General features: G+C 61.2%; 37 protein-coding genes (2 of these 37 only partly in view). 28 read left to right on the top strand and 9 right to left on the bottom strand.

All coding sequences use genetic code 11. The features are described from left to right. The 10 genes from BBAG_RS06410 to BBAG_RS06365 all read left to right on the top strand — a co-directional run. Window positions 1-918, top strand: partial view of an App1 family protein gene (locus BBAG_RS06410; protein WP_003827151.1) — the 3' portion only. Its footprint begins 300 nt before the window's first position; 918 of the gene's 1,218 nt are visible here — the last part of the coding sequence; its start codon lies off the left edge, out of view; the stop codon is at window positions 916-918. Window positions 919-1,057: 139 nt separating this feature from the next. Beyond that, window positions 1,058-3,601 carry a S9 family peptidase gene (locus BBAG_RS06405; protein WP_003827150.1) on the top strand — a complete coding sequence of 848 codons (2,544 nt, stop codon included), beginning with the start codon at window positions 1,058-1,060 and terminating at the stop codon, window positions 3,599-3,601. Between the two features lie 65 nt (window positions 3,602-3,666). Then, window positions 3,667-4,707 (top strand): 3-isopropylmalate dehydrogenase, encoded by a 1,041-nt coding sequence (locus tag BBAG_RS06400; RefSeq protein ID WP_003827148.1) that lies wholly within the window; start codon window positions 3,667-3,669, stop codon window positions 4,705-4,707. A 153-nt stretch (window positions 4,708-4,860) separates the two neighbouring features. Beyond that, on the top strand, window positions 4,861-5,517 hold the full coding sequence (locus BBAG_RS06395) for a TM2 domain-containing protein (RefSeq protein ID WP_003827146.1): 657 nt from the start codon (window positions 4,861-4,863) through the stop codon (window positions 5,515-5,517). A 29-nt stretch (window positions 5,518-5,546) separates the two neighbouring features. Next, the gene (locus BBAG_RS06390; RefSeq protein ID WP_033508800.1) at window positions 5,547-6,701 is read left to right on the top strand and encodes a lipoate--protein ligase family protein; all 1,155 of its coding nucleotides are present in this window, start codon (window positions 5,547-5,549) and stop codon (window positions 6,699-6,701) included. Between the two features lie 159 nt (window positions 6,702-6,860). Further along, window positions 6,861-7,556, top strand: a complete 696-nt coding sequence (locus BBAG_RS06385; RefSeq protein ID WP_003827140.1) for a Crp/Fnr family transcriptional regulator — start codon at window positions 6,861-6,863, stop codon at window positions 7,554-7,556. 186 nt (window positions 7,557-7,742) lie between these two features. Then, window positions 7,743-10,028, top strand: a complete 2,286-nt coding sequence (locus tag BBAG_RS06380; protein ID WP_082121551.1) for a transglycosylase domain-containing protein — start codon at window positions 7,743-7,745, stop codon at window positions 10,026-10,028. 311 nt (window positions 10,029-10,339) lie between these two features. Beyond that, window positions 10,340-11,446 (top strand): NADH:flavin oxidoreductase/NADH oxidase, encoded by a 1,107-nt coding sequence (locus tag BBAG_RS06375; RefSeq protein WP_033508836.1) that lies wholly within the window; start codon window positions 10,340-10,342, stop codon window positions 11,444-11,446. Window positions 11,447-11,493: 47 nt separating this feature from the next. Next, window positions 11,494-12,642 (top strand): quinone-dependent dihydroorotate dehydrogenase, encoded by a 1,149-nt coding sequence (locus tag BBAG_RS06370; protein ID WP_003827134.1) that lies wholly within the window; start codon window positions 11,494-11,496, stop codon window positions 12,640-12,642. Window positions 12,643-12,732: 90 nt separating this feature from the next. Continuing rightward, a complete protein-coding gene (locus tag BBAG_RS06365; protein WP_003827133.1) occupies window positions 12,733-13,542 on the top strand; it encodes a DeoR/GlpR family DNA-binding transcription regulator in 810 nt (269 codons plus the stop codon). 30 nt (window positions 13,543-13,572) lie between these two features. Here BBAG_RS06365 and BBAG_RS06360 read toward each other — a convergent pair whose 3' ends face one another. Further along, window positions 13,573-14,556, bottom strand: coding sequence for a YihY/virulence factor BrkB family protein (locus BBAG_RS06360; protein ID WP_003827131.1), 984 nt, complete (start codon window positions 14,554-14,556; stop codon window positions 13,573-13,575). A gap of 352 nt (window positions 14,557-14,908) precedes the next feature. On the opposite strand from BBAG_RS06360, the gene BBAG_RS06355 reads away from it, so the two are divergent. The 9 genes from BBAG_RS06355 to BBAG_RS06315 all read left to right on the top strand — a co-directional run bounded on the left by BBAG_RS06355 (window position 14,909) and on the right by BBAG_RS06315 (window position 26,438). Beyond that, entirely contained in the window at window positions 14,909-16,324 is a 1,416-nt protein-coding gene (locus BBAG_RS06355; protein ID WP_033508797.1) for a DHA2 family efflux MFS transporter permease subunit, read from the top strand. A gap of 616 nt (window positions 16,325-16,940) precedes the next feature. Next, window positions 16,941-18,548 carry a type 2 periplasmic-binding domain-containing protein gene (locus BBAG_RS06350; protein WP_003827125.1) on the top strand — a complete coding sequence of 536 codons (1,608 nt, stop codon included), beginning with the start codon at window positions 16,941-16,943 and terminating at the stop codon, window positions 18,546-18,548. Window positions 18,549-18,662: 114 nt separating this feature from the next. Continuing rightward, window positions 18,663-19,628, top strand: a complete 966-nt coding sequence (locus BBAG_RS06345; protein WP_003827123.1) for an ABC transporter permease — start codon at window positions 18,663-18,665, stop codon at window positions 19,626-19,628. Between the two features lie 12 nt (window positions 19,629-19,640). Beyond that, window positions 19,641-20,579: a carbohydrate ABC transporter permease gene (locus tag BBAG_RS06340; RefSeq protein ID WP_003827121.1), complete on the top strand. Its 939-nt coding sequence runs from the start codon at window positions 19,641-19,643 to the stop codon at window positions 20,577-20,579. Between the two features lie 16 nt (window positions 20,580-20,595). After that, on the top strand, window positions 20,596-21,264 hold the full coding sequence (locus tag BBAG_RS06335; protein ID WP_003827119.1) for a YesL family protein: 669 nt from the start codon (window positions 20,596-20,598) through the stop codon (window positions 21,262-21,264). A 35-nt stretch (window positions 21,265-21,299) separates the two neighbouring features. Then, on the top strand, window positions 21,300-22,388 hold the full coding sequence (locus tag BBAG_RS06330; protein ID WP_003827117.1) for a LacI family DNA-binding transcriptional regulator: 1,089 nt from the start codon (window positions 21,300-21,302) through the stop codon (window positions 22,386-22,388). 68 nt (window positions 22,389-22,456) lie between these two features. Continuing rightward, window positions 22,457-24,370 carry a glycoside hydrolase family protein gene (locus tag BBAG_RS06325; RefSeq protein ID WP_003827116.1) on the top strand — a complete coding sequence of 638 codons (1,914 nt, stop codon included), beginning with the start codon at window positions 22,457-22,459 and terminating at the stop codon, window positions 24,368-24,370. Window positions 24,371-24,743: 373 nt separating this feature from the next. After that, the gene (locus BBAG_RS06320) at window positions 24,744-25,016 is read left to right on the top strand and encodes an ACT domain-containing protein (RefSeq protein ID WP_003827114.1); all 273 of its coding nucleotides are present in this window, start codon (window positions 24,744-24,746) and stop codon (window positions 25,014-25,016) included. Window positions 25,017-25,073: 57 nt separating this feature from the next. Then, the gene (locus BBAG_RS06315) at window positions 25,074-26,438 is read left to right on the top strand and encodes a PFL family protein (protein ID WP_003827112.1); all 1,365 of its coding nucleotides are present in this window, start codon (window positions 25,074-25,076) and stop codon (window positions 26,436-26,438) included. A gap of 367 nt (window positions 26,439-26,805) precedes the next feature. Here BBAG_RS06315 and BBAG_RS06310 read toward each other — a convergent pair whose 3' ends face one another. Further along, complete coding sequence (locus tag BBAG_RS06310; protein ID WP_003827109.1) at window positions 26,806-27,888, bottom strand: hypothetical protein; 1,083 nt, start codon at window positions 27,886-27,888, stop codon at window positions 26,806-26,808. 613 nt (window positions 27,889-28,501) lie between these two features. Beyond that, entirely contained in the window at window positions 28,502-28,732 is a 231-nt protein-coding gene (locus BBAG_RS06305) for a starch-binding protein (RefSeq protein WP_033509258.1), read from the bottom strand. Window positions 28,733-29,082: 350 nt separating this feature from the next. On the opposite strand from BBAG_RS06305, the gene BBAG_RS08515 reads away from it, so the two are divergent. Together BBAG_RS08515 and BBAG_RS06300 are read left to right on the top strand one after the other, a co-directional pair. Continuing rightward, window positions 29,083-29,226: a hypothetical protein gene (locus BBAG_RS08515; RefSeq protein ID WP_003827106.1), complete on the top strand. Its 144-nt coding sequence runs from the start codon at window positions 29,083-29,085 to the stop codon at window positions 29,224-29,226. A gap of 11 nt (window positions 29,227-29,237) precedes the next feature. Next, window positions 29,238-30,731, top strand: a complete 1,494-nt coding sequence (locus tag BBAG_RS06300) for a hypothetical protein (RefSeq protein WP_231855855.1) — start codon at window positions 29,238-29,240, stop codon at window positions 30,729-30,731. Between the two features lie 218 nt (window positions 30,732-30,949). Here the strand turns inward: BBAG_RS06300 and BBAG_RS06295 are convergent, their stop codons facing one another. Beyond that, window positions 30,950-31,591 carry a tRNA (cytidine(34)-2'-O)-methyltransferase gene (locus BBAG_RS06295; RefSeq protein ID WP_003827100.1) on the bottom strand — a complete coding sequence of 214 codons (642 nt, stop codon included), beginning with the start codon at window positions 31,589-31,591 and terminating at the stop codon, window positions 30,950-30,952. Between the two features lie 20 nt (window positions 31,592-31,611). Between BBAG_RS06295 and BBAG_RS06290 the strand changes: the two genes are divergently transcribed. From BBAG_RS06290 to BBAG_RS06275, 4 genes are all read left to right on the top strand, one after another. Then, window positions 31,612-32,514: an HhH-GPD family protein gene (locus BBAG_RS06290; RefSeq protein WP_033509101.1), complete on the top strand. Its 903-nt coding sequence runs from the start codon at window positions 31,612-31,614 to the stop codon at window positions 32,512-32,514. Between the two features lie 17 nt (window positions 32,515-32,531). After that, on the top strand, window positions 32,532-33,164 hold the full coding sequence (locus BBAG_RS06285; RefSeq protein WP_003827097.1) for a hypothetical protein: 633 nt from the start codon (window positions 32,532-32,534) through the stop codon (window positions 33,162-33,164). A gap of 197 nt (window positions 33,165-33,361) precedes the next feature. Further along, complete coding sequence (gene rpoB / locus BBAG_RS06280) at window positions 33,362-36,928, top strand: DNA-directed RNA polymerase subunit beta (protein ID WP_003827094.1); 3,567 nt, start codon at window positions 33,362-33,364, stop codon at window positions 36,926-36,928. Between the two features lie 26 nt (window positions 36,929-36,954). Next, window positions 36,955-41,001: a DNA-directed RNA polymerase subunit beta' gene (locus BBAG_RS06275; RefSeq protein ID WP_003827093.1), complete on the top strand. Its 4,047-nt coding sequence runs from the start codon at window positions 36,955-36,957 to the stop codon at window positions 40,999-41,001. A 178-nt stretch (window positions 41,002-41,179) separates the two neighbouring features. Here the strand turns inward: BBAG_RS06275 and BBAG_RS08510 are convergent, their stop codons facing one another. Next, complete coding sequence (locus tag BBAG_RS08510; RefSeq protein ID WP_050754782.1) at window positions 41,180-43,435, bottom strand: transglutaminase-like domain-containing protein; 2,256 nt, start codon at window positions 43,433-43,435, stop codon at window positions 41,180-41,182. Between BBAG_RS08510 and BBAG_RS08785 the strand changes: the two genes are divergently transcribed. After that, window positions 43,434-43,568, top strand: a complete 135-nt coding sequence (locus BBAG_RS08785; protein WP_269147681.1) for a hypothetical protein — start codon at window positions 43,434-43,436, stop codon at window positions 43,566-43,568. The two genes, BBAG_RS08510 and BBAG_RS08785, sit on opposite strands and share 2 nt — an antisense overlap. 36 nt (window positions 43,569-43,604) lie before the next feature. Next, on the top strand, window positions 43,605-43,898 hold the full coding sequence (locus BBAG_RS08590) for a hypothetical protein (protein ID WP_033509099.1): 294 nt from the start codon (window positions 43,605-43,607) through the stop codon (window positions 43,896-43,898). Window positions 43,899-43,910: 12 nt separating this feature from the next. On the opposite strand, the gene BBAG_RS08355 is transcribed toward BBAG_RS08590, so the two are convergent. From BBAG_RS08355 to BBAG_RS06235, 4 genes are all read right to left on the bottom strand, one after another. Beyond that, window positions 43,911-45,077: a DUF58 domain-containing protein gene (locus BBAG_RS08355; RefSeq protein ID WP_167555756.1), complete on the bottom strand. Its 1,167-nt coding sequence runs from the start codon at window positions 45,075-45,077 to the stop codon at window positions 43,911-43,913. Between the two features lie 146 nt (window positions 45,078-45,223). Beyond that, window positions 45,224-46,429: an AAA family ATPase gene (locus BBAG_RS06245; RefSeq protein ID WP_231855854.1), complete on the bottom strand. Its 1,206-nt coding sequence runs from the start codon at window positions 46,427-46,429 to the stop codon at window positions 45,224-45,226. A 160-nt stretch (window positions 46,430-46,589) separates the two neighbouring features. Beyond that, window positions 46,590-52,508 (bottom strand): fibronectin type III domain-containing protein, encoded by a 5,919-nt coding sequence (locus tag BBAG_RS06240; protein ID WP_167555755.1) that lies wholly within the window; start codon window positions 52,506-52,508, stop codon window positions 46,590-46,592. A gap of 364 nt (window positions 52,509-52,872) precedes the next feature. After that, on the bottom strand, window positions 52,873-54,003 hold the full coding sequence (locus tag BBAG_RS06235) for a serine/threonine-protein kinase (protein WP_050754780.1): 1,131 nt from the start codon (window positions 54,001-54,003) through the stop codon (window positions 52,873-52,875). Window positions 54,004-54,172: 169 nt separating this feature from the next. Between BBAG_RS06235 and BBAG_RS06230 the strand changes: the two genes are divergently transcribed. After that, on the top strand, window positions 54,173-57,671 hold the 5' portion of the coding sequence (locus tag BBAG_RS06230; RefSeq protein WP_070099558.1) for a PD-(D/E)XK nuclease family protein. The gene runs 668 nt beyond the window's last position; only the first 3,499 of its 4,167 coding nucleotides appear in the window; the start codon lies at window positions 54,173-54,175; the stop codon falls past the right edge of the window.

Genomic DNA, 57,671 nt, shown 5'->3' with positions numbered 1-57,671 from the left:
AGCGAATACGGGCGTGCCACCCGTGGCATCCGCGGTATGCTGACGATTCCGGCATCGCATGTTCAGGTGAGGATCCGCATAGACGAAACCCCGTTGGAAACAGTGCAGGTAGGTGACAGAGAAACCTACGACAGGCCTGGCAACAGCCCCGACATCGACAGCGAATACGCGATTTCGGACCGTTCCGGGTACCTGGATCTGCTGGCAGACCATCATCTCGAGCCCGGCATCCACAAGGTCTCCTACCGTGTGAACGGCCGCAAACCGGTCACATCCCATCTGTATACGATTCCCTCATCGGCGAAAGTCGGTGTGATCAGCGATGTGGACGATACCGTGATGATCACACAGGCCCCGGTACCGTGGAAGGCGGCATGGAATCTGCTGTTCCTCGACCCCTTCAAACGCAGTTCCGTGCCCGGCATGAGCGTGTTGTTCAACAAAATCGCGGATCTGTTCCCGGACGCACCGTTCTTCTACCTGTCCACTTCCCCCTGGAACGTGGAAGGTTCGATTCGCCATTTCATCGCCAACCATGGATTCCCCGAAGGCCCGCTGCTGTTGCGCGATCTCGATCCCAGGCCCAAAAGCTTCGTCCCCTCCGGACCCCAGCACAAACTCGAGTTCGCCGAACAGCTCATGTCCGATTTTCCGGATATGAAATTCATCCTGGTCGGCGATGACGGGCAACGCGACCCGACCACATACGCCACCATCGCCAGAAGATACCCGGGGCGTGTGCTTGCCATTGCGATCAGACAGCTTACCCCGCGGGAGAATTCGCCATTCGGCATGAGCACCGGATTGACGGCGACACAGCCCATGCCAGTTACCGATGTGCCGGTGTTCGTCGGCACCACCGGGGTGAATCTTATGAAAACCATGCTGCCGTATCTGGCCACGCAGCTGGATTTGTAGCCTGCCGCAAGGTTGGGTATACGGGGTGTGCCGGGGTGCCGGCATACCCCGCGTCGGCTTGGCCCCGTGCGCATCAAAGCGCTGCCGAGGAACGGGAACCGGTGCGCCTGCATCGGGGGGAACGCTACAATGGACGGCTATGACCGAAAGTGGGAACAGAGACGTACCGGTAGCAAAGCAAGTGCCGTTCGAACGGGAGCATCACGGCGACACATTCGTCGACCCCTATGAGTGGATGCGCGACAAACAGTCGACGGAAGTGCAGGAGTATGTTGCGGCGCAGAACCGTCTGTGCGAGAACCGCAACAAGCCGTTGGCGTCGTTGCGCAACACATTGTTCGACGAGCTGAAATCCCATGTGCAGGAAACCGATATGTCGGTGCCGACGCGCATGGACGGCTATTGGTATTTCACCAGGACGCAGCAAGGCAAGCAGTATGCGGTGCAATGCCGTATGCCGATTGCCGGGCCGGACGATTGGGACCCTCCGCAGGTCGATGCCGTGGGGGAGCCGGGGAGCATGCCCGGCGAACAGATCGTGTTCGACGCCAACGCCGAATCCGAAGGGCATGACTTCTTCCGTATCGGCGGCATGGATATCAGCAAAGACGGCCGGTGGATGCTGTACGGCGTGGATGTCGAAGGCGACGAACGCTACGATTACCGCATTCGCAATCTGGAAACCGGTGAGGAATTGCCCGAAATGTTTACGGGTATTTCCGGAGCATGCTTCACGCCGGACGCGCAGTGGGTGTTCTATACCGTGCTCGATGATGCGTGGCGCCCATGTGCGGTGTTCCGGCATCGTGTGGGAACGTCGATAGACGAGGACGTTGAGGTGTTCCGCGAACATGACGAGCGATTCTGGGCCGGCGTCGGCATGTCGTTCGATGAACGCAGCATCGTTATCGGCACCGGGTCGAAGACGACCACGGAGGTGCTGATGCTCCCGGTCGACACTCCGGAAGGCGAGTTCAAGGCGTTCATCCCCCGCGAAGACGGTGTGGAATACGACGTAAGCTTCGCCTGTTTCGAAGGGGCGGGGGAGCATGGTTCCGATATTCCGATCGCCGTGGTGTACCACAATGCGCTGAACCCGAATTTCGAGATCGATGTGATCGATATGCGTAAGCATGAGCCGCCATACCGCTTGGGCGAAGGCGTGTGCGTGGCATCTGGATCCCCCTATGGGTGCGAGCGGGGCGACGACGTGGAACCAGGGGCTTCGGCAAAGCCCATTGGGGCTCCCTACACCAAGCCGGGGAACCCGGCGATCATGCAGGGGGCGCACGGCCTGGGCATCGAGGGGATCGCCATCCACCGTAATTTCGTGACGATGTCGTACCGGGCCGAAAGTCTGACGCATCTTGCGGTGATGACCAAACAGGCCGCTGCCGAGGATTTTCTTGCCCGGCGCCCATGGCGGTTCACCGAGCTGGTGCCGCCTGCGCTCGAAGGCGACTGGGACGTGGACGAATCCGTGGACGAGGTAAATGAGGAGCGTGCCGCCGTCTGGCAGGCCGTGGCTGGTATGGAGGACGATACCGCCGGACCTCATGCGGTTCGTGCCGCCGCCGGTGTGATCGACGATTTCCAGCGTGCCCAGGGTGATGGGCATGCCGTGCATGGTGCGTCCCGTAGGGCGATGACATCGTCGGATGGGGCGACCGCCGACGCGATGCCGGGCGAGACGCGGCGTTTGTATTCCATCGGTGCGGGTGGGAATCCTTCATATGATGCGCCACGCATGCGTTACTCGTTCTCCAGCTATACCAGGCCGGGGGAGTTGCATGACATCGACCCGGCCACGGGCGAGGATCGCCTGTTGAAACGTGCCACCGTCCTGGGTGACTTCGATCCGCGCGATTACATGGAACGGCGGGTGTGGATCACCGCACGCGACGGTGAACGGATCCCCGTGTCGCTGGTGTGGCGCAGGGATGTGCCGACCTGCGATTCGGCCATGTTCATCACCGGGTATGGCGCGTACGAGATCAGTTCCGATCCAGGATTCTCGGTGGCGCGCATCAGCATGCTCGACCGTGGCGTTTTGTACGCGGTGCCGCATATCCGAGGCGGCGGCGAAATGGGGCGTGCCTGGTATGAGCAGGGCAGAAGGCTGAACAAGAAGCACACCTTCGAGGATTTCGTCGATGCCGCGCGTGCCTTGCAGAACGCCGGGTTGGCGAATCCGGCGCGTACCGTGGCCGACGGCGGTTCCGCAGGCGGTCTGCTGATGGGGGCCGTGGCGAATCTTGCGCCGGAATGCTTTGCCGGCATCGAAGCGGATGTGCCGTTTGTGGATGCGCTGACGTCGATTCTCGACCCGTCGCTGCCGCTCACCGTCACCGAATGGGACGAGTGGGGCGATCCGTTGCATGATGCCGAGGTGTATCGGTACATGAAGTCGTATACGCCGTATGAGAATGCGCCGAGTAGCGCCGACGATCCGCGAACTGCGCATTTCCCGAGGATTTTCATCACCACATCGATGAACGACACCCGTGTGCTGTATGTGGAACCGCTCAAATGGCTGGCGCGGCTGCAGTCGGCCGGTATCGACGCCATCGCCAAGATCGAGGTCGAAGCAGGTCATGGCGGTATCTCCGGGCGCTACAAGCAATGGCAGGAGCTCGCCTACGAGAATGCATGGTGCCTGAGCGTGATGGGGATCATGCATTAGGCGGCATGTCCACGCAGTGAACTGCTTCGTGAGCGGTGCCAACGGCGTGTGTAACGTTCTAAGGCATGAGCGAAACAGCAAAGAAGTACAAGATCGCCGTCATTCCCGGCGATGGCATTGGCAAGGAAGTTACTCCATGGGCTCAGAAGGCCTTGGAGAAGGCCGCTGAAGGCGTGGCCGAGTTCGAATATGAGAAGTTCGATCTCGGTGCCGAGCGCTACCTGCGCGATGGTGCGATCCTGCCCGAGGGCGAAGAGGAACGCATCAAGAAGACGGATGCCATTCTGCTGGGTGCCGTCGGCGATCCGCGTATCAAGGCCGGCATTCTGGAACGCGGCCTGCTGCTCAAGCTTCGTTTCGACCTGGACCAGTATGTGAATCTGCGCCCGTCCAAGCTGTACAAGGGCGTCACCTCTCCGCTCGCCAACCCGGGCGATATCGACTTCGTAGTGGTGCGTGAAGGCACCGAAGGCCTGTATTGCGGTGCCGGCGGAGCCGTCCGCCGCGGCACTCCGAACGAGGTGGCCACCGAGGTTTCCATCAACACCGCCTACGGCGTGGAACGCGTGGTGCGCTATGCCTTCCAGCTGGCCATGAAGCGCAGGAAGCACGTGACCCTGGTGCATAAGAAGAACGTGCTGGTCAACGCCGGCGACATGTGGCAGCGCATCGTGGACAAGGTGGCCGAGGAATACCCGGAGGTTTCCCACGATTATCTGCACATCGACGCGACCACCATCTTCATGGTGTCCAACCCGTCCCGCTTCGACGTGATCCTGACCGACAATCTGTTCGGCGACATCATCACCGACGAGGCCGGTGCCGTGGTTGGCGGCGTCGGCTACTCGGCATCCGGCTGCATCAACGCGTCCAACGAGTATCCGTCCATGTTCGAACCGATCCATGGTTCCGCACCGGACATCGCCGGCCAGAACAAGGCCAACCCGACCGCGGCCATTCTGTCCGCCGCCATGCTGCTTGAGCATCTCGGCTTCGACGATGCCGCCAAGAGGATCCATGCCGCTGTGGAGGCCGACATCGAAGAGCTCGGTTCCACCACACGCTCCACCGACGAAGTGGGTCGCGACATTCTCGCCCGCATGTGAGCCATCGTTAGTGGCATGAGCCTGTGGCGCAACGCACGATATGGTGTGTTGCGCCACAGGCTTTTATATTGTGCGGCGCCATTGCGAACCGCTATGGCATGAACGGTGCGCACGATTCGCTTATAGAAAGATGCCGGATGCTATATTCAGGTCATGAACGATTTCAACGATCCGAACAGTCAGATTCCGTATGATGGGGGGAACGCCGAGGAGCCCCGGCAATCTCAGGAAGCAGGGAATCCTCAGAGCGGCCAGATCCCATCATCACAGCAGTACATGCAGTATCAGTCGTATGACCCGCGGCAGGAGCAGCCGTATGGACAGGCTCCCCAGCCGCAGTATGGGCAGACTCAATATGAACAGCCCCAATACGGCCAATCCCAGCCCCAATACGGTCAGCCGCAGTACGGTCAGTCCCGGCCTCAATATGGCCAAGCACAATACGGTCAGCCTCAGCCGGGCTATTCCCAGCAGTACGGTCAATTCGGCTATGACCAGCAGGCATACCGGCAGATGCCGGGCTATCAGCCGCAACCGCAGCAGCCTGCATATTACCCGCAGCCGAAATCCAAGCTGGCAGCAGGACTGCTGGGCATCTTCCTCGGCGCGCTTGGCGTGCACAACTTCTACCTGGGCTACACAGGCAAGGCGGTGGCCCAGCTGCTGCTGACACTGGTCGGCTGGGTGCTGTTCGGTCTCGGCCCCGTCGTCGCGTGGGTCTGGGGCCTGATCGAAAGCATTCTCATCCTATGCTCCACATACGGGTCGAACTGGCATAGGGACGCCAAGGGATTTGAGCTTTCGGATTAACTCCGGCGCCACCTTGCTAGGCTGAACATATGCGAGGAGAGTATAAAACCCCCGGCGGCAAGCTCGTCGGGGTTCGCGTGACGCATGACGGGACCGGCCGATGGCACTGCCATGTGGACGGCGATTTCTTCATCGATGGCGATGACGCCGAAACCCTGACTGTTGTCAGTGCCATGGAACGACAGCTGGAACGGTGCGCTTGCCTCATGAATGGCGGCACCGATGCCGATAACGGTCGGAACCTCACTGTGGAACGGCGTGTGGAACATTCGTTGGCCGCGGTACTCGACGACCATCCGACTATTCGACTGGTGGGGACTGGCGTCGGCGCCATCGCCACGGCATTCATGCGGGCGTTCGATTCCGTCGATCCGGACAGCACAATCAAACCGACCGCTGCGCAATCGCAGTCTTCCGTATCGCTGCAGTCCTCCGCGCAGATCAGCCGAACCACGTCATCGGACCAGCAGGAGCAGTGGCTGCAGCGCTGGCGCGATCTATGCCCGGATGTAGTACTTGACAGGCCACGCACGCCAGCCGAGCAGATGGACGCCGATATGCGTTGGGCCCGTGAGGTTGCGGCGGGGGAGCGCAGGCCCGTCATCCGCTTCTGGCAGTGGGCCGCGCCATGCGTGGTGGTGGGGCGATTCCAATCCATACGCGACGAAGTGCATGAAAGCGTGGCGCGGGCACAGGGGATGCAGGTGGTCCGGCGTTGCACGGGCGGCGGCGCGATGTTCATCGAGCCTGGCAACACCATCACCTATTCGCTGTATGCGCCGTTGGAATTCGTAAGCGGTGTCAGCATCGCCCGGTCGTACCAGCTGTGCGACTACTGGCTCATCCATGCGCTGCGTGGGCTTGGGCTTGACGCCGGTTTTTCCGGGTTGAACGACATCTCCTCGCAATATGGCAAGATCGGCGGTGCGGCGCAGCGCAGATTCCCCGCGCCGCACGGCGGCAATGGGGCAGCGGCCGGCGCGGTGCTCCACCACGTGACACTCGCCTATGACATCGATGCCGAGGCGATGGGGCGTGTGCTGAACACTTCGCGCGAAAAGATGCGGGACAAGGCCGTGCGATCCGCGGTCAAACGCGTCGACCCGTTGAAACGGCAGACGGGAATGAGCCGTGACGCGCTTGTCGAATATCTGATGGAATCGATTCGCGCATTCATACGGTAAGCCATGCGCGATCGCATAATGACGGATACCGGCGACGGAAAAGCGGGTATTCGAGAAAGCCGCCGAAGCACGCGCTAGAATATGACGAGCGGTTGTGACGCCGTCTGACCATAGGCGGTTTTACGGAAAGGGTGCACAGTGTCGGATAAGCCGAACGCAATGCCAGAGCAGGAGAATATTCTGTTCCACACCGCGTTGTTCAAGCAGGTGTCTCCGGAACAGGCCGGTGAACTGATCGAATATCTCAACCAGGGGGTGTACAACAGGGGCGATGTGATCTTCCGCCAAGGATCGACAGATCATCGCATGTATCTTCTGGAATCCGGCCGGGTCAAACTTATCAGGGAGTCGGCGGATCACCGTGTGCAGCTGCTGTCCATCCATGCGCCGGGCGAGATGCTCGGCGAGATTCCGGTGTTCGACCCCAAAGGCGGGCCTCGCACCGCATCGGCGCTCGCCATGCACGACGGAACCCAGGTGGTGTGGCTGGAACGCGAGGTGCTGTTCCATTGGCTTGACGAGCATCCCAAGGTCGCGGTGGATATGCTGCAGGTAATGGCCGGCAGAATGCGGGATAACAATGAGCGCATCTCCGATCTGGTGTTCATGGATGTTCCGGCCCGTCTGGCCAAGACGCTGATCAATCTTGCCTCACGGTTCGGCGAACCGATCGAAGCGGGGGTGAAGGTGCCTCACGACCTGACCCAGGAGGAGCTGGCGCAGCTGGTCGGATCGAGTCGTGAAACGGTGAACAAGGCGCTGATGGATTTTGCGAATCGAGGTTGGATCGCACGCGATGGACGGTCCATTGTGATCTACCAGCCCGGTATGCTGATCAGGCGTTCGCGCAGATAACGCTTCGCAGCCGCGCGAAGAGAGGTTTGCGAACAGCCGGTTGTGAGATGCCTGAATAGGTGCTGAGCGTTGGAATATGCGCATTGCGCGGCAAATATGTAAGTTGCGTGCATGTTCCACCACGACGCCGCGAGTTCACGCTTATGCGCGGTGAAGCGGTACAGTCGCCCCTATAGTATGGGCACCATGCCGAAAAAGAACTCCCTGACACTCCGTCGCGTGCTCTCATTGCTGCTGACCTATGTAATGCTGTGCCTGGGCGGCGGTGTAGTCGTGGCCGCGCTGTTCGCCCCTGGTGTTTTTCTGGCGAACGAGACGACCAAAGCCGTGGTGCCTTCCCTGAAAGTCGAAGGCGTTGATTTTGATGTGACGTCCCTGCCGCAGAAGTCCGTGATGTATGCTTCCGACGGCACGACGAAAATAGCCGAATTCTATGCAGACAACCGTACCGTCGTACCACTGAAGAAAATCTCCAAACCCATGCGTCAGGCCGTGGTGGCCCGAGAGGATCGTCGATTCTTCCAGCACCATGGCGTTGACATCCAAGGCGTGATGCGTGCCTTCGTGCAGACCTTCATCAAGAAGGGCAGCATGCAGGGCGGTTCCTCGCTCACCCAGCAGTACGTGAAGAACGTGCTGTCCATGCAGGCGCGAGAAAGTGGCGATTCCATCGCCCAATACCATGCCTCCGAGCAGACCATCGCGCGTAAGGTGCGTGAGATGCTCATCGCCGTGCAGATGGAAAAGAAATACACCAAGTATGAGATTCTGCAGGGCTATCTGAACATCGCCCAGTTCGGAAACCACAATCTGTATGGTGTGGAAAGCGCCGCGAAACGGTATTTCAACACCACCGCGGCGAAACTGACCATCGGCCAGGCCGCGACCATCGCCGCCATCACAAAGAACCCGGCGAAGTACGATCCCTCCGAAGACGGCAATCTGAAAGAGGCGCAGAATCAGCGCGATATCGTGCTCGACCTGATGCTGCAGGAAGGGTACATCAGCCAAAAGCAGCATGATGAGGCTCAGAGCGTTCCCCTCAAAGACATGCTGGATATTCAGAATGTCGATTCCGGCTGCCAGGTGGCCGGTGATGCGGCGTTCTTCTGCGATTACGTGACCCGCCAGATTCTGAAGAACAAGGAGTTCGGTGCCACCGAAGCCGAACGCAACAAGCTGCTGAAGGAAGGCGGTCTGCGCATCGTCACCACCATGGATGTGAAGGCGAATACGGCAGCCATGAACGCGGCGCGTGAAACCATTCCGCCGGACGATCCCTCCGGCTTCGAAGTGGCGATTGCGGCCATCAAACCAGGTACCGGCGAAGTGCTTGGATTCGGCTTGAACCGCATCTATGACGCTACCGACCGTGCGCAGACGGATTCCACCCGTACCGCGGTGAATTATGCCGTTGACGAAGCGGACGGCGGCGGCTGGGGCTTCCAGGTCGGTTCGACATGGAAGCCGATCAACCTGGTCGCTTGGATGCAGAACGGCAAGCCGATCAACCAGGTATTGAGGACTTCCACGTCCTACAACATCGCCAGCTTCAGCTGCAACGGCTATGGATTCGCCGGAACATGGTCCGTGCAGAACTCTGGTGGCGGCACGGTGGCGAATGAAAGCCCGCTGCAGGGCTTGGTCATGTCGCATAACACCACCCAAGGCGCGATGGCCCAGCAGATCGGCCTATGCTCCATTGCGGATGCGGCGAAGTCCATGGGCTACCACAATTCCATCCAGGGCAAGGAGGACGTGTATGATTCGAACTCGTTCCAGGCTCCTATGACCATCGGCTCGGTGCAGGCATCTCCGCTGACCATGGCGAACGTGTACGCCACCATCGCGGCGAACGGCGTGGAATGCACTCCGATCGCCATCACCGAAATGACCAGCCAGCGCGGCAAGTCCTACAAGGTCCCCTCCGCGAACTGCCATCAGGCCATCGATCCGAAGATCGCCCAGACCGCTGCATACGCGATCAATCAGGGCGTGACCACGGCCGGCGGCAACGTGGTGGACGCCCAATTGGCGAATAACCGCAAGACCTTCGCCAAAACGGGTACCAACGAGGACACCTACATGCTGACGGCCGGCTTCGTGCCGCAGGTCGCGACATTCGTGGGCGTCGGCAACGCGGAAAGCCCGCAGTCGTTCAACTACAAGACGATCAACGGCGTGACCCGCCCGACATGGTACGGCATGTACATCGCGGAACCGGCATGGAAGAAGTTCATGCAGACCTACCTCGATTCCGCGAACATCCCGATCGACAACAACTACGGCGATGCCGACCCGAAGTACATGACAGGTACCGGTTCGAAGACCGGCACCAGCGTGTCGTCCGGCACCACCACGTACACCAACAGAAGTACGACCAACGGCACGACGACCAATAACGGTACGACGACCAATAACGGCGCCACCGGGAACACCAATACCAATACCAACGCCAACACCACGAACTAGCGCTCGTAAGGTTCGGTGGTTCCTTCCCGGCTATAGGGTTTCGCCCGTCATGCAGCGCATGGCGGGCGAAACCCGTATGTGGGCCATACGTTAGAATGGGTGCGGACCGTCGCACATGGCAAGGAGGGCGCATGGCAGAGGAGTTGGATTTCGATTTCCGCGGTTTTGGAGGCTCCGATCGCCAGAAGGAATCGTTGAAGCGCATCGAAGGAGAACCGGTGAACGCAGGCAGGGAAGCCGGTAATAATTCCGGTAAGGGTAAAAACGCCAAGTCGAAGCGTACTGACGGCAGGAGCGCCAAGGGCAAGAAGATGAAGAAGAGCAAGCATAGCGACTTCCCGGCACTGTTCGAGCCGATGACATTGCGCGGGCTGACCGTGCGCAACCGCATCTGGCTGCCGCCGATGGACATGTATTCCGTGTTCGAGCGTGACGGCCGCCCGACGCAGTTCCATTACCAGCATTATGTGTCGCGCGCTTTGGGTGGCTTCGGCATGGTTATCGCCGAAGCGACGGCCGTATGCCCCGAAGGTCGTATCTCGCCGTTCGATACAGGATTGTGGGAGGACGAGCAGATCGACGCCTGGCGTTGGATTGCGGACGGCATCAAGCAGGCCGGGGCGGTGGCTGCCATCCAGCTCAATCATGCCGGGCGCAAAGGGTCGACCGGTTGCTCCGGGCTTGGCTATATCGCCAATACCGTGCCCGCCGAGGACGGCGGTTGGCCCACCGTGGCTCCAAGTGAGATCGCCTATGGGCGGTATGCCATGCCCCGCGCATTGAGCGTGGATGAGATTCACGGCATCACCTGGGCGTTCGCGGCGGCCGCGCGCCGTGCGGTGGAGGCAGGCTTCCAGGCGATTGAGATTCATGCCGCGCACGGCTACCTCATCTCGCAGTTCCTCGACCCGCTGAGCAACGTGCGCGACGACGAATACGGTGGCGGGTTCGAGGGGCGTATCCGCTTCCTGGTGGAAACGGTGGACGCGGTTCGCAGCATGATCCCGGAAGACATGCCGTTGTTGGTGCGCGTCTCCGCAACCGATTGGGCGGCCGGCGGCTGGGATCTCGACCAGACCGTGCGGCTGGCCCAGGTACTGAAGGAGCATGCCGTCGATCTGGTGGATGTGTCCACCGGCGGCATCGTCTCCGGCGTTTCCGTGCCGGTCAGCCCGAAATACCAGGTGCCGTTTGCTCGGCAGGTGCGGGCCCGTGCGCAGGTGCCGGTTACTGCGGTGGGGCTTATCACCAAGCCCAAGCAGGCGGAGCGTATCGTGGAGAAGGGCGAGGCGGATGCCGTGGAGATTGGCCGTGCCGCGTTGAGGGATCCGTATTGGCCGTTGCGTGCCGCGCATAAGCTCGGGTTGGCGAAGAACCAGGCTCCCTACCCGATGCAGTACGTGCGCGGGGCTTACTGATTTGTGGCGTACACTGACGTGTGCCATTGCATTGCGAAAGGACGATTATGAGCTACGTTTCCGAGAGTTTCTGGCATGATGCCGTGAACAAGGCCACTACCGACCTGTTCACGTTCGGCTACAAGAACATCATCAAGCCGAATTTCGTGTTCAACGTGCCGCCGGATGAGGCGCATGACCGCATGATCACGTTCTGCAAGGTGGCCAAGCGCGTACCGCCGCTGATGTGGGCGTGCCGCGAGATGCTCAACTACACCGATCCGGTACTGGAAACCGAGGTTATGGGCGTGGAATTCGCCAATCCGCTCGGCCTTTCCGCAGGCCTTGACAAGAATTGCGAGATGCCGGTGCTGCTCGACAACGCCGGGTTCGGCTTCGAAACCGTGGGGTCCACCACGTCGCGCCCGTGCGCCGGCAATCCCAAGCCGTGGTTCCACCGCCTGCCCGAATACGATTCGATGATGGTTCATGTCGGCTTGGCCAATATCGGTTCCGATAAGGTGATCGATCGCGCGGAACAGGCGTGGACGAACGCACGCGACATGCAGGTTTCCGTATCGATCGCCCGCACCAACGACGACAAGGTCGGCGACTTGGACGAAGGCATCGAGGATTACTGCATGTCGATGCGTCGTGCGGCTGGCCGTACCGCCATGGTGGAGGTGAACGTCTCCTGCCCGAACACCACGGCAGGTGAGCCGTTCACGCAGACCCCGGAGAACCTCGATCGCCTGTTCGCCGCGCTGGACGGCATCGACCGCCCACAGCCCACGCTGGTGAAGCTGCCGCTGAACAAGCCGTGGGGCGAATTGCATGAACTGCTTGACGTGCTTGCTGAACATAACGTGCAGGGCGTTTCGCTGGCGAATCTGCAGAAGGACCGTACCGGACTCGATATTCCGCGTGAATGGGAGGGCGGCCTTTCCGGCGGCCCATGCACGCGTGCCTCCGAAGCGTTGATCGCCCAGGTCCGCCGCACTTACGGTGATCGTTTCGCAATTGCCGGCATCGGCGGCGTGTTCACACCGGAACAGGCCTATGCGAAGATTCGCGCGGGTGCCGATCTGGTGATGTTCATTTCGTCGCTGATGTACCGTGGCCCGCAGCAGATCACCGTGCTGAAGCGCGGTCTTGCCCAGTTGCTGAAGCGTGACGGTTTTGAGCATGTGGCTGATGCCGTGGGCGTTGACCTGTAAACGGACAATGAACTGAGAACTGCACATAATCCGACATGAAATCGCACATGCTGTTTTGATTAATGGTGTGTTGCGTGCGATAATGTGCACATGATTTCGTCGCAACGTCAACACCTGATTCTCAGCCGACTACGTACCCGTGGTGCCGTTCGTATAACGGCGCTGAGTAAGGAGCTTGGCGTATCCGCGATGACTATCAGACGCGACATCGCGGAACTGGCGGACAAAGGACTGCTCAAACGTGTGCATGGTGGTGCCGTCACCACCAGCACACTGCTGAGCGAACCCCTGTTCTCCGTCAAATCGCAGATGGACATCGGGCTGAAGGACGCCATCGCGCAAAAAGCCGTGAGCTATGTGTCGCCAGGCGATGTGATCGCCATCGGCGGCGGCACCACGGCATACGTATTCGCCCAACACTTGCTGGAAAGCCAGCAGGCCAGCGGCATCACCATTCTCACCAACTCGATTCCCGTCGCGGAACTCGTGCAGGCATTGGAGTCCAAGGATGTTGAAGTCATCGTCACCGGTGGCGTGATCACCCGCTCCAATTCGCTGGTCGGACCCATCGCCGACAAGGTGATCGCTTCACTGCGCGTGAACACCGTATTTCTGGGCACCCACTCCGTATCGATCCCCAGAGGCTTCCTCATGCCGAACTCGCTTGAGGCCGCCACCGATATGGCGATGATGGACATCGCCGACCGTACGATCATTCTGACCGACCACACGAAGTGGAGCTGCACGTCGCTGTCGTTGTTCGCCAGATTCGAACAGGTGGACACCGTGATCACCGATGATGGTCTCGACGCCGATACGGCGGCAAAAACACGTGAACTCGTACGCGAACTGGTGCTGGCCAAGCAGATCGAGCCCGAAACCGAGGAAAACGCTGCCTGAAACCGGCCTTGACGCGAGTGCCCGGCGAGACTAACGATCCGATTGCCGCTCGGTGGAAGGATCGTTAGCCGGAAGCATGCTGCGTGCAATGGATTGAAGCTCCGTCTTCTCCGCCTCGCGTTCGTCGAACATTGACTGCGCCTGACCGATGAACGCGGCGCAATACATCAGGATCTGGGCGATGAAGCTGAACCAGATCAGCACACCGATGAACACGCTGAACGGGGCCATCAACGGATTCGACGTCGCACCTCCCAGCAGGCGGCTTCCCAGCAGCTGAAGTATGGAAATCACCAGGCCGCCGATCAAACAGACGAATACGGTAAGACGCTTGTCGCATCGGATGCGGGCCACGAAACAGAACATCAGCGCCATAAGCAGAATATTGAACACCAGACCGATGAGAAAGCCGGAAAGATCAAGCAGCATCGAATTCGCAAGCGTGGTGTTGGATTCCGGCAGCATGGCGAGATCGTGAAGCAGATTGACGATGCGGCGTACAATGCCGCCCGAAATTACGCCGGCGATACTGGAGACGACGAACATCAGCGCCACTAGAATGAAGGCAACGGCGTCGAAGAATCGTATCTGGACCGGGTCGAAGAAAGGCTTGGGGCGATCCATCATCGTCCAGGCGGCGTTGCGCCACGCATCAAGACAGCACAGCACCTTCCATATGAAGATGCAGAACGTCAGTACACCGGTCCAGGTCATGGTCGACGAGATTCCATCCACCATCGAATCGGTGATGCTCAGCCCTGGAATAGTGCGTTCAAGAGTGGAGATGAACCAATCGAGCAGCGTGGTGTTCTTGGTGAAGAACAGCGTGACGACGGCGAATACCGTCCAGATGCCGGAGAAGAACGCGAACAGCAGGTTGTAAGCCATGCCGTTGGACAATGTTCCGCCGTTGCGCCTGGCGAAACGATTGATGACGCTTCCGGGAAACGAATTGTTCCAGAACACGAACACGTGGTCGATTAGCGTCAATGCTCGCGTGATGATGCTTCTCATGACTCCACTGTAAATGACTTTTCGCCGCCGCGCCGGGTGCGGCGCGAGTCTTGCGGTTGGTGATCCGTGGATCACCGATAGGTGCGACACGCCCGGCTGGCTTACGAGGAATGTGTATCCGTGATAGGTTGACCACTGTTTTCCAAAACCGCATGGCATAGCCGATATACGAGGTGTGTGCCGTGCGGTTTTTCTTTGCCCTGAGAACAGGCAGTGAGGCCCGGATCCGCATATGGCGATCCGGGCTTTTGCATGCCGGCGTGCAACCACATGCAGATGCGCAATGCGGTGACTGGACGGCTCGGGCGAAAGAACCATTGAGATAAGACGAAAAGAAAGATGAAGGGAAACCGTGTCACAAAGCGCAGCAACGCAACACGCTCCATCGAATCATGATCAACCCCAATTCAAGCATCCGCATAAGGTGATGCTTGGCCTGTACATCGGCGCGTTTCTGGGCATGCTGTCCGAAACGTCCATGAACATAGCCCTGCCCGACCTGTGCGATGCGTTCGGCATCACCACCGGCACCGCGCAGTGGATGGTTGTCGGCTACATGCTCGCCATCGGCGTGGTGCTGCCGTGTGTCGGATTCCTGCTCAAGTGGATCAAGGCCAAGACGCTGGTGCTGTTCGCATTGGTCTGCTTCGCCGTCGGCTCCGCGCTGTCCGCATGCGCTCCGGTATTCGCACTGGTGCTGGCCGGTCGAATCATCCAGGGCATCGGCACCGGCATTGTGCTGCCGACCATGTATGCCGCGATCATGCGCGTGTTCCCGCCGTTCGTGATCGGCGCCGCCAACGGTGTGGCCGGTCTGGTGATCATGTTCGCGCCGGTGATCGGCCCGACCCTGTCCGGCATTCTGATCGGCGCGTTCTCCTGGCGTGCGATCTTCGTGCTGTTCGCCGTTGTGGCGCTCGTTGCCATTGTGTGCACCGCGGCCTTCTTCGTCACCCCGATCGAAACGACCCGCCCGAAGGTCGACATCCTATCCGTCGTCGCATCGGTGATCGGTTTCGGCTGCCTGGTTGCCGGCGTGAGCCTGGTGGCCGATATGGGCTTCTCCGCGCTGGTGGTCGTGCTGCTGGTCGTCGGCATCGTGGTCGTCGCGTTCTACGCGTACCGCCAGCTGCACATCGACAATCCGGTGCTGGATCTGCGTGCGTTGGGCATCGCATCCTTCCGTACCCCGGCGCTGATGGTCACCTGCTCCTTCGCCTGCACGTTGGCGATCATGTATCTTGCCCCGCAGGAACTGCAGCGTGGCCTGGGGCTTAACTCGTCCGTCGCCGGCATGCTGATGCTTGCGGGCGGCGTGATCAACGCCATCTGCTCGTTCGCCACCGGCCGCATGTACGACAAGGTCGGCGCACGCCCGCTGGTGCGTGCCGGCGCCGTGGTGGCCATCATCGGCTCCGTGCTGTTCCTGGTTATCGGCGTCACCACCGCTCCTGCGTTCTTCGTGCTGGCGCACGTGGTGTTCATGATCGGCATTCCGCTGATGCAGCAGTCCGCGCAGTCCGCGGCATTGAAGGGTCTGCCGCGCGAGCTCGCCGCCGACGGCTCCACGATTCTCAACACCATGCAACAGGTGTGCGGCGCCATCGGCACCGCCGTGGCCACCTGCCTGCTGGGCATGGGGTCCGGGGCGAGCGAGGCGCAGAGCTTCGTTGCCGGTTCCCGGTACGGCTATGTGTTCGGCCTGGTTCTGGTCGTGATCGTATTCATGTTCTCCTTCTTCCTAAAGGAGGGCCGCGAGCAGCGGTAGGGGCTTCCCGTAGGTCTGCGGTCGCGGCCGCCGCGGCTGTGACCGTGATTATGGCGTCGGGTGCATGTGGATATGCGCCCGACGCTTTTTTATATGCTGCTGGGCACAGTTATACGTTGTGGGCGTATCCGAACCTATGCCGATCGTCGCATAGTGCGACAGGCCGGAGGCGGAGCCTGTGCAGCGGTGTCCTTTTCGGGGGAATCGGCCATTCGTGCGGGCATGAACAGGGGAGAGTCGGCCGGTTCCGCCGAATCGGGCAACTGCGGAGCAATCGGTTGGAATGACGGAATCGTATGGTGTGCCGATAGTTATGCATGGATGACGATATATGAATGTGCCGGTGATGAGCATCAAACCATTAACGGCGTGTCGTGATTGGGTTTTGCGGCAATTGAGGGCGGAAATGGCGGGGCGGTGCCGATGCCTACGTTTGCATGATGTGGCGGAAATGACGTTATGAGAGCGCTAACAGTTGGAATAATCGTTTAACGTTTGACATTAAACGATTAACGATTTACGGTGTTAACCACAGCAAGAGCACAACGCACGTGATCTTGAGGTTCGCGTCGGGGCGTACCCGATGCGGGAGGAATATTAAGGAAGAAGGAATATCATGGCACGAAGGAGTGTACGCCTGATCGCAGCCGTCGCAGCCGTCGCAACTCTGGCCGGCGCTTTGACCGCATGCGGCAACAAGCAGGCTACCACCGACGAGAACGGCAAGCCGATCGTCAATATTCTTGTCCGTCGTAACGTAACCGACCACCCCATGCAGGACACTCAGTACTCCAAGGATCTGGAAGCCGCCTGCGACTGCACCATCAAGTGGCAGGAAGTCGCCGACAATGCTTGGGACCAGCAGAAGAGCGCCAAGATGGCCGCCGGCGAATTCCCCGACATCGGCCTGAGCCTGTTCAGCATGGTCGACGCGGCCAAGTACAGCACCTACTTCGAGGATCTGAAGCCGCATCTGGATAAGATGCCGAACGTCAAGAAGTTCCTCAAGAACAACAAGGGCGCCGAAAAGTACGTCACCGACGGCACGAAGATCGCCATGCTGCCCTCCGATCGAGGCAAAGGCTACGAGGTCTCCGGCACCCACATGTTCATCAACAAGACCTGGCTGGACAAACTGGGCCTCCAGACGCCGACCACCTGGGACGAGCTCGAGAACGTGCTCAAGGCCTTCAAGAGCGACGATCCGAACGGCAATGGCAAGGCCGATGAGATCCCGATGAACATCCGCAGCGTCGGCTTCGGCCTGTGGAGCCCGCTGACCCTGATGAACTCCGAAGGCGTGGTCACCTCCTTCATGGGCGGTGGCGCATCCGAGCAGGGCTACTATGTGGACAACGGCAAGGTCAAGAGCTACTACACCTCCGAAGCGCTCAAAGACGTCGTCTCCTACCTGCACGAGCTGATGGCCCAGGGGCTCATCCCGAAGGACGTGCTCACCCGCGATGATTCCCAGTACAGTTCGCAGACCGTCAGCGACGGCAAGACCGCACGCACCGGTGTCTCCTTCGGCTGGTCCAACTACTCCGAGTACGGCAACGCGCTTAGCGATCAGTACGTCACCCTGCCGCCGCTGAAGAAGGACGCCTCCACCCCTGACTCCCAGGTCAAGTGGGATTACTCCCAGGACGCCGCACGCTGGGCCTACTCCGGTTCCGGCCTGACCGTCAATCCGAACGCCGCCAACCAGGACGCCATCTACAAGGTGATCAACGCCATGTACGGCGAGAAGCTTTCCGTGGCTGGATTCTTCGGCTCTATTCCGGATATCGTCTCCGATGACGGTGACCACCAGTACACCATCGACAAGGCTAAAGCCTACGCCGAATATCCTGACACCCGTGCCATCGCATTGCAAGATCGTTTCGGCGGCTGGATCCGCGACGACGTGAAGATGGTCAACGACACCAACGCCGATCAGGTCACCGCATCCGATCTGGCCGTACGTGAAGCACGCAACCGCGTCGACGGCATCAAGGACGTCGTGCCGGTCTACGTGCGCCCCGACACCGAGGATTCCAACACCCTGCAGAACAACAACACCGCCATCTCCAACTACGCGAACAATCAGATCGCCAAGTGGGTTCAGAAGGGCGGCGTCGACAAGGAATGGGATTCCTACGTGAAGAAGGTCAGTGAGCCGACGCTCGGCCTGGACGCCAACATCAAGATTTGGCAGAAGTGGTACGACAAGTACACCAAGTAGCCATAGTTAATCAGGCAGGGTTTGCGGAACGATTTTTTTAATCCCTTTTTGGAATCAATCGGCAAACCCTGCCTTTGTTTGCCAAACAATCATTGGAGTTTCGATATGCCTGCAATGCAATCATCGAAAGGCGCCGCGCTACAGACCGGAAGCGTCAACGCAGCGGCGGCACGCAATAAGCCCGGTCTGTTCGACCGTATCGCCGACCACTTCCGCCGCTACTGGCAGTTGTGGATCCTCACCGCTCCCGCCCTGTTCTTCGTAGGCCTGTTCGCCTACGTGCCGATGTGGGGCATCCAGCTTGCCTTCCGCGAGTTCGACCCGACCAAGGGCCTGACCGGCGGCAAGTTCGTAGGGCTCAAATATTTCAACGAATTCTTCCATAACCCGCTCTTCGGCGAGATCATGACCAACACCGTCCGCATCTCCCTGTGGACGCTGGTCATGGGCTTCATCTTCCCGATCATTCTGGCCCTGCTCATCAACCAGATCGGCTCGAAGAAGATCAAGGGCTTCGTGCAGACCATCACCTACATGCCGCACTTCATCTCCGTGGTGGTCATCGTCTCGATGCTGAACATCTTCCTGTCCCCGGGCTCCGGCATCCTGGGCCGCTTCTTCGGTGACGAATCGCTGATGGGCTCCACCAGCGCCATCACCGCCGTCTACTGGATCTCCGAAGTCTGGCAGCACGTCGGCTGGAACTCCATCATCTACCTGGCCGCGCTCGCCGGCGTGGACACCTCGCTGTACGAGGCCGCGAAGATCGATGGCGCCGGTCGTCTGCAGCTGATCCGCTACGTCGACCTGCCGGCCATCATGCCGACCTGTGCGATCCTGCTCATCATGAACATGGGTTCCGTGCTGAACGTGGGCTTCGACAAGATCTACCTGATGCAGAACTCGCTGAACATGCCGGCCACCGAGGTCATCGCGACCTACACCTACAAGATCGGTATTCTTAACGGCCAGTATTCGTATTCGACCGCTATCGGCCTGTTCAACACCCTGATCAACTTCGTCTTCCTGATCACCGCGAACGCGATCGCCAAGCGCGTTTCCGATACGAGCATTTTCTAGGAGGCAGCAATCATGTCTGCAACAACAACCGGGGCCGTTTCCCGCAATACGAACGATATTCCCTGGAACAAGCATGTACGGCAGAAGAAGACCCCAGCCGACTGGGCGGTCGACTTCGTCATCGTGCTGCTCCTGGTATTCACCGTGGTCGCAGTGCTCTACCCGCTGTGGTTCGTGGTCATCGCGTCGTTCTCCAATCCGAACGCCGTGGCCGGCGGTGAAGTGTCACTGCTGCCTAAGGGCGTGACCTTCGCCGGCTATGCGAAGGTGTTCACCAACCATCGCATCTGGCAGGGCTATCTCAACACGATCATCTACTCGGTGGTCGGTACCGCGGTCAACATGGCCGTGACCATCCCCTGCGCTTTTGCACTGTCCCGCCGCGAATTCAAGCCGCGTCGCGTCATCATGTTCCTGTTCACCGTCACCATGTTCGTCAGCGGTGGCCTGATCCCGAACTACTTGCTGTACAAGGCCCTCGGCATCAACAACACCATGTGGGTGTTCATCCTGCCAGGCGCGGTCTCCGTGTACAACGTGATCGTGGCACGCTCCTTCTTCGAAACCTCCATTCCGGAGGAGCTGCATGACGCGGCGCAGATCGACGGCCTGAGCTACTTCGGCTACTTCTTCAAGATCGTGCTGCCGTTGAGCTCCGCCATCCTCGCCGTCATCGGCCTGTACTACTTCGTCGGCCACTGGAACGACTTCATGACAGGCTTGATCTACATCACCGACGATTCGAAGCAGCCGTTGCAGGTGGTCTTGCAGCAGTTGCTGCTGGTGGCGCAAGGTACCGGTACGAACGTCAACGCCGCGGCCCAACAGCAGGCGGCCGACCAGATCAAGTTCGGCATCATCATCGTCTCCACCCTGCCTCTGCTGGTGCTGTACCCGTTCCTGCAGAAGTACTTCAACAAGGGCGTCATGCTCGGCGCCGTCAAGGGCTGATTGAAAGGGATTCGCCATGCTCGCTCGTTTTTCCGTGGCCTATGAACGGTTCTGCCGTCTGCTGCTCACGATCTTCGTGGTGAACATCGCCATGCTCGTGCACACACTGCTGGGTGCCGTGGTGCTGGGATTCTTCCCATCCTGCGCCGCCGCGCAAACCACGTTCCGCACGTGGCTGCGTGCCGAGGATCGGTCGATGCGCGCCAAGGAAGTATGGGGCATCTTCCACGGCGCATGGAAAAACGAGCTCAAGCAGGCGAATCTCTTCGGCTGGCCGTTGGCCGTATGCTGGGTGGTGCTCGCCATCGACTACTACATGATGAACTGGCATGCACGCGGAACGTTCGACGTGGCGGTTTCCGGCATACTGTTCGTGCTGGCACTGGTATTGCTGGCCTTCACCATGCTGGTCTGGGTGGTGCGCGCGAACTATGACGAACGTCCGCTGTGGATCGTCCGCACAACGCTGACCATGATCGTGGCCCGTCCGCTGTGCACCCTGCTGCAGATCGGACTCGCACTGCTGGCGATCCTTGCCTGGGCGCAATGGCCGGGTCTGCTCATGGTGTTCGGCATGTCGCTGCCGATGTTCTGCACTGCGTGGATCGTGTACTCGTTCGGCCGGATTCCGGGAATGGACATCCATGACCGGGAGCAGCCGGGCATCCGATACGCGAAAAGCTGAACGGCAGAGTGTCGCCAAAGAAAGGCGGGCATACAATGGAATCCGCTTCACAAAGCCGCCAAGCAGACAAGGCAAAACCATTGATATCGATCAAAGACATCGCAAAAGAGGCCGGCGTCTCCATTTGCACCGTGTCGTTGGTCCTGAACAACAAGGACCGCAATCGCGTCAGCAAGGCGGTGGCGCAACGAGTGCGCGAAACGGCCCAATCAATGGGATACAAGCCGAACTCCGTGGCGCGCACATTGCGCACCAGCAGGTCGTATGCCCTCGGCTTTATCACCGATGAGATCGCCACCACGCCACATGCCGGGCGCGTACTGGTGGGAGCGCAGGAGGCAGCGCGCAAACTCGGCTATATTCTGCTCACCGTCAACACGGGAAACGATCGGGAACTGGAGAACCAGGAGATCGCAGCCCTGCGGCAGTACCGCGTGGACGGTTTCCTGTATGCCATGATGTACCACCGTGTTGTGAAGATCCCCGCCGAACTCGAGGGCAGCCCCACGGTCGTCGTCGACGGCGAAGACGAGAATCGCAAGATTCCCTCGATCTACCCCGATGACGAAATGGCAGGGTACGATGCCACCAATCGGCTGATTCAGGCCGGCTGCAAACGCATCGTTTACTACGGTTCCTCAATCACCATTATCGCCCAGGGGGAGCGGTTCGCCGGGTATCGCCGAGCGCTCGCGGACGCGGGCATCCCCTTCGACGAGCAGTTGGTCGTCAACGTGGAAGAGGCCACAAACGCCGCTTCGGAAGCCGGTCGCGTGTTCGACGAGATCAAGCCGGACGGCATCTTCTGCTTCAACGATGTGCGCGCGACCTTCATCTACGAGGCGGCCAGAGAGCGGTCGGTCGGCATCGGCACAGACGTTTCCGTGATCAGCATCGACAACCAGCCGCTCATTACGGACGTGCTCAAGCCCGCGTTGACCACCTTGGAGCTTCCTCACTACGAAATGGGCTTCGAAGCGGTGCATCAGCTGGTTGCCATGATCGACGATGGGGCCGCCACGGAAAGCCTTGCACGCAGTGAGGATTCGATCAGGCGTTCGGAGAACGGTCCGATGACACCGTTGCGTTGCCGCATCATCGAACGCGATTCGATCGTTTCCTGACGGCACTGCGTCTTTGAGTATCTCCATCCATTTTCCATATTCATTTCACACGTGTAGAGGGGTCTACTATGTCGAATACCTATTCCATCTCCATCGAAACCGGCGGCTACCGGCAGCTCGATCTGTTCGCCGAACGCTGTGGCGAGGGGAACGCCGTCGTCACCGTTGCGGACGGCAACGGCGTCGCAATCGCGGCGCACACCATGCCCATCGCCGAACGCAGGCATCATTTCTCCATTGCGGTGCCGCAGAAATCCACCGTCACCGTGGCGGCAAGCGGCCTGGTTGTACGCTTCGGCTACCTTTCCGAATGCGATGACCTGCTTGACAACGGCGTTCGTTACGTGAACTTGAATCCAAGCGACACCGATTGGCCTGCACAGCCCACGCTGGAACAGATCTACAACCGTTTCGGGCGTTCGGGCGCGCATTTCGAACCGTTCGCACGTTGGATGAACGATCCGAACGGCCTGTGCCAGTTCCAAGGGCGCTACCACCTGTTCTTCCAGCTCAATCCGTATGGTTTCGGCTGGGACAATATGCATTGGGGGCACGCGGTAAGCCGTGATCTGGTGCATTGGACTCATCTGCCGGTCTTCCTTGAACCGCAGCCCGAACTGCACACCGACGAGCGTATCGTCGGCGGCGCGTTCTCCGGTTCGGCCGTGACCGTGGACGAACATGACAATCCGGTCGCCGGCAACGAGGCAAGCGCCATCCGCCTGTACCTGACCCGTCATCTGGAAACCCGCGGCGACGAATCCTCCGTCACCGAATACCAGACCACCTGCCTGTGCGAGGACGGCGTGCATGTTCGCGTGGAATCGCCGGTGGCGCTGCGTGCGAATGACGATTTTGGCTATGACTTCCGTGATCCGAAGGTTGAATGCGGCATGGGCGGCGAGGCGCTCGACCCGGATCGTGCCTATATGGTAACCGCCACCAATCTGCCGGTATCGGAATTTGGCGCAGACGCCGCCGATAGCGCGGTTCCCGGCATCAGCACCCAGAACACCGGCGGCTGGTTCACTTATTCTCCTCAGGGCAAGCCGGGGGTCGACCAGCCGAACAACGCCACCGTTCCCGCCATGACATTGTTCTCCGCGAAGAAACCGCTCAAGCGCAATGTGACATGGCGCTACGAAGGACCGGTGCTCGCCGATTTCGGTCATCAGATCGCACGCACCTACGAATGCCCGGACCTGTTCCAGGTCGACGGCGTGACCGTTGCCGTGGGCGCGCTGATGCACTACCGCGACAAGCAGGGACGTTTCCAGCAGGTGCGTTGGTATGCCGGCGACTTGGTGAACACCGATAATGGTCCGAAACTGGATGTCAAGGCCAGCGACTGGTGCGATTTCGGCACCGGATATTACGCCACGCAAAGCTTCGCCGACGATAACGGCCGTCGCATCGTATTCGGCTGGTTCACCGATTTTCCGGCGATGCGTGTCGAACAGCCGTGCCTGGCCAACGGCATGATGTCGCTGCCGCGCGAATTGCACGTGCGTGACGGCAGACTGTACAGCAAGCCGGTGGATGAAGTGTACCGCGAGCTGCTCGGCGAGCGTCTCGCCGTGCATGGTGACGGAGACGATATGGTCGTGACGGCTCCCGGCAACGCATACTATGCGAACGTGCATCTGGCAGATGATGCCGATGCCATCATGGTGCTGGCGAAGGGCGCCAACCCGCAGGACGGCAGGCCGACCGAACTGCTGCTGCAGCGTACCGACGGCGTGACGCGTCTGGTGGCCAAGGGCACTGCGGTGGAGGATGTCGACTTCGACAGCGGCATCACCGATGTTCGCCAGGTGGAGGTGTTCTTCGACCGCAATGTTGTCGAAGTGTTCCTCAATGGCGGTCAGGCGGCAGGAAGCATGCTGTTCCAAGGCGCCGATGGCGACGGTGAGCTTCGCATCGCGTCGTCCGGCAAGATCGATGCGGTTGATGCGCGTGCATTGAACGGTATTTGGCGCTAAGACATAGCGCCGTATCCGGCGGCCCCGTTCCTGCGTGTTCCTTGTGACACGGCGGGTGCGGGGCCGCTGCCGTATATGCAGGGGTATGTACACGATATGTGCGAGATATGGGCACAATATGTGCGCTGCGATGTAATTTGCCGGCGGATGTTGCATGTCATGTTGTGTTGCGACACAGCGCGGGTGAATCCGCGGGCGGTGACGACCTAGGTAAACGTTTGACTACTGACATGCGCGTGTGGCGTCTCACCATGTAATGCGAAAAGCGGGGGAGAGGGGTGTTTTGGCGCGTGCGTTTCCTATACTTGGGGGCACGCCCGGCAATTCGCCGAGGCGGTAACTGGATATTCGCACCTAACGATTAGGGAGTTCCATGAACAAGGCAATCATCACCGTCGTCGGTCAGGATACTGTCGGCATCATCGCACGCGTCTGCACCTATCTTTCCGCGCACAAGGTCAACGTACTCGACATTTCGCAGACCATCATCGACGGTTTCTTCAACATGATGATGATTGTGGACTACTCCAACGCCGACGAAGAATTCGGCACCGTCGTCGACGATCTCGACAAGCTCGGCGAGGAGATCGGCGTGCGCATCCGCTGCCAGCGCGAAGAGATCTTCACCAAGATGCACCGCGTCTGAGCTGCTGGCCAGGCAAGTAACCGAACCTTCGAATCCGAGCAACCGTAAGGAAAAACCATGCTGAATATCATGGAGGTCCACGAGACCAACAAGATGATCGAGCAGGAGAAGCTCGACGTGCGCACCATCACCATGGGCATCAGCCTGCTGGACTGTGCCGCCGACAGCGTCGACGAGGTCTGCGAGAACATCTACAACAAGATCACCACGTATGCCAAGGATCTCGTATCCACCGGCCAAGCCATCGAACGCGACTACGGCATCCCGATCGTCAACAAGCGCATCACCGTCACTCCGATCTCGCTGGTCGGCGCAAGCTCCTGCAAGAGCTCCGAGGATTTCGTCAAGATCGCGCACGCGCTCGACCGTGCTGCCAAGAACGTCGGCGTCGACCTGATCGGCGGCTATTCCGCACTCGTGTCCAAGTCCATGACCCCGGCCGAGGAGATGCTTATCCGTTCCCTGCCGCAGGCGCTTTCCGAAACCGATATCGTGTGTTCCTCCGTGAACGTGGGCTCCACCAAGACCGGCATCGACATGAATTCCGTTGAACTGCTCGGCCATATCATCAAGGACATCGCGCACGCCACCGCTGATAACGATTCCTACGGATGCGTGAAGTTTGTGGCGTTCTGCAACGCCCCCGACGACAACCCGTTCATGGCGGGCGGCTTCCATGGCGTGACCGAAGGCGACGCCGTGATCAACGTCGGCGTTTCCGGCCCGGGCGTGGTCTCCCGTGCGCTGGACGAGGCCAAGGGCAAGGATTTCGAATTCCTGTGCGAAACCATCAAACGCACTGCATTCAAGATCACGCGTGTCGGCCAGCTGGTGGCCCAGGAGGCGTCCCGTCGCCTCGGCGTGCCGTTCGGCATCATCGACCTGTCGCTTGCCCCGACCCCGGCCGTCGGCGATTCCGTTGGCGAAGTGTTGGAGAAGATCGGCTTGGAGCAGGTGGGTGCCCCGGGTACCACCGCGGCGCTCGCCATGCTCAACGACCAGGTGAAGAAGGGCGGCATCATGGCGTCCTCCTATGTGGGCGGCCTGTCCGGCGCGTTCATCCCGGTCTCCGAAGACAAGAACATGATCGACGCGGCCACCAACGGCTGCCTGAAGATCGAGAAGCTTGAGGCCATGACCTGCGTGTGCTCCGTCGGCCTTGACATGATCGCCATTCCTGGCGACACCACCGCGGCCACCATCTCCGGCATCATCGCCGACGAAGCGGCCATCGGCATGGTCAACCAGAAGACCACCGCCGTGCGCGTGATCCCGGTGGAAGGCAAGGGCGTGGGCGATATGGCCAACTTCGGCGGTCTGATGGGCTATGCGCCGATCATTCCGGTGAACCAGACCAGCTGCGAGGCCTTCGTGACCCGTGGCGGCCGTATTCCGGCACCGATCCACTCCTTCAAGAACTAGAGCATTCCGTGCATTAGCGCATTGCTTCGGCCCCTCCGCGGAGGGGCCGTTGTGTTTGCATATGGATGTGGGATGCGAGCTTGGCGGGGGAGTGTAGATTCCGGGCATGCGGATTGTGGCGGGTATGTGGGTTTCGGGTACACGGCTGCTCGCGTGCGTCTGTAAGCGTGGATTCACAGGAAACTCGCAGAAAAACATGGTGGTTCCTGAAGGTTGGGGATGTTAACTATGTCTCAGCTGCAAAAAGCCCCGAACCGCAAGGTTCCTGATAATTGAATCCTCTTCTTCTCTCTTCTCTCTCTAAAGCCCGGAGGTGTTCGCCTCCGGGCTTTTCTGTCGATTGCGTATTGTCTTAATGCCGGAGCGTTTATTCGTCCGTTTCGGGTTTGCCTGGTCGGATGGTCGCGGCGCGTGCGATCCGATGGAGCTCTTCCTCCCAGCGCCCCACGGCCTTGGAACGACGCCCGGGCCGGGCCGCGTCCAGGGACAGCATGACGGCCAGGCCGTCCGGCCGGGGCGCGAGCAGCGCGACCGTCAGGCACGAGCCGTTGCGCGCCTCCCAGCGGCGGGTGAACGGGCCCTCCCCGCACGGCTCGCGCGAGACCGAGCGCGCGGGCCCGTTATCCCCCTCCCAGCGCTCCAGCCACTCGTCCCACGCCTCCCCGCCGTCCGCCTCCGCATCCCACTCCGCCTCGGCCAGGTACAGGGACGCCACGGGATCCCCGCCCCGTCCCGCCCGTTCGAAGGCGAGCAGCACCTCGCCCGCGGCCGACGTGCGCTCCGCGAACCCCTCTCCCGGCCCGGGAAGCAGTACCTCGCCCCCATCGCACAGTGCGACGCTCCGCGCAACCGGCTCATGCCCTCCGGCCCGCCGGCCGTGCGTTCTCTTCCACTCGTCGATGGCCGCGTACGCGTCCATCACCGCCTGTCCGAGCTCCCGGGCGGACACGCCCGCAGGCACGGTGCCCCGCCACACCTCGTCGTCCCAATCGTCGCCGATTCTTGGCGGATATGCGCACACCCAGTAGTACCTATCCTCGTAGTAGGTGACGTCCACGAAATCGTTGTTCCGGGCGAACGCCCTCCACGTCTTGTATCTGGTGTCGTGCCGCCAGCAGTTCTCCTGCTCCTCGAGGTTCAGTTCGAGCGGGCCCGTGCACTCGACGAACGAGAACGCGTCCAGCAATGCCCCGCCCACGTCCTCGGCCGTCACGTCGGGGCCCTTCAGGCTCGCAAAGAACCGATCCGTTAATCGATCAACGCCCCAACACTCCACATAAGGTAGAAGCAGGAGCCTATTCCCCTCCCGGTTCACCGATACCGTCATCACACCCATATCATCTGCTTCCTTTCCTTCTACTTGGTAATCCTGTACACGATCCGGAGCCTTGTTCACTCCCCGCTCGCCGCGCGCCCTCTTCCACTCGTCGATCGCCCCGTACGCGTCCATCACTGCCCCGCCCGAGCTCCCCCGCGGACGCGCCGGCGGGCACGATGGCGTGCCATACGGAGTCTCCCGGATCGTCGCCGCCCGACCTTGGCGCATAGGCGCACACCAGATACCTGCCGCCGGGACTGGTGGAGACCCGGACGAAATCGTTGTTCCGGACGAACGCCCGATGCGTCCTGTACCTCGTGTCATGCCTCCAGGAATTCCTCCTTTCCTCGAGGCTCAGCTCGAGCTGGCCCGTGCGCTCGATGAACGCGAACGCGTCCAGCACCGCCCCGCCTATGTCCCCGGCCGTCATGCCGGGGCCCTTCAGGCTCCTGAAGAATCGGTCTGTCTCCCGATTGACGCCCCAGGATTCTACGCATGGGCGAATCAAGAAACGACTGCCCTCCTTGTCTATCAACACGAATCTGGGATCAAGTCCGGTTCCATATGTGGTCCTTTCACTTGGCGATCTTGTATACGATGCGTATGCCCGTGCCGGCGCGCTCCCCACGAACCAGGCTTCGCCATTGACCTCGTACCCCGGTTGGTTTGTTCCGGGGTGCTGCGATTTTCCGTTGTCGCTGAACAGCACGCGCAATCCATGCGGCGCATTCACGGTAACGCTGTATCAGCCGTCGCCGTCGTCCGCCATCCGTTCGCCCGGCCAGGACGCGGAGCGCACACCATCGCCGTACATGTACGCGAACGGCTTCGCCCAGCCGGCGCTGTCGTGATAATGGATCGTCACCTCGCCGGACCCGCCGCTTCCTTCGGTGGCTGCGGACGCCACCGAGGCAGGCATCACCATGAACAGCGAAAGCAGCGTGCATAGCACGCATGACAGACGGGAACCCCTCATAGGACCTCATCCCCCTGCATGTATCGCATGGACGCGTGCGACGACGCGGGCGCCCATGCCTCTTTCTCTTCCCTACGGGCCGACACAACCATGGCCCGCATCCGATTACAGCAGACGGGCTCCCCTGGGTGCAAACGATGGCAATGCGTCGGAGCGGCGGCTGGGCGTTGCGGCATCTGCCGTCAAACCATTGACCTGCATGCAAAAAGGCCGTCCGGAATGCGAGATGGAGGGACAGTCGGCCGCAGGCGTCGGGCAGGCTGGACACAAATAGCGATCGATTGCATCCAATAAAGCTTCCGTTCCTGCGGCCACCGCCGATACCGGGGAATAGGAAGACGGGGAAGGCGATGCATGGCAATGACTTCGCCAAGATGCTGGAGGTCGTGTTCCCGGACACCGCCATCGGCAATGATATCGCCGGGGCGCTGAGGGCGTTCCAGAGGGAGCATGCCGGCACGGGCATACGCATCGTGTACAAGATCGCGAAATAGGAGGAAAATACATGAGCCAGATAAGGATAGTCTCCATAAACAGGGAGAAGGACAGGTTCCTGGTCTGCCCGTTCGTGATGAGCTGGGGCATCAATCGGGTGACGGACCGGTTCTTTCGGAGTCTGAAGGGCCCCGGCGTGACGGCCGGGGATGTGGGCGTGGCGCTGCTGGACTCGTTCGCGTTCATCGAGCGCACGGGCCCGCTCGAGCTGAGCCTCGAGGAGCAGGAGAACTTCTGGCGGCACGACACCAGATACAGGACGTATCGGGCGTTCGTCCGGAACAACGACCTCGTCGAGGTCACCAACTACAAGGACAAGGAATATTGGGTGTACGCATATCCGCCAAGAATCGGCGACGATTGGGACGACGAGGTGTGGCGGGGCACCGTGCCTGCCGGCGCGTCCGCCGAGGAGCTCGGACAGGCGGTGCTGGACGCGTACGCGACCATCGACGAGTGGAAGAAAGCGCACGACGGGCGGGGAGCGAGCGGGACCCCGGATCGTGTGCAGGATCATTGGACGGGAGGAAAGGAAAAGGATATGGGCGTGATGACGGTATCGGTGAACCGGGAGGGGAACAGAATCCTGTTCCTGCCCTGTGTGGAGTGCTGGGGAATGGATAGGGCCACCGACCGGTTCTTCAGGAGTCTGAGGGGCCCCGACGTGACGGCCGGGGATATAGGCGGGGCGCTGCTGGACGCGTTCGCGTTCATCGAGCGCACGGGCCCGCTCGAGCTGAGCCTCGAGGAGCAGGAGAACTGCTGGCGGCACGACACCAAATACAAGACCTATCGTTCCTTTGCCCGTAATAATGACTTTCTTCAGGTTTCCGTTGAGAGGGGGAAGCCATATTTCGTGTGCGCGTATCCGCCGCGTACCAGTGATCTGGTGGACGACGAGGTGTGGCGGGGCACCGTGCCTGCCGGCGCGTCCGCCGAGGAGCTCGGACAGGCGGTGCTGGACGCGTACGCGGCCATCGACGAGTGGAAGAAAGCGCACGGCAGGCGGGCCGGGGGACGCGAGCCGGTTGCGCGGAGCGTCGCACTGTGCGACGGGGGCGAGGTACTGCTTCCCGGGCCGGGAGAGGGGTTCGCGGAGCGCACGTCGGCCGCGGGCGAGGTGCTGCTCGCCTTCGAACGGGCGGGACGGGGCGGGGATCCCGTGGCGTCCCTGTACCTGGCCGAGGCGGAGTGGGATGCGGAGGCGGACGGCGGGGAGGCGTGGGACGAGTGGCTGGAGCGCTGGGAGGGGGATAACGGGCCCGCGCGCTCGGTCTCGCGCGAGCCGTGCGGGGAGGGCCCGTTCACCCGCCGCTGGGAGGCGCGCAACGGCTCGTGCCTGACGGTCGCGCTGCTCGCGCCCCGGCCGGACGGCCTGGCCGTCATGCTGTGCCTGGACGCGGCCCGGCCCGGGCGTCGTTCCAAGGCCGTGGGGCGCTGGGAGGAAGAGCTCCATCGGATCGCACGCGCCGCGACCATCCGACCAGGCAAAACGGAATCTTGAGAATGTGAGGCAATGGTGAAAACAATAATCGCGGTGAAAGCAGCGTTTGCATTGCTTTCGCCGCGATTATTGTGGAGCATAAGGAATCCACTGGGCTTCTGCGTCACGCTCCGTTTGCAATTATTGACCGGCCTTGCGGCCGGGCTGTCATGTTTCCTCGCTCGACCCTATCGGGTCTCGCTCGGCGGGGCTACTCAGAAGCCCACCGGGCTTCTACGTCACGCCCCGCCCTTGAAGCCCATTTGGCGCCAGGCTTCGTAGATGGCGATGGAAGCACAGTTGGTAAGGTTCAAGCTACGCAGGCTCGGGCGCATCGGCAGACGCACCTGCTCAGCCACATGCGGGCCGGCCATAATGTCCATCGGATCGGGAATATTGCCCGGTTCCGGGCCGAACAGCAGAATGTCGGTCGGCTTGTACTCGATGTCGGTGTACAACTTGGTGGCGTGCGCGGTGAAGGCGATGATGCGCGAATCGGGCATCGATTCCACCAGATCCTCGAAATTCGGGTGCAGCACCACATGAGCCATGTCGTGGTAGTCAAGCCCCGCGCGGCGCAGCTTGGTGTCGCGCAGATTGAAGCCCAACGGTTCCACCAGGTGCAGGATCGTGCCGGTTACGGCGCACAGGCGGATCGCGGAGCCCGTGTTGCCAGGAATGCGCGGAGAGTAGTAGCACAGGTGCGGCGTGGAGGTTTCCGCCTTGGCCGCATCCTTCGCGCTCAGCATGGCGTCCACCACGGAAATCGGGTTGCCGTGCGCGTCGGTCACCAGCTCGTCCGGCCCATAATTGGACTTGCGATACCCGTATTCGAACATCTTCTCGACTTGATCTTCGGGATTTGCTGCTTCGTTAGTCATGAATGCTAAGAATAGGAATGATGAACGACACCAAGAACCCTAACGCGGCTGATATCGCATTGCGCTTGGCCGCATGGTGGGAGACTGCCGCCCGTGACCTGCCGTGGCGCTTCGGCCGTGCCAGCGACTGGGGCGTCCTTGTTTCCGAAGTGATGAGCCAACAGACACAGATGAGCCGAGTCGTGCCATATTGGACGGCATGGATGGAGCGCTGGCCCGACGCTCGTGCGCTCGCCGGGGCGCCCAAGGCCGAAGTCATCACTGCTTGGGGGCGCCTGGGCTACCCGCGCCGTGCCCTGCGCTTGCAGGAATGCGCACGCACCGTGGCCGAGCAATACGACAACCAGCTGCCGCACACCTATGATGAGCTGCTGGCTTTGCCGGGCGTGGGCGATTACACCGCCAGCGCGGTGATGAGCTTCGCCTTCGGCGAGCGCATCGCCGTGATCGATACCAATATCCGCCGTGTGATCTCGCGTGTATTCCGCGGCGAGGAATCCTTCGGCGGTGCGGCAAGTCCTGTGGAGCGCGAGACGGCGCGTCGCCTGCTTCCGGAAGGGGAGAGGGGGGCCGTGGTTTGGAACCAGTCGGTGATGGAACTCGGTGCGACGGTATGCACCGCCAAGGCGCCGCTGTGCGATCGGTGCCCGATCGCCGGGCAATGCGTGTTCCTGCGTAATGGCAGGCCAGGCTTGGGGGAGCGGCGTACCCGGCCGCGCCAACGGTTCCAGGGTACGGATCGCCAGGTGCGTGGGCTGGTACTCAACGCGTTGCGCGAATTGCCGGCGGGCTCGGTATTGGAACGCGAGCAGGCGGAACGGCTATGGAAGGACCGTATCCAGCTTGACGCGTGCATTGCCTCGTTGGATGATGACGGTCTTGTCGAGATGCTTCCCGACGGCTCGTTACGCCTGCCTCAGTAGGTAGACTGGGGGACGTTATGGCACAGGTCAGGAATCGTAAGCGCAAAGTCAGCAAGCAGCAGCAGGCGGTGTATCGTCGTCGTCGCATCGTCGTCGGTGCCGCATTGGTGTTGATTGTTGCGCTGGTCGTATTCTGCGTGTACAGCATCGGCCGTGGCATCAGCGAGGTGGGGCAGAACATGGACGCCCGCGCCGCAAGCCATGTGGACATCAGCCGTCAAGCCACGCCACAGCCGCATCGCTCCACCGGCATCAAGAACTGCGACTCTTCGAATGTGCACATGCAGTTGTCCGCGAAAGCATCCGAAGTCGCTGTTGGCGGTGCTCTTGAATGGACGGAGACGATTACGCATGACGGCAGCAAATCCTGCCTGATCGACGTATCGGATTCATCGGTGGTGCTCACCATCACCTCGGGCAGCGACACCATCTGGCGTTCCGACTCCTGCCCGGCCGAAAGCGATCTGCTCCTCATGGCCAAAGGCGACAGGAAGATTCGCACCGTCACATGGAACACCAACCGTACGGGGCAGCAGTGTGCGGACGACAAGGACCTGCCCAAGATTGACAAGGGCACGTATGTGGGGCAGCTTACGTTGAAGAACGATGCGACAGTCATCAGTGATCCGGTCACCATCGAAGTGAAATAACAATACAATCACACCATCAGCCGGCGCGTGCCGTTGCGTCCATACCGTGGACTATCCTTAAGACTTTGCGTAAGGTATGTCATATTGCGGGCATACCGCACAACGATGAAACGCCCGCATAGGCATATGGTGGCCATGCCGGCGTTCCCCGGGAATTTAAGTATCGATACGAATGAGCGAGCGATAAGGAACGTCCATTGGCTACGACTACAGCTAAGACGAACACCAATACCAATATTGCGCGCGCCGACCAGCATGACATCGACCTGCACAAGGCGTCGGACCGCGTGAACTTCGGCTCCATCAAGGAGCCGATCGATGTGCCCTACCTGCTGGGCGTGCAGACCGACAGCTTCGATTGGCTGATCGGTGCCGACCGCTGGAAGAAGCGCGTGGAAGAGGACGAGAAGAACGGCACCATCACCACGCCGCACGTCTCCGGCCTTGACGAGGTTTTCAACGAGATTTCCCCGATCGAGAACTTCGCCCAGACCATGAGCCTGACCTTCTCCGACCCGTACTTCGAAGAACCGCGCCACACCGTGCAGGAATGCAAGGAGAAGGACTACACCTACTCCGCACCGCTGTACGTCAACGCAGAATTCGAAAACGGCGAAACCGGCGAAATCAAGTCCCAGACCGTGTTCATGGGCGATTTCCCGCTGCAGACTCCGCATGGCACCTTCATCATCGGCGGCACCGAGCGAGTGATCGTGTCCCAGCTGGTGCGTTCCCCCGGCGTGTACTTCGACCGTCAGCAGGATCGCAACTCCGACAAGGAAGTCTTCGGCGCGAAGATCATCCCGAGCCGTGGCGCATGGCTTGAGTTCGAAATCGACAAGAAGGACCAGCCGCAGGTTCGCGTGGATCGCAAGCGCAAGCAGTCCGCCATCGTCTTCCTCATGGCCATCGGCATGACCAAGCAGGAGATCCGCGAGGCCTTCCAGGACTACCCGCTGGTGCTCGACGCTCTGGACAACACCAAGCTGCAGACCCAGGACGAAGCCCTCAAGGACATGTACAGCAAGATTCGCCCGGCCGACACCGCCACTCCGGAAGCCGGCAAGAACCTGCTCGACTCCTTCTACTTCAACACCAAGCGCTACGATCTGGCCCGCGTCGGCCGCTACAAGATCAACCGCAAGCTTGGTCTTGAAACCGACATGAACGACCGTTCCCTGTCGCGCGAAGACATCATCGCCACCATCAAGTACCTCGTCACCCTGCACGACGGCAAGGCCACCTTCCCGGGCAAGCGCAACGGCGAGGACGTGGAGCTGCGCGTCGACGTGGACGATATCGACCACTTCGGCAACCGTCGTATCCGCCAGGTCGGCGAACTGATCCAGAACCAGCTGCGCACCGGCCTGAGCCGTATGGAGCGCGTGGTGCGCGAGCGTATGACCACTCAGGACGCCGAGGCCATCACCCCGCAGTCCCTGATCAACATCCGCCCGGTGAACGCCACCATCAAGGAGTTCTTCGGCACCTCCCAGCTGTCCCAGTTCATGGACCAGAACAACCCGCTGTCCGGTGTGACCAACAAGCGTCGTCTGTCCGCACTGGGCCCCGGCGGCCTGTCCCGCGATCGCGCCTCCATGGAAGTGCGAGACGTGCACCCGTCCCACTTCGGCCGTATGTGCCCGATCGAATCCCCTGAAGGCCCGAACATTGGTCTGATCGGTTCGCTGGCAACCTTCGGCCGCGTCAACCCGTTCGGCTTCATCGAGACCCCGTACCGCAAGGTCGTCAACGGCCATGTGACCGACGAGGTCGAGTACATGACCGCCGACCGCGATCTCGACCACGTGATCGCCCAGGCCAACCAGGAGCTCGACGAGAACAACAACTTCGTCCACAGCGACGCCCTTGCCCGAGTCGGCGAGGAAGAAGCGGTCGATGTGCCCGTCAGCCAGGTCGACTACATGGACGTTTCCCCGCGTCAGATGACCTCGCTGGGCGCCTCCCTGATCCCGTTCCTGGAGCATGATGAGGGCCACCGAGCACTGATGGGTACCAACATGCAGCGTCAGGCCGTGCCGCTGATCGAATCCGAGCGCCCGCTGGTGGGCACCGGCTCCGAATGGCGCGCCGCCAACGATTCCGGCGACGTGATCAAGGCCGACAAGGACGGCGTGGTCACCTACGTGTCCGCCGACATGATCCGCGTGATGAACGACGATGGCACCACCAGCTCCTACAAGCTGGCCAAGTTCCAGCGTTCCAACCAGACCACCTGCTACAACCAGCGTCCGCTGATCCACGACGGTGAGCGCGTCGAAGCCGGTTCCGTACTGGCCGACGGCCCCGCCATCCAGAAGGGCGAGCTGGCACTGGGCAAGAACCTGCTCATCGCCTTCATGCCGTGGAACGGCTACAACTACGAGGATGCTGTGATCATCTCCCAGCGCCTCGTGCAGGACGACACCCTGAGCTCCATCCACATCGAGGAGTACGAGATCGACGCCCGCGAAACCAAGCTGGGCGCCGAAGAGATCACCCGAGACCTGCCGAACGTCGGCGAGGATGCGGTGGCCAACCTCGACGAGCGCGGCATCATCCGCATCGGCGCCGAGGTCGAAGCCGGCGACATCCTGGTCGGTAAGGTCACCCCGAAGGGCGAGACCGAGCTCACCCCGGAAGAGCGCCTGCTGCGCGCCATCTTCGGTGAGAAGAGCCGCGAAGTGCGCGACACCTCGCTGCGCGTGCCCCACGGCGAGACCGGTACCGTCATCGGCATCAAGGAGATCACCCGCGAGGATGCCGAGGAGGACGGCGACGAGCTGCCCAACGGCGTCAACCAGATGATCCGCGTCTACATCGCCCAGCACCGTAAGATCACGGTCGGCGATAAGCTCTCCGGCCGCCACGGCAACAAGGGCTGCATCTCCCGCATCCTGCCGGAAGAGGACATGCCGTTCCTGGCGGACGGTACCCCGGTCGACATCATGCTGAACCCGCTGGGCGTGCCTTCTCGAATGAACCTCGGCCAGGTGCTGGAACTGCACCTCGGCTGGATCGCCCACTGCGGTTGGGACATCTCCCTCGACCCGAACATGGAAGCCGAATGGAAGAAGCTCATCCCGCAGGGCGCCGAAAAGGCCGAGCCGAACACCCCGGTCGCCACCCCGGTGTTCGACGGCGTCAAGCCGGACGTGCTCAAGGGCCTGCTGTCCACCACCCTGCCGAACCGTGACGGCGACCGTCTGGTCGGCCCCGACGGCAAGGCCACCCTGTATGACGGCCGCACCGGCGAGCCGTTCTTCCGCCCGATCTCCGTCGGCTACATGTACATGCTGAAGCTGCACCACCTGGTCGACGACAAGATCCACGCACGTTCCACCGGCCCGTACTCCATGATCACCCAGCAGCCGCTGGGCGGTAAGGCGCAGTTCGGTGGCCAGCGCTTCGGCGAGATGGAAGTGTGGGCCCTCGAGGCCTACGGTGCCGCCTACACGCTGCACGAGATGATGACCACCAAGTCCGATGACGTCGACGGCCGCGTGCGCGTCTACGGTGCCATCGTTAAGGGCGAGAACCTGCCGCCTGCAGGCATCCCGGAATCCTTCAAGGTGCTCCTGAAGGAAATGCAGTCCCTGTCCCTGAACGTCGAGGTGCTCAACGCGGACGGCGTTGCCATCGATATGAAGGACGAGGACGACGACCCGGCCGGCGCATCCGACGATCTTGGCTTCAACATCGGCGCCCGCCCCGACGCGGCCGCCAAGGAAGACCAGGCTGCCGCCGAGCCCGAATATCAGTGATAGCGAACGGAAGATAAGGAAACACAGTGCTGGATGTCAACGCATTTGACAAGCTGAAGATCGGCCTGGCCACCGCAGACGATATTCGCGGCTGGAGCCACGGCGAGGTCAAGAAGCCAGAAACCATCAACTACCGTACCCTCAAGCCCGAGAAGGACGGTCTGTTCGGCGAACAGATCTTCGGTCCTACCCGCGACTGGGAGTGCGCCTGCGGCAAGTACAAGCGCGTGCGCTTCAAGGGCATCGTGTGCGAACGATGCGGCGTCGAAGTCACCAAGAGCCGTGTGCGCCGTGAGCGCATGGGCCATATCGAGCTTGCCGCCCCGGTGACCCACATCTGGTTCTTCAAGGGTGTGCCGTCCCGCTTGGGCTACATGCTCAACGTGACCCCGAAGGATCTGGAGAAGGTCATCTACTTCGCCTCCTACATGGTCACCGACGTGAACGAGGAGCAGCGCCATCAGGATCTGCCCGACCTGCAGGACGAGTTCGATCACGAAATCGCCAACCTCGAGAAGCGCCGCAACAACGACATCGAGGATCGTGCCAAGAAGGTCGAATCCGACCTGGCCGAACTCGAAGCCATCGGCGAAGCCAAGGGCCCGGCAAGGACCAAGCTGCGCAACTCCGCCGAACGTGATATGGCGGCCATCCGCCAGCGCTACGACGAGCAGATCGCCCGTCTGAACGCCGTGTTCGACAAGTTCAAGAAGCTCAAGCCCGGCGACATCGTCGACGACGTGGATCTGTGGCGCGAAATGCAGGACCGCTACGAGGACTACTTCGACGGTTGCATGGGTGCGGAAGCCGTGAAGAAGCGTCTGCAGTCCCTCGACCTCGAAGCCATCGCGGCCCAGCTGCGTGAGGAAATCAAGGACGCCTCCGAGCAGAAGAAGACCAAGGCGCTCAAGCGTCTCAAGGTCGTCAATGCCTTCCTGACCACCGGCAACAAGCCGGAGGCCATGGTGCTCGACGTGATCCCGGTCATCCCGCCGGATCTGCGCCCGATGGTCCAGCTCGACGGCGGCCGTTTCGCCACCTCCGATCTGAACGATCTGTACCGCCGCGTGATCAACCGTAACAACCGTCTGAAGCGACTCATCGAGCTCGGCGCCCCGGAGATCATGCTCAACAACGAGAAGCGCATGCTGCAGGAAGCCGTCGACTCCCTGTTCGACAACGGCCGCCGCGGCCGTCCGGTCACCGGCGCCTCCAACCGCCCGCTGAAGTCCCTGAGCGACATGCTCAAGGGTAAGCAGGGCCGCTTCCGTCAGAACCTGCTGGGTAAGCGCGTGGACTACTCCGGCCGTTCCGTGATCGTGGTCGGCCCGGAGCTGCGCATGCACCAGTGCGGCCTGCCCAAGCCGATGGCCCTGGAGCTGTTCAAGCCGTTCGTGATCAAGCGCCTGGTGGATCAGGGCTTCGCCCAGAACATGAAGAGCGCCAAGCGCCTGGTGGATCGTGGCGACTCCGCCGTGTGGGGCGTGCTCGAGGAGGTCATCTCCGAGCATCCCGTGCTGCTGAACCGTGCTCCTACGCTGCACCGTCTGGGCATCCAGGCCTTCGAGCCGATCCTGGTCGAAGGCAAGGCCATCCACCTGCCGCCGCTGGCCTGCGCCGCCTTCAACGCCGACTTCGACGGCGATCAGATGGCAGTCCACCTGCCGCTGAGCGCCGAAGCCCAGGCTGAGGCCCGCTCGCTGATGATGGCTTCCGACAACATCCTGAAGCCGGCAGACGGCCACACCGTGACCATGCCGTCCCAGGATATGATCCTCGGCCTGTACTACCTGTCCACCGTGATGGAAGGCGCCAAGGGCCAGGGCCGCGTGTTCTCCTCGCTCGCCGAGGCCGAAATGGCCCTCGACCTGCACGAGATCGACATGCAGGCCGAAGTGCTCATCCGCATGCCCGCCGACTTCGTACTGCCGGAAGGCTGGGAGCCGCGTGAGATCAAGGTCGTCGACAAGGACGGCCACGACGATCTCGAAACCGTCAAGGAAGAGCGTTTCCACGACGGCACCACGCTGTTCGCCACCTCCTACGGCCGTGTGCTGTTCAACGAGACCCTGCCTGTCGACTACCCGTTCGTGAACGTGCCGGTCGGCAAGAAGCAGCTGTCCAAGATCGTCGACGACATCGCGACCCGCTACTCCACCGCCCAGGTGGCAGCCTCCCTGGATGCCCTGAAGGATATGGGCTTCACCCGCGCACCGTGGTCCGGTGTCTCCTTCGCCTTCTCCGACGTTATCGAACCGCCGGAGCGCGAAGAGTTCATCGCCAGGTACGAGGACGAGGCGGCACAGGTCAACGAGAACTTCGAAATGGGTCTGATGACCGAGGAGGAGCGCCGCAACGAGCTCATCAAGCTCTGGACCGAGTGCACCGCCGAAGTCTCCAAGGCCGTCGAGAAGCACTTCGATGCCAAGAACAACCTCGCCATCATCGTGCAGTCCGGTGCACGAGGAAACATGATGCAGATCAACCAGATCGCAGGTATGCGAGGCCTCGTGGCGAACCCGAAGGGCGAGATCATTCCTCGACCGGTGAAGTCCAACTACCGTGACGGCCTGTCCGTGCTGGAGTACTTCATCTCCCAGCACGGTGCACGTAAGGGTCTGGCCGATACCGCACTGCGTACCGCAGAATCCGGTTACCTGACCCGTCGTCTGGTGGATGTCTCCCAGGACGTGATCGTGCGCGAAGAGGACTGCGGCACCAAGGCCGGCATCGACGTGCAGGTCGCCGAGCGCAACGCCAACGGCGAACTCGTGCTCGTCAAGAACGCCGACGGTGGCCCGTACTCCCGTCTGCTCGCAGCCGACGTCATCGACCCGGCCGACGGCAAGACCGTGCTGTACAAGCGCAACGACGCCCTGTCCATGGACGTGCTCGACGACCTCGTGGCCCACGGCGTGGAATACGTCAAGTGCCGTTCCGTGCTGTCCTGCGAATCCAAGCGTGGCGTGTGCGCCAAGTGCTATGGCTGGTCTATGGCCACCAACAAGCTCGTCGACGTCGGCGAGACCGTTGGTATCGTGGCCGCACAGTCCATCGGCGAGCCTGGTACCCAGCTGACGCTGCGTTCCTTCCACTCCGGTGGCGTCGCCTCTGCTTCCGATATCACCCAGGGTCTTCCGCGTGTCACCGAGCTTTTCGAAGCCCGTACGCCGAAGGGCGAGTCCCCGATCACCGAATTCGCGGGCACGATCAAGATCACGGACACTGACCGTGGTCGTCAGATCATCCTGACCCCGGATTCCGATTCCGGTGCCCCGACCGAAGACGGTGCGATCAAGCCGATCGTCTACTCCGTCTCCCGCCGCGTCAAGGCGCTGGTGCAGGACGGCGAGCATGTCGAGACCGGCACCCAGCTGATCGAGGGCTCCGTCGACCCGAAGAAGATCCTGCGCATCATCGGCAAGCGCGCCGCACAGATGAACATCGTGGAGGAAGTGCACAACGTGTACCGCTCCCAGGGCGTGGATATCCACGACAAGCATATCGAGGTCATCGTGCACCAGATGAGCCGCCGCATCACCGTGGTCGACTCTGGCGAAACCGATCTGCTGCCGGGCGAGCTCGTCGACCAGCAGCGCTTCCGCGAGGTCAACAAGGCCGCCGTGAAGGCAGGCAAGAAGCCGGCTTCCGGTCGTCCGGAGCTCATGGGCATCACCAAGGCTTCGCTGGCCACCGATTCGTGGCTGTCCGCCGCCTCCTTCCAGGAGACCACCCGCGTGCTCACCGACGCCGCCTTGAATGAGAAGGTCGATGACCTCAAGGGCCTCAAGGAGAACGTCATCATCGGTAAGCTCATCCCGGCCGGCACCGGTCTGGCCCGCTACCGCAACGCCACGGTGGAACCTGACAAGGCCATCCGCGACACCATCTACCCGAACTTCGGGCTTGGTGGCGATATGGGCGAAGGCGTCGACTTCGGCGACGGCGATATGGCCGATGTGGACTTCTCCCACATCGACTTCGGCGATCTGAAGCTCGGCGAGGACTTCAACCCGGATGACTTCCTCAACGACGAAGGCGGCACCGCCGACTTCGGCGGAGAGACCGTCTGATCCGCTGAACAGTGGTCGGTTTGCATGACAAACCGCAACGCCTAGAACGAATGGCCCGGAACCGGTAGAACGGTTCCGGGCCATTCGCATAGTTCAGGGCGTTATCGGGAATGCGCGATCAGGGATGCATGCCGTGTCCGCTGATGCCGTTCGTTTGTCGGTGTCTGTCGGGGGCTTGTCAGTGTTTGTTGGTGTGTTCCGTTGCGTTTGCTTGCCGGCGCGTTCGGGACCCCCGCCGTTGAGCTTGCACGATGCGTGATTGGGCGGCTGGTCGAAGCCGTTGCGCAACCGACCGTGCAAACCGCTGCGGCCGCAAAGGCAGAGGCGTGGTCAGGGCCAGCCAACGGTGTGCAGGGGTCAGTGACGCCGATGCCGCGGAACGCACCTGATCGAGCTGCCGCCAATACGCCACGGCATCGGTCGCAGTCGCCTGCGCATCCGCGAATGCCGCGGCATCGGCGGCATCGGCCAGCTGACGAACCATACCGGCGATGGCGGGGCATTGCCGTTCGATGATTGACGCCTGCATACGCCGAGTACGGTTGAGGGGAACGTCAGCCAGATCGGTATGGCGAAGGTGCTCGACCAGCATCCGCCATCCCGCCGCCATGCACAGTCGTGGAACAGGTATGCGCCGGGCACGTCGCACTCGAAAGGCGTTATAGAGCAACGCCAATCCCGCCGCGATCCCTACTAGCCATACAGGGCCGAGACACAGCACCACAACGCCAGCAATACGAAGAAACGCATGCCACGCCCGAGGCTTTTCCGATGCCGAGGTATTCCGTTCCCTTTGCTGCGCCTGGTCTGGAGGATCGCGTTCCTCACGGAGCGGGTCGGCAAGCGAAGGCGATGACCGCACCAAAGGGGATTCAACGCTCGTAGGAGTAAGATCCTGCGACTCGTCAGGGGTTTTCGTCTCCTTCGGAGTGGGAAAGAACGGCACCCACCCGAACCGTTCAAGCTCGATCTCCACCCACGCTTCAATATCATTGCCCGTGAATTCGGTCACCGTATGGCCGTCGATCTGTTTCGCGCGCGTTGACGACAGCATGCCGTTGCCATCCTTGGGAATAACGCCGAGGACTACGCGACTGGGCAAACCGAGTTCCCGAGCCATCAACGCCATCAGGGAGGCATATTGTTCGCCATCGCCCACCATGCCGCTTCCCTGCAGCATCGAGAGCAAACGATGACTGCCATGCCCGGCCATCGAGGGATGCTCGCCTTGCAAGCCATGCGAGAACCATCCCTCGGAATGCAACCATGTAGACAGTGCCAGGGCCATCGCCCCTCCGGTGGTCTGCCCGCCGGCGATGCCTGAAGCCAACGCGCCTATTTCACGAGGAACGCTGTCGGCCGACGATACGGTGGTTTTGGCGCCCACTGCCGCTGCGATATCCGTATTCTTCGGAATGGGGCGAAGCATGGTACCGACGGTGTAGACCATACCCTCCTCCATGCCGGTCGGATATATGGCCGCGTTGGTTTCTGCACTGTAGAACAGATTGCGCCGATCAGCATGGCCCTGCATGGTTATGCCGTTTGGCGTGCCGGCGATGGGCAGCCAGCTATGGCCGGAAAGCCCTTTGCCTATGGCGAAGGTGACGGTTGTGCCGTTGCCGCTGGCCGTACCGGTTTCGGCGCTATATGCCGTTGTGTCGGACTTGGCGGTACTGGACTTGGTGGTGTCGGACTTGGTGGTGTCGGAAGCGCCCGATCCCATAACACGGTAGGTGGCGGTCCCGCGCTCGTCGGCGCACCCGGCGACATTCCACACATTGCCGTCGAAACAGGTCATGACGGCCATACGCACCGGAGTGGCGGCAGGTAGATCGTATGCGGTGAGAATCGTATCGTTACGATGCTCCTTGACAAATGTGCGCATGCCGGCAAGCGGACTGGTGGTGTCCCTCATGATGAGCGGCGGCTCGTAATGGTCGCGCAGTACGAATCGATGATGTGGCATGAGTCTGCATGAGCCCAAGCCGGCGCCAAGCGCCAGTGTCAGCACCAACAGCGATGCCAGCCAGCGTCGCGGACGGCGCCATCCGCATCGCGCGGCGGTCCAGGGGAGAAGCACGGCGATGGCGGCGGCTCCCAACAGGCCGGCATGCCAGCCGTCTTTGGTGCCCAACAGGGCGGATAGGGCGAAGGTGACGAGAATGGGGATTGCGGGTGCAACGCCGAATCCGGCGATGTGGCTCAGGGCGGCGCTGGAGGCGGCCAGAGCACACCAGAGCGCCATCGTCCATACCGCCGGCAACGACATGGCATCCGTGCCGACCGGTGGTGTGGCGGAGATCAGATACTTGTAGGAGGCAAGCAATTGATTCCATCGTTGGGTGATCGTGCCGACGGCAAACGCTGCCGTATCACCGGTCACGCCGGGGAAAACGAGCGCCGGCCCGATAAGAAACTGACAGAGCATCATGAACGCCAGCGTCGCCATCCACCGGATGACGGGCTTCGATCGGCTGGCACGCCGGAATACGGATGAACAGATCGCCGGCAGGCATCCGCATGCCGTTGCCGCCAGCACGCTGATTGCCCATGCGGTTGGATAGTCGTATGCTCCGACAAGATTGCCGCATGCCAACACGGTGAGTGCAAACACGCACGCCAGATTGACGGTGACGGACGCAAACCCGCGCGAATCCGCTGTTTTGGACGCCAAGGCGCGTGGGGGAGCAGGGCATGACGCTGCCGTCGCGGACTGCCGCGCCGACTGCCGCGTCGACTGGATGGAGACGGTGACGGGGCGTGTGCGAGCCCATTCGGGGACGTCCCGCCGGACTGCCCTGGATGGGAGTGCGTGTGCCGCCATGACCAATGCCTTCGCTGTGGCGGGCGATGTTGGCGTGCCAGTCGATGCGGATGATGCGGTCGACGAATGACGTGTTGGCGTGTCATGCCATGCGCCCATAGCGGCTCACCGCCTTCCACAGCTGGGCAAGCTGATCGAGCGAGCCAACGGTAAGTATCGTCTCGTCCGCGTGGGGAGCGATGGATGGTTCGGCATCGGCGCTCGCCACTATGACGATGCGAGTGGCTTGTGGGTAACGCCCCTTGATCTGCGATCGCAGCGTATGGGCGTCATGACGGGAGCCGATCACATGGCAGTACATCGAGATGCCGTGCTGTGGTGGGGAAGCGGTGTCGCATGGCTGGGCGGTCCGGTTGGTCTGCGGGGTGAAGCCGCTGCACAGGTCGAGCAGATCCGCCACGCGTTGAATGCCGATCCGACCTGAAACGGCATCGACGTATAGGCGATCATGCCGGTTCAGACAATGCGCTCCGATCGACGCGACCACGGATACGGCCAGTTCGAATTCCTCCCTGTCCGAATAATCCGAGGCATTCGAATCGAAGCACAGCCGGGTCGTTGAACAACGGGTGCGATCATATTGACGAATCATCGGAACACCTGTTTTTGCCGTGCTCAGCCAATGCACGCCGCGCATGTCATCCCCTGGAACATAGGGGCGTAACCCCTGAAAGGAAATCCCATCATCCGCAATACCGGGCAGATCGTCGCCGTCAAGATCCTGGAAACGCCCTGTCAGCGAATATGGCAGGCAGACGGTTCTCGGATGAATGTGGACGGTTGGTCCTGTACAGAGCCGTTGCTCATGGCAGGTGAGGGCGAACGGTCCTGTCTGCTGTATCGACAATGATTCGATGGCGATCCGTGAGCGTGGCGGAGCGTTCAGACTCAGGTCGATCCGATGCTCCTGCCCGGCGTGGAGTGGAGGAACGGGAATATGGTGCGGGGTGCCGTCGATATGCAGAACCATAGCGGAGGGAAGCATTACAGAAACCGGGGTATGCAGAATCATCTGAATGCCGACATCATGCCCCTGAACCACATGCAGGGCGTCGACGCTCAGTGCTGCGGTGATACTGCTGCACGGTGTGGGGAGTATGAGTGCCGCACCCAGCACGCTCAGTACTACGACTGCGAACACCAGCAGTTCATGCCAACCCAACAGGGCGAAAGCCGGAATCAGAACCATGCCGAACAATCCGGCAAGTCTGCCTGATGGGGTGATGCCGGGCAGACGTCGCAGATACATGCTTCGGGCATGATGTTGCAAAACCGATGGAGTCAAAGAGCGTGCTCGCGCCGCCAGCACGCCGGCAAAGGATTTGACGGCGGCGAACGGTGAGCGTGCCAATGCCGGTGCCAACGCAGGACGACGAAGCCAATGGGATCGCGCTGTCATGGCAGGGCCCTTTCTCCGCCCATTGACGGTACCGGAACCTGTTCGCTGATGCGTCGCACAACATCCTCCTGACGTATTTCGGCGCATGCCGCTTCATCGGTGAGTGCCAGACGATGCGCAAGTACGGCGACGACATGCTCCATAACATCGTCAGGCAGCACGTAATCGCGGCCATTCGCTGCAGCGGCAACACGTGCGCAGCGCAACAACGCCAGCGCGCCGCGCATGGACGCGCCGGACGCCACCTGACTGTCACAACGCGTCTGTTCAACCAGTCGGACGATGTACTCGCCAATGGCATCATCCACGTGTACGCGCTCGGCAATGCCGCGCATGGCAAGCATCCATGACGATGCATGTGCTGGGGCATCGGATGATGGCGATCCCGATCCGCTCGATTGGTTATCCGGTGGGCGAAAACCATCCGAGTCGGTCGTCTCGACGCACTTGCGATGACTGGCATTGCGCAGAATCAGCAGTGCGGATTCACGTTCCGGATGCCCCAGCGATATACGCATCATGAACCTATCCATCTGCGCTTCCGGCAAGGCATAGGTGCCAAGATGGCCGGAAGGATTCTGCGTGGCGATCACCATAAAAGGCTGCGGCACGTCATATGTCGTTCCATCGATGGTGATCTGTTCCTCCTCCATTACCTCCAATAGAGCCGACTGCGTTTTCGGTGAGGCCCTGTTGATCTCGTCGGCCAGCACCAGCGAGGCGAATACCGGCCCCTTCCGCCACGAGAACGTGCCGGTGCTCTGGTCATACAACGTGACGCCCAGCACATCGGACGGCAGCAGATCCGGTGTGAACTGGATGCGTCCGAACGTCGAGCCGATTGTGTGCGCCGTGGTGCGGGCCAATCGTGTTTTTCCGGTGCCGGGCTCGTCTTCCAACAGCAGATGCCCGCCGGCGAACAATACCGTGAGCAGCTGCCTGATCGCAGTCGGCTTGCCGATGATATCGGCCGCTATGCGTTCCGAAAGTTCGGCGAATGCCCGTTGGAACGCCTCGACGTTTTCCGGTGCTGCAGCGGGCGGCGTATCGCCGTTGCCATCGGGACTGACATATGAGCTGCGGTCGGTGGCGGGGATTGCGCCCAACAGAGTATTGGCATCGGTGTCGGCATCGGTGTCGGCATTGGCATCGGTATGGGGGCGTGGCTGGTTCCGCCCCGCCTCAGGCATATGAAGCGGCACGATGAAGGGGTATGCGCTCGCGGTTCGGGCGGTGGCCGATTGGCGTGTGACATCCGATATGTGCGTGGCGTCCGATATGCGCGTGGCGTCACATATCCGGGTTTCGTCCGGTATCCGATTCTCGTCCGGTATCCGTCCCTTAATGGGCGGGTGTTCGGGGCTACCGGGAATACGTACGCAATTCATAGGCGTCTCCTGAATAGTGGTTGTTTGATGGTGCTATTGCATGTCCGGAATTCGTGTCGCGCCGGCTTCGCAGCATCGCCGGCATGGAAGAGGGAATGACGGCGCGTGCGCCCTCCACAAGATTCCCTGTGGACTCATGTACTGCGTCAAGCCGGTGGTCGCCGCCGTTGGCGGTGACGTGAACCGTCCAACGGTATGAGGCGGCATCCGGCAGCGAGGACACGTCGATGCGTTGGGTGACTGATGGTTCCCATACGAAGGGAACCGCATTAATGAGCAGACGAATGGTGGCTGGTTGCCCATACGTGTCTATATGGCCGCCACGCACGATGATGTGGTTGCGTCCATCCCATCGGATGGAGGTCGGTGGCGTGATATTCGCGGCAGGCTTGTTCATACTGAGATCGGCGGGCCCGATCATGGTGGCTCCGGATTCGCCGTTCAGCAGAGCGGTGACGGTCCCCGTTTCGCATGGGGTCCAGGGGGCTGGCGTGTATTCCAATACACCGGTTTTCCGGGAACTGGTCATGCCATGCAATTGGGCCATAACGGAATCGGCTTTGCCGGTAATACGCCATCGCATGGTGCAAACGGCATCCGAACCATCCGCGTTCGCGAACTCGGCACGCCCTATGGGCGTGACGGGAGTGACCGATGCCGATTCGGAACGCATCTGCAGACCATGATTCGTCTCCACGGTGGCGTTTATCGACAGTTGTGAGAAGAACTCGCTATCTGCGATGTCGAATGCGAACGAGGTGCTTGTGCAAGTCGGCTCCCTGCTCAGTGCGTGGCCATTCACCGTAATGCTGGTGCAGGAATTGCCGCGCATCTCGCCTAGGGCGATCGATCCCCTGATGATATTCGGCTCGCTGGCATCCTGGCGCATGGTGATGACAGGACGATCGGGGATGCCGTAGACTTCACCGGCGTTCACGGTCAGGCCGGCCTGATTTCCGGATCCGACGGCATTCGCGGCGCGGACGCCGACGGTGAACGACAGGGAAGCGGATAGCATGGCGTCCGAGATCTGGAATGAGGCTTGTAAAGCATCGGCTTCGATCTGCTGTTCATGGCGGCTGCCGTCGGAACCGGTGAGCGTGACGGTGTAGGACGTTGGTGCGCTGAACGCCGTGCCGCTGCCGGAAGGAGGCTGCCACGTGACGTGCAAAGCGTTCCTTCCGCCGGTCGCATGGAGGCGCAACGGCGTTCCCGGAGGAGCGTCCGGAGTAGCAGTGACGGTGTTGGAATACGCCGACCAGCCGATATCGTTTCTGGCTCGCACCGTGAACGTGTATTGCCTGCCATTGGACAATCCGTCGATGGTGCACACCGTATCGGTTCCGCACGATACCGTGTTATGGCCGGTGGCATGCACCTCGTATTCAAGAATCTCAGCACCATTGTTCCTGCCGGGATTCCAGACTAGGGTAACGGCTCCATCCTGCGATTGCGCGCGCATGATTGACAGTGACGGGGCGTCGGGAACGTCCGTTGTCGCCACATGCAGTATGCCGGTGACCATGCGGTCCTTCGCCCGGGTCGCGTCCGCGACGGTAACGGCGACATCATACGATCCGCTGCCATTGATGGCGCGTACTGCGATGTCGCCTGATTCGTCGCATCGTATCGTGACGGACTCTCCTGTGGCTGTGCCAGTGTCTATGCCTGTGCATTGCGTTACCGTAAGCGGAGTGCCGGGGAAGGGGTTATAGGCGTCGGCCAGTATGTTGACATGCTGTGTTGCGCCGGCGTGCAGCCGTATGGTCCGTTCCGCGATGCGGGCGAGCGGACGTGAAGAGGCCACGATGCGCACGCTCAATCCCGCTTCCACCGTATCCGTTCCGGCATGGATGCGAATCGGAATGCTGACGGTTGCGCCGGGACTGGCCTCATCGGCGATGCGTATCCGCAACTGCCCGGTGTTCGACACGGTGGCTTGTATGGCTTGAGAGGTCAGTCCCCCCGAATAGGTGAAACGTTCCGAAGACTCGCGATGGCTGGTGGATATGGTCAATGCATGCAGGTCGATGAGGCGATCGGTATCGCCGGGTGCCATATCGATTGTCGTTGTGGGGAACGTGGGCAGTGATTGCCGCCCTCCCGTAACGGTGACGGGCACCATGATCGTTGCGGATGCGCCAGGCTTTCCGCTTCTGGGATCGGCGTCCGTGGCGGTGAGCGCGATCGAAGCCGGGCCGGCATAATCGTTCGGGGCGGTGAATCGTATGGTTTTCCCGCCGTCAAGCGCTATGCCGTCCCCGCCTTTGGCGGTTGCGATGGGTTCGCGGCTGTCGGCATAGGCCGTTTTCCCTGCGCCGACGCGTACATAATCGGCAAGGGCGAAGGTGATGGTTTTCCCCGATGGTACGGTCAGTTCCGGTGCATCGGGTCGCAGCGTCGGTGGAAAGGCCCCGTATGCCGGTACATGGATGAAGGCGGTGGAGCCGAGTCCATGCACGGTATTCGTAACGGTGTATGGAATCGTGTACGCCTCCTGCGCGAGTTCCAACGTGATGACGGTACCCTGCACGCTGCCGTGCGCTTGTCGCCGGGCCGCATCGTCCACGTGCACGGATAATTCGCTGAACGGGCCGGAAGGGTTTGCGATCCGGTCCGCGATATTCACCGTCACCTTGCGTTTGCCGAGCGTCGTATGCGCCGCGATCCTGTGGTCGTAGGCTTGCGGGGGTCTGATTCTGGCGGTTCTGCTGACCTGTACGCTCAGTGTGGCAGTGTCTTCAAGACCTGCCTGATTGCGCACGGTATAGATGATGTAGTAGGTGCCTTCGTGCTCTGGCGCTGTGAAGGTGATTGCGCTGCCGGTCACGCGGGCGTCGATTCGCCCGTGGGTCTCCAGTTTGCGCAGCAGCGTAAGATTCGCGCCGTCGTGCGATAGGTCATTGGCGGTGACGGGCACGGCGAGTGTGCTTCCGGGGCGTACTGTTACATCATCGTCGCGGGCCGTTACGCCGCTGGGTGAGGATGCCGCGGATATGCCTACCCGGATCGTGGCTTGGGATTTGCGTCCGGACCAATCCTCCACCGCATAGGAGAAGCTGTCGGTACCGTTGGCATCGGTATAGGCCTCGTAGATCATGTAATCCGCGCCGGTTTCCACGATTCGCCCGCGCGCGGGAGTCTCGTTGCCCAATCCCAACAGCATCACGTCGTCGGCATCGTCGACGCCGCCAAGTGCGATGGGGATGCGTACCGTGCCGCCTGGAGCGACTCGGGTTTGGATATCGCGCGGTTTGGGTGGTTTTTTGCTGTCGGCATCACGCTGGTGCACGGCAAAGGTTACGGTTGCGGACACGGTTTCGCCGTAGTCGTTGCCGACGGTGTAGACGGCCGAATATTCTCCGGGGCGGTCCGGTGCTTGGTATCGGATGGAAAGTTCCGATGCGTGCACCATGCCCTGAAATGATGCCGTGGTGTTCAGCCTGCCTTCCAGCGTCATTCCGGCATCCTCGTCATAGCGTATATGGCTCAGCACATCCACGGTGCGGGTGCCGCCGCATCGCACGGGGACGGTGAAGTCTTCGGCGCGTATCAGTGCCGGGCCTGAAACCGTGCTTGCTGGATGCACGATGATGCTTCCCTGCGAGGTGCCGACCGCATTCACTGCGGTATAGGTGATGGTGATCGGAGCGTCCAACGGGTGCCGGGCTTCCAGATGCACTCTGTTTCGTGCCACTACGGTCGTGCGGATCGTGGTATCGGGCGGTGCCGAAGCGGAAGCGAGGGAAAGCACGCCGCCCATCGGGTCGAGGTCGTTGGATAACGGCTCGAGTATGGCGGTGCCGTTGGCTCCTAATACGACGACATCGTTTGTCGTGATGGGCGTGGAGCGTTCCGTGGCAGGCGGACTGACGTTGAATCGTATGGTTCCTGCGGATTGCTGTCGCCCCTGTCGCACCGTGAACGGCACGTGGTAGGTGCCTGGCGAGGCCGCGGTGAACGAGACGGTCATGTCCGATCCGTTCGCCGTTGTGCTCGTGTTCTCTGGTGCCGTGACGTCGGTCAATAACGGGGTATGCGTGCCAGTGGCATGAATGTAGGGCGACAGGTCGACGGTGACGGGAACCGCCGAGATGGCATCCTGCGATATCGGGTCGATCTGCGCGCCCAGACTATCCGCGGCGTGAATGGCGAAGAACACGATTCCCGTCGTGGCGGCGGTTCCGTCGGAAACGGTCAGCTCAACACCGATCCTGCCTGATTCCACCGTTCCGGCGTCGAAGGTCAGCCGCCCATCCGCGCGGGCGGAGAGGCGTGTGCCACTGTTCTGAGGCTTTGCCGATACCAACGTCAGCGGATCGCCGTCCGGGTCGGTGAAGGAATCCAGCACGCTTGCCGTGTAGGATGCGCCCCGTTCGACGGGGATATCCGCAGGAACGTCGGTCTGCACCGGCGGCTGATTGCGATTGGCCTCGGCGACGTTCAGGCGTACGGAGGCGGAAGCGCTTTGGCCGTGCCCGTCCGAAACGCTGTAGGTGAACCGTATGGTGCCGCTTGGCAATTCGGAAGCATCGACCTGCAGATATCGCCCATGACGAACCGGCGTGATGCGCACAGCGCCGCCTGTCGGCGCGCCGATCCGGTCGATACGAAGCGCGGAACAGCCGGTACTTTCGTCGTTACGTAGCACGTCAAGCGTCATGCGGCTTGACGGGCGAATGCCGAATTCATCATCCACAGCCCGTATATGGCCGGTGGACGAGGACGAAGAATCGCAGTCGGGCGTTACGGAATGCTTGGCTTCCAAGGCTGTGGAGGAATCCTCGCGCTGCTGGTCGCGATCCGGTTGCAGGGCGTTCCACTGCAGCGCGATGGTCTCAGGCGAACGCTGCGGGTTCCAGATGGTGCCGTTTGCAACGTCGTTGAGCACAACATGACGATGGTTGGCCCGAAACACCAGCTCCGAGGAAGGCGTCACCGATGCGAGCGATATGAAATCCGCATGCTCGGCAGACGGCGAGCACGCTTGGATGGCATTATCGGTATGCTGCGCGAACGCCGCATGCACGCATCCGCCAGCCGAAACCGGTTGCGCCGGCGCTCCCGAGCCTAGGGAATCCAACAGCACGGGTTCGGGCGACTGCGTCCGAAGGCTGATCAGGGCGAGTTTGCCCGGCAGAGCAATCGCAACCCAGCCGGATTGCCTGTCATCGGTCGGCGTCGACTGCAAGAGCATGCGCCCGGAATCATCGATGGTGGTTTCGCCTCCCGGGAACACGAGCCGATTGCCTGACAATACGACGGGAACACCGTCGACTACGGTGAATGCCGAAACAGCCAGGCGTTCACCGCCGGACAGGGAACAGACCGATGCCGCTCGTCGGTCTGAACGTGTGAACGACAATACCGTGCCGTCGCTCGGCCGGTACCCCCATACGGTGCCTTGGTAATCGACGACCGCCTTGCCTCCGGTTCCCAACCGCATGACCGGCGTGCCGCTCGCCTTGGCAAGTTCACCGATGCGTTCCAGGGAGCCGGTGTGCAGGTCGCCGCTGCGACGGGAAACCATCGCCACGGTTCCGCCGCCCAGCAGCATGATGCTGTCGCGTGTGGAAACGTCATAGTCGGTGATGTTCAACGTCGGTGCGTCTATGGAAGCGATATGCGTGCTTCCGGCAAGCAGCGCATCGTCTCCGGATTGCAGGATGTCGAAGCGACCCTTCATGGCGCGCACCGCTCCTGTGGGCTCTTCGATGTCCGCATTGAACCGTACCGCCTTGCCGTGGCTCTGCGACATGACCCATACGCTGCCATCGTCGCAGTGCACCTGATGCCTGACTACGGACTGCACCACCAGCACGCCGGCTATGAAGGCCAGCAGCATAACGAGGATGAGCGCTGGGGGAATGCGCCGGCGTATGTGCGGCGGCATGGGGAAAGAAGATGGTACATCGGCGTTGCGTATGCGGCGCCATAGACGAGGTGAAGGCAAAGGCATGATGATCCGTTCGGTGAAGTGGCGGCGGGGATTATGAGGGCAGGGACTCGAAGTGAGGACGAATACGGTGCGATGGCGGTAAGGCGAAGCGCTATGGAAACGCCATCCGGCAGACTCCGGCAGATTCAGGCAGACTCAGGCAGACTCCAGCGGATTTTGGCAGACGAAAGCATGCAACGGCATGTAACGACAGGCAACGGAAATGGATCTGCGTCGCCATCTGCGCCGAATCGGCATGGGCGCAGCCAGGTCTTCCGGTATCCGGCCGGCTATAGGCGTGTCATGGCGCCGGCCGAGGTCAGGAGATCCGCATCCGCGCCTGAACGTTCGACTCCTCGGCATCAAGGATGTGAACCGGTTCCGGCATCTGCACCGAATCCGTATGCGTGCCGGCTAGCACGATCAGGAACAGCAGCAGCGGAATCGCGGAGAGTGCCGCCATAGGCGTTTTGCGCCAAGGCGAGCGCCGATTCCGGTCTGCATGGCCAGACCGCGTGGCGGATCGTCCTCTCGGCGGAACGGCTGATCGCGGTGAGGAGATTGCCATGCCGGTGGGTGCTTCCGCGACCGGGGAGAGCATCGTGCGCTTGGAGGACACCAGTAGATCTGCGCGCCGCAGCTCCAATGCAAAATCCGGCATGGAGGGGAATCGGTCCGATGGATTCTTCGCCATTGCCCGCCGCAACAGCAGTTCGACGGGTTCAGGAACGTCCGGGCGGTTGAGCGGGGGTACCGGCTGGGAGAGAATGATGCTCCGCAGCTGCGCACTGGACCGTGGGCGATACCCGTATTCGAACGGTGACGCCCCGGCAAGCAAGGCATACAGCAATGCGGCTAGGGAATACATGTCGGTGCCTTCGCATGGCTTGCGATGCGCAAGCGATTCCGGTGCCGACCAGGGGATCGAATAGCAGGCGTCGTCTGCCCCGTAAACGCTGCAGGCGGTGCCGAAATCGGCCAGCACGGGCTCGCCTGCCGCGGTGATCAGCACATTGCCGGGTTTGATGTCGCGGTGCACTATACCCGCGCGGTGCACCGCACAGAGCGCATCCGCCAATTTGACACCGAAACGAAGCATGTCGGCGCAAGAGGTTTCGCGGGTGCGCAGCAGACTATGGCAGTTGCCGCCGGATGCATATTCGAAAACAAGGTAGTTCAAGCCAGAGCCTGCGGTCCCCATCGCAAGCAAGGGAAGAATGTGAGGGTGCTGCGGCAGCAGCCCCAGAATGTGGGCTTCATGGGCGATGCGAGCCGAAGCCTGCGGGTGGCGGGCGACATTGCCCACCTTGACGGCCACCGGGCGGTTCCGGTCCAGCTGTCGGTAGAGGTATACGTTCGCGGTGGAGCCTGAACCAATCGGGCGGACGAACGTGAATCCGTCGATGGTCGGTGGCTCGGAGCCTAACGGAGGCGAGGTGTTCTTGATCATGATTCGTTCCTTCCACATTGAGGGTGTAAGCATTCTGCGTGACGGCATGGACGGGGGAAACGGAACAGCACGGCGAGTCGTATCTCATCCGTTGGAACACGCGATGAAACGGCGTGGAAATCCGTAAGGCCGGTACCTGCCGGCGTGCGTAAGCGGTTAGTCTGGGAGCATGGGTGATTTAGGGAATGCAACGAATGCGATCGAAACGCTGATCAACGGGGAAACGGCGAGACCGTTGTTGATCGCCGGTATGCCCGGGGGCGGGAAAACCACGCTGTGCTATCGGTCGTTGCTGTCCGCGCTGCGCAGATTCGGTGACAACGGAGCCATCATGTGCGTTCCCAACCGTAATCTGGCCAGCAGCCTTTCCGACATGGCCATTCGCGAACTCGGAGCGCTCGCCCAGGCCAGACCTGTCACCACGTTATCGGCGGTCGCGTTCCGCATCATCGCGGCCAACCGGTCGTTCCGCAAACTGCCGATGCCCAAACTGCTCAATGGTGCCGAACAGGACGCGTTGCTGCGTCAGGTGCTGGCTGTGCACCTGCGGCATGCGGTCAGTGGTGATCTATGCGACACCTGTCATCTGCTCAGGTATTACTTCGCACAGGATGATTGGGCGAACGCCGTGGCCCCGACATTGAACGCCGGGACCGCTTCGAATGGCGGGAACATCGGCGCAGGTTCCACCGCCGCGATATTCGAAAACGGCATTTCCGCCTCATTCGTCAGCCAGCTGCGAGACATGCTTGCCCGCATGGATGAGCTTGGCGTGACACCGGAGCGCGAAGGCGATCTGCTGGAAGCTCCGCGGCATTTCCCGCAAGGCGATTGGCGAGATGAGGAACGCCTGACGGTGCAATGGCGTCTCGCATTCGCGCTGCGTGGCGAATACGCGCACGCTCTTGCCGACACTTATTCCGGCGAGTACCGTCTTGACGCCTCCAAACTGCTGGTCGAAGGCGCCGCGGTGCTGGAACGCCCGGATGGGTCCGACGACGGTCTGCTTGCCGATATGGTGCCCCGAATGCTGATTGTCGACGATTTTCAAGACACCACACTTGCCGGGCTGCGTTTTATCGAAACATTGCACAACCGGGGAACGGCCATTGTGCTTGCGGGCAATCCCGACGAATCCGTGCAGACCTTCCGCGGGTCCTACCCTGAATACCTGTTCGATCGTGCACAACACGGGGATCTGCAGTCTCGGCTTATCGAGCTGGAAAAGGATCGGCGAGACCGCGACGCGCCGGATTATCGCACGCTTGTGGCCACGCGCGTATCGCTGTCCATCACATCCCCCGAACGCAATGCACCGCCCATGGCGCAGCGTCCCGGCAAAATGCCGGTATGTCCAGGCGCTTGGCCGGTTTCCGCAGTGAAGCATACCGACGACTCGCTGCAAACCGCCATCTACCGCAGTGCACGCGAGGAGCTTGACGATGTGGTGTGGCGCATCAAACGCTCCCATCTCGACAGGGGAACCGAATGGAACGACATGGCCGTCATCGCCCACGACAATGCCACCGTGCGCCAATTCGGCGAACGACTTCGGCGCGACGGGGTACCGGTCCGGTATTCGTCGGTAACCCGACCGTTGAAATCCGAACCGTTTGTGCAGGGATTGTTCGCGTTGATCGAATTGGCCCAACTGCGCGAGCAGGGACTTGATGGTACCGATATGAGTCTGAAAAACATCGGCGCGTTCGCCCGTTCGCGTATCGCCGCGCTTATGGGCAGTGCGTTGGTCACCACTGGTGGCAAGCCTGGTGAGGGGGCGCCTGCGCGTATCGAACCGATCGAATCCGCCATGAGCTCATTGGAATCGTTGGCGGGGCTCGAAGGGGTGGCCGACGATCCCAACGGGCATGCGGTTGCAGACGAGCCCACCGACGAAACCGCAGGGCGCGCGGTCGACGGCAGCGAACTTGCGCGCATTGTGCGTGAATGGGAGGCTCTGAAGGAGTCCGAGCGGCGCAATGGTGCCGATATGACGATTCAGATTGCCGATGTGGCCGACGGCACAGGCGAAGAGCGGCCTGCGGCGTTCAGTGTGCTGTCGCAGTACGCCATGCTCGCTCTGGACGGGAAGGCGGCTCCATGCGCCGACATGCTGGGGGTGATCGGCAGCGTCGTAGGGGGCGGCCCGCATCTTAAGGCGTTCCAAAGGGTGTTCCGCCTGATCGACCGCGTGGCGGAGGGAATGCGGTCCCTGCCGTCGAAGGAACCTCAGTTCGTGCTGGCTTTGGCATGGGATGTTACCGGCGTGGCCGAGCACTGGCAGCGCATGGCATTGATGAACACGCCGGAGGGTCGTGCCGCCAACGACAGGCTGGACGCGGCCATGAGACTGTTCCAATATGCGCAGGGCGGCATGATCGGAACGGATATTGACGGGTTTATCGACCAGGTGCGTTCCATGGAGATCGAAGCGGATTCCCTGGCGAAGACCGGGCCGGTGGAACAGGCCGTGACATTGACCACGCCGGCCGGCGCTTCGGGCAGGCATTGGGCGTGCGTGTGGATTCCCGCGTTGCAACAGGATGTGTGGCCGAATCTTGCCGAACGCGCCACACTGTTCGGCGGCGAGGATCTTGCCGATGTCGTTCTTCATGGCGACGCCGCGGCGCAACCTTGCAGCAGCGGGCACGATGCGCGGTTGGAAACGGTTCTCGCCAGCGAGAAGAAAAGCTTTCTGGTGGCGATCACCCGCGGTGCCTTGGTGATGGTCAGCGCCGTGTTGAGCGACGATACGACGCCATCGGATTTCATGTACGGCTATTTGCCGGAGCATTGCCCACGTGACATCGATGCCGTGACATTCGCCACGGTGGGGGAATCCGGCGATAACGGTGAATTTGCCGGTCTGGATGCCGATCCGCGCGGACTGGTCGCCCAGGCGCGCGTCATGCTTGCCCGCTACCCGGAGCATTCGCCGCAGGCGTGCGATGCCAGGAAGACGCTCGCGCTGCTTGCCGAGCATGGCATCGATGTCGCCGATCCCGATTACTGGCCGTTCCTCGACGGCGCGGATAGCACCGAAAGGCGGGACGGCGCACAGAACACGGCGGATGCTGCGCGGAAGGCCGGCATCACATCGAGAAGCGTCGAGGAAACCTTGGACGACAACGGCAGCCCTGTCGTCACATTGTCCCCGTCCGCAGTGGACAACCTCTGGGCCTGCCCGGTGTGCTGGCTGCTGGAGAATCGTTTTGCAGGCCCGCGCATCGGTTCCGCCGCCACAAGCTTCGGCACGCTCATCCATGCCGTCGCGCAGAAGGGCAGCGCGGAGGGTCTTGACCTTCCGGGTGCCGTGGCGGGTTCGTCCGTCGAAGGCGCGGTCGATGCCGTCGCCCACAGGCTTGTCGACATCTACGACGCGATCAAACCGGATTTCAGCAGCATCGCCAAGGCCGCCGAACGGTATACCGCCATGCTCAAGGACGAACAGGCCGAAACGACCCTGCATAATCTGGCATCCTATTTCGTGGAAAGCAATGCAAGCAGCTACTTGAACAAGAACGAGGGGAAATTCGACATCGGCACGTTGGAAAGCGCCTCATGCGAGGAGGAGTTCTCCGCGCGCTTCGGGCTTGATGATATCTGCATGGCCTACAATGCATTGCCGGGCATGAGTCCTGTAGGCAGAACCGCATTGATGCAGCTTA

It is taken from the genome of Bifidobacterium angulatum DSM 20098 = JCM 7096, assembly GCF_001025155.1.
In the GTDB taxonomy this organism is placed as follows: domain Bacteria; phylum Actinomycetota; class Actinomycetes; order Actinomycetales; family Bifidobacteriaceae; genus Bifidobacterium; species Bifidobacterium angulatum.
This window is presented reverse-complemented; position numbering and strand designations above follow the sequence as displayed.

Excerpts from the sequence above, each read along its gene's own strand:
- BBAG_RS06405 (WP_003827150.1), top strand. The coding sequence starts at position 1,058 with ATGACCGAAAGTGGGAACAGAGACGTACCGGTAGCAAAGCAAGTGCCG.
- BBAG_RS06400 (WP_003827148.1), top strand. The coding sequence starts at position 3,667 with ATGAGCGAAACAGCAAAGAAGTACAAGATCGCCGTCATTCCCGGCGAT.
- BBAG_RS06395 (WP_003827146.1), top strand. The coding sequence starts at position 4,861 with ATGAACGATTTCAACGATCCGAACAGTCAGATTCCGTATGATGGGGGG.
- BBAG_RS06390 (WP_033508800.1), top strand. The coding sequence starts at position 5,547 with ATGCGAGGAGAGTATAAAACCCCCGGCGGCAAGCTCGTCGGGGTTCGC.
- BBAG_RS06385 (WP_003827140.1), top strand. The coding sequence starts at position 6,861 with ATGCCAGAGCAGGAGAATATTCTGTTCCACACCGCGTTGTTCAAGCAG.
- BBAG_RS06380 (WP_082121551.1), top strand. The coding sequence starts at position 7,743 with ATGCCGAAAAAGAACTCCCTGACACTCCGTCGCGTGCTCTCATTGCTG.
- BBAG_RS06375 (WP_033508836.1), top strand. The coding sequence starts at position 10,340 with ATGAAGAAGAGCAAGCATAGCGACTTCCCGGCACTGTTCGAGCCGATG.
- BBAG_RS06370 (WP_003827134.1), top strand. The coding sequence starts at position 11,494 with ATGAGCTACGTTTCCGAGAGTTTCTGGCATGATGCCGTGAACAAGGCC.
- BBAG_RS06365 (WP_003827133.1), top strand. The coding sequence starts at position 12,733 with ATGATTTCGTCGCAACGTCAACACCTGATTCTCAGCCGACTACGTACC.
- BBAG_RS06360 (WP_003827131.1), bottom strand. The coding sequence starts at position 14,556 with ATGAGAAGCATCATCACGCGAGCATTGACGCTAATCGACCACGTGTTC.
- BBAG_RS06350 (WP_003827125.1), top strand. The coding sequence starts at position 16,941 with ATGGCACGAAGGAGTGTACGCCTGATCGCAGCCGTCGCAGCCGTCGCA.
- BBAG_RS06345 (WP_003827123.1), top strand. The coding sequence starts at position 18,663 with ATGCAATCATCGAAAGGCGCCGCGCTACAGACCGGAAGCGTCAACGCA.
- BBAG_RS06340 (WP_003827121.1), top strand. The coding sequence starts at position 19,641 with ATGTCTGCAACAACAACCGGGGCCGTTTCCCGCAATACGAACGATATT.
- BBAG_RS06335 (WP_003827119.1), top strand. The coding sequence starts at position 20,596 with ATGCTCGCTCGTTTTTCCGTGGCCTATGAACGGTTCTGCCGTCTGCTG.
- BBAG_RS06330 (WP_003827117.1), top strand. The coding sequence starts at position 21,300 with ATGGAATCCGCTTCACAAAGCCGCCAAGCAGACAAGGCAAAACCATTG.
- BBAG_RS06325 (WP_003827116.1), top strand. The coding sequence starts at position 22,457 with ATGTCGAATACCTATTCCATCTCCATCGAAACCGGCGGCTACCGGCAG.
- BBAG_RS06320 (WP_003827114.1), top strand. The coding sequence starts at position 24,744 with ATGAACAAGGCAATCATCACCGTCGTCGGTCAGGATACTGTCGGCATC.
- BBAG_RS06315 (WP_003827112.1), top strand. The coding sequence starts at position 25,074 with ATGCTGAATATCATGGAGGTCCACGAGACCAACAAGATGATCGAGCAG.
- BBAG_RS06310 (WP_003827109.1), bottom strand. The coding sequence starts at position 27,888 with ATGGACGCGTACGGGGCGATCGACGAGTGGAAGAGGGCGCGCGGCGAG.
- BBAG_RS06305 (WP_033509258.1), bottom strand. The coding sequence starts at position 28,732 with ATGAGGGGTTCCCGTCTGTCATGCGTGCTATGCACGCTGCTTTCGCTG.
- BBAG_RS08515 (WP_003827106.1), top strand. The coding sequence starts at position 29,083 with ATGCATGGCAATGACTTCGCCAAGATGCTGGAGGTCGTGTTCCCGGAC.
- BBAG_RS06300 (WP_231855855.1), top strand. The coding sequence starts at position 29,238 with ATGAGCCAGATAAGGATAGTCTCCATAAACAGGGAGAAGGACAGGTTC.
- BBAG_RS06295 (WP_003827100.1), bottom strand. The coding sequence starts at position 31,591 with ATGACTAACGAAGCAGCAAATCCCGAAGATCAAGTCGAGAAGATGTTC.
- BBAG_RS06290 (WP_033509101.1), top strand. The coding sequence starts at position 31,612 with ATGAACGACACCAAGAACCCTAACGCGGCTGATATCGCATTGCGCTTG.
- BBAG_RS06285 (WP_003827097.1), top strand. The coding sequence starts at position 32,532 with ATGGCACAGGTCAGGAATCGTAAGCGCAAAGTCAGCAAGCAGCAGCAG.
- BBAG_RS08785 (WP_269147681.1), top strand. The coding sequence starts at position 43,434 with ATGAACGCCAGCGTCGCCATCCACCGGATGACGGGCTTCGATCGGCTG.
- BBAG_RS08510 (WP_050754782.1), bottom strand. The coding sequence starts at position 43,435 with ATGATGCTCTGTCAGTTTCTTATCGGGCCGGCGCTCGTTTTCCCCGGC.
- BBAG_RS08355 (WP_167555756.1), bottom strand. The coding sequence starts at position 45,077 with ATGTATCTGCGACGTCTGCCCGGCATCACCCCATCAGGCAGACTTGCC.
- BBAG_RS06240 (WP_167555755.1), bottom strand. The coding sequence starts at position 52,508 with ATGCCGCCGCACATACGCCGGCGCATTCCCCCAGCGCTCATCCTCGTT.
- BBAG_RS06235 (WP_050754780.1), bottom strand. The coding sequence starts at position 54,003 with ATGATCAAGAACACCTCGCCTCCGTTAGGCTCCGAGCCACCGACCATC.